This is a genomic window from Bacillus sp. FSL W8-0519, assembly GCF_038005585.1.
In the GTDB taxonomy this organism is placed as follows: Bacteria; Bacillota; Bacilli; order Bacillales; family Bacillaceae_G; genus Bacillus_A; species Bacillus_A paranthracis.
The window spans coordinates 4653340-4711010 of the sequence record NZ_JBBOTL010000001.1 but is presented as its reverse complement, the minus strand read 5'-3'; the positions used below and the strand labels follow the sequence as shown (position 1 = coordinate 4711010).

The 57671-nt window shown below is 35.8% G+C and carries 53 protein-coding genes and 3 pseudogenes (1 of these 56 running past the window's edge); 38 read left to right on the top strand and 18 right to left on the bottom strand.

Translation table 11 applies throughout. The features are described from left to right. Both NST14_RS24770 and NST14_RS24765 read right to left on the bottom strand, forming a co-directional pair. Positions 1-872, bottom strand: the 5' portion of a protein-coding gene (locus tag NST14_RS24770; RefSeq protein ID WP_000357774.1) for a tyrosine-type recombinase/integrase. Its footprint begins 469 nt before the window's first position; the window shows 872 of its 1341 coding nt (coding positions 1-872); its start codon is at positions 870-872; its stop codon lies off the left edge, out of view. Positions 873-1066: 194 nt separating this feature from the next. Continuing rightward, positions 1067-1498 (bottom strand): annotated as a pseudogene (locus NST14_RS24765) (AIM24 family protein); the annotation flags it as partial. Positions 1499-1824: 326 nt separating this feature from the next. Between NST14_RS24765 and cspD the strand changes: the two are divergent. Further along, positions 1825-2025 (top strand): cold-shock protein CspD, encoded by a 201-nt coding sequence (gene cspD, locus NST14_RS24760; protein ID WP_001193054.1) that lies wholly within the window; start codon positions 1825-1827, stop codon positions 2023-2025. 44 nt (positions 2026-2069) lie between these two features. On the opposite strand, the gene NST14_RS24755 is transcribed toward cspD, so the two are convergent. Together NST14_RS24755 and NST14_RS24750 are read right to left on the bottom strand one after the other, a co-directional pair. Further along, positions 2070-2801: a yteA family sporulation protein gene (locus NST14_RS24755; RefSeq protein WP_000957376.1), complete on the bottom strand. Its 732-nt coding sequence runs from the start codon at positions 2799-2801 to the stop codon at positions 2070-2072. Between the two features lie 109 nt (positions 2802-2910). Beyond that, on the bottom strand, positions 2911-3864 hold the full coding sequence (locus tag NST14_RS24750) for a 1,4-dihydroxy-2-naphthoate polyprenyltransferase (protein ID WP_000425747.1): 954 nt from the start codon (positions 3862-3864) through the stop codon (positions 2911-2913). 194 nt (positions 3865-4058) lie between these two features. Between NST14_RS24750 and NST14_RS24745 the strand changes: the two genes are divergently transcribed. The 9 genes from NST14_RS24745 to NST14_RS24705 all read left to right on the top strand — a co-directional run bounded on the left by NST14_RS24745 (position 4059) and on the right by NST14_RS24705 (position 14752). After that, on the top strand, positions 4059-5453 hold the full coding sequence (locus NST14_RS24745; RefSeq protein WP_000616745.1) for an isochorismate synthase: 1395 nt from the start codon (positions 4059-4061) through the stop codon (positions 5451-5453). After that, positions 5450-7204 (top strand): 2-succinyl-5-enolpyruvyl-6-hydroxy-3-cyclohexene-1-carboxylic-acid synthase, encoded by a 1755-nt coding sequence (gene menD / locus NST14_RS24740; protein WP_001059237.1) that lies wholly within the window; start codon positions 5450-5452, stop codon positions 7202-7204. Before NST14_RS24745 ends, menD begins: the two co-directional genes overlap by 4 nt. Then, a complete protein-coding gene (gene menH / locus NST14_RS24735) occupies positions 7201-8013 on the top strand; it encodes a 2-succinyl-6-hydroxy-2,4-cyclohexadiene-1-carboxylate synthase (RefSeq protein WP_076855907.1) in 813 nt (270 codons plus the stop codon). The genes menD and menH overlap by 4 nt, the downstream gene beginning before the upstream one ends. Before the next feature lie 69 nt (positions 8014-8082). Further along, positions 8083-8901 carry a 1,4-dihydroxy-2-naphthoyl-CoA synthase gene (gene menB, locus NST14_RS24730; protein ID WP_000963874.1) on the top strand — a complete coding sequence of 273 codons (819 nt, stop codon included), beginning with the start codon at positions 8083-8085 and terminating at the stop codon, positions 8899-8901. Positions 8902-9224: 323 nt separating this feature from the next. Further along, positions 9225-10670, top strand: a complete 1446-nt coding sequence (locus NST14_RS24725; protein ID WP_229143065.1) for an o-succinylbenzoate--CoA ligase — start codon at positions 9225-9227, stop codon at positions 10668-10670. Continuing rightward, positions 10671-11777 carry an o-succinylbenzoate synthase gene (menC, locus tag NST14_RS24720; RefSeq protein ID WP_000403291.1) on the top strand — a complete coding sequence of 369 codons (1107 nt, stop codon included), beginning with the start codon at positions 10671-10673 and terminating at the stop codon, positions 11775-11777. Positions 11778-12011: 234 nt separating this feature from the next. Next, positions 12012-12710 carry a response regulator transcription factor gene (locus NST14_RS24715; RefSeq protein ID WP_229143064.1) on the top strand — a complete coding sequence of 233 codons (699 nt, stop codon included), beginning with the start codon at positions 12012-12014 and terminating at the stop codon, positions 12708-12710. Continuing rightward, a complete protein-coding gene (locus NST14_RS24710) occupies positions 12703-13809 on the top strand; it encodes a sensor histidine kinase (protein ID WP_229143063.1) in 1107 nt (368 codons plus the stop codon). Before NST14_RS24715 ends, NST14_RS24710 begins: the two co-directional genes overlap by 8 nt. Before the next feature lie 82 nt (positions 13810-13891). Then, positions 13892-14752, top strand: a complete 861-nt coding sequence (locus tag NST14_RS24705) for a M15 family metallopeptidase (RefSeq protein ID WP_061536583.1) — start codon at positions 13892-13894, stop codon at positions 14750-14752. Positions 14753-14873: 121 nt separating this feature from the next. Here the strand turns inward: NST14_RS24705 and NST14_RS24700 are convergent, their stop codons facing one another. Continuing rightward, a complete protein-coding gene (locus NST14_RS24700; protein WP_076855905.1) occupies positions 14874-16103 on the bottom strand; it encodes a translocation protein TolB in 1230 nt (409 codons plus the stop codon). A 210-nt stretch (positions 16104-16313) separates the two neighbouring features. On the opposite strand from NST14_RS24700, the gene NST14_RS24695 reads away from it, so the two are divergent. The 7 genes from NST14_RS24695 to NST14_RS24665 all read left to right on the top strand — a co-directional run bounded on the left by NST14_RS24695 (position 16314) and on the right by NST14_RS24665 (position 22724). Further along, on the top strand, positions 16314-17414 hold the full coding sequence (locus NST14_RS24695; protein WP_000139955.1) for an amidohydrolase/deacetylase family metallohydrolase: 1101 nt from the start codon (positions 16314-16316) through the stop codon (positions 17412-17414). Next, positions 17392-18495, top strand: a complete 1104-nt coding sequence (locus tag NST14_RS24690; RefSeq protein ID WP_000542376.1) for a DgaE family pyridoxal phosphate-dependent ammonia lyase — start codon at positions 17392-17394, stop codon at positions 18493-18495. The genes NST14_RS24695 and NST14_RS24690 overlap by 23 nt, the downstream gene beginning before the upstream one ends. Position 18496: 1 nt before the next feature. Beyond that, positions 18497-19252 carry a 2-dehydro-3-deoxy-phosphogluconate aldolase gene (gene dagF / locus NST14_RS24685; protein WP_000181910.1) on the top strand — a complete coding sequence of 252 codons (756 nt, stop codon included), beginning with the start codon at positions 18497-18499 and terminating at the stop codon, positions 19250-19252. Further along, entirely contained in the window at positions 19245-20261 is a 1017-nt protein-coding gene (locus NST14_RS24680; protein ID WP_229143062.1) for a sugar kinase, read from the top strand. The genes dagF and NST14_RS24680 overlap by 8 nt, the downstream gene beginning before the upstream one ends. After that, on the top strand, positions 20261-20986 hold the full coding sequence (locus tag NST14_RS24675) for a GntR family transcriptional regulator (RefSeq protein WP_000539282.1): 726 nt from the start codon (positions 20261-20263) through the stop codon (positions 20984-20986). The genes NST14_RS24680 and NST14_RS24675 overlap by 1 nt, the downstream gene beginning before the upstream one ends. A 47-nt stretch (positions 20987-21033) precedes the next feature. Continuing rightward, a complete protein-coding gene (gene gntP, locus NST14_RS24670; RefSeq protein ID WP_000356177.1) occupies positions 21034-22359 on the top strand; it encodes a gluconate permease GntP in 1326 nt (441 codons plus the stop codon). 170 nt (positions 22360-22529) lie between these two features. Next, the gene (locus NST14_RS24665; RefSeq protein ID WP_001290395.1) at positions 22530-22724 is read left to right on the top strand and encodes a YjcZ family sporulation protein; all 195 of its coding nucleotides are present in this window, start codon (positions 22530-22532) and stop codon (positions 22722-22724) included. Between the two features lie 50 nt (positions 22725-22774). Here NST14_RS24665 and NST14_RS24660 read toward each other — a convergent pair whose 3' ends face one another. From NST14_RS24660 to NST14_RS24635, 6 genes are all read right to left on the bottom strand, one after another. Continuing rightward, positions 22775-24751 carry an FtsX-like permease family protein gene (locus tag NST14_RS24660; protein WP_000144965.1) on the bottom strand — a complete coding sequence of 659 codons (1977 nt, stop codon included), beginning with the start codon at positions 24749-24751 and terminating at the stop codon, positions 22775-22777. Then, on the bottom strand, positions 24748-25500 hold the full coding sequence (locus NST14_RS24655; protein ID WP_000393244.1) for an ABC transporter ATP-binding protein: 753 nt from the start codon (positions 25498-25500) through the stop codon (positions 24748-24750). Before NST14_RS24655 ends, NST14_RS24660 begins: the two co-directional genes overlap by 4 nt. Positions 25501-25520: 20 nt before the next feature. Further along, positions 25521-27476, bottom strand: coding sequence for an ABC transporter permease (locus NST14_RS24650; protein ID WP_000145014.1), 1956 nt, complete (start codon positions 27474-27476; stop codon positions 25521-25523). A gap of 80 nt (positions 27477-27556) precedes the next feature. Next, positions 27557-29530, bottom strand: a complete 1974-nt coding sequence (locus NST14_RS24645) for an FtsX-like permease family protein (RefSeq protein ID WP_061536586.1) — start codon at positions 29528-29530, stop codon at positions 27557-27559. A gap of 94 nt (positions 29531-29624) precedes the next feature. Next, positions 29625-30647 (bottom strand): sensor histidine kinase, encoded by a 1023-nt coding sequence (locus tag NST14_RS24640; RefSeq protein WP_000765345.1) that lies wholly within the window; start codon positions 30645-30647, stop codon positions 29625-29627. Between the two features lie 2 nt (positions 30648-30649). Then, positions 30650-31345, bottom strand: coding sequence for a response regulator transcription factor (locus NST14_RS24635; protein WP_000276738.1), 696 nt, complete (start codon positions 31343-31345; stop codon positions 30650-30652). Positions 31346-31553: 208 nt separating this feature from the next. Here NST14_RS24635 and NST14_RS24630 point away from each other — a divergent pair, with 208 nt between their 5' ends. The 3 genes and pseudogenes from NST14_RS24630 to NST14_RS24620 all read left to right on the top strand — a co-directional run bounded on the left by NST14_RS24630 (position 31554) and on the right by NST14_RS24620 (position 33115). After that, on the top strand, positions 31554-31826 hold the full coding sequence (locus NST14_RS24630) for an autorepressor SdpR family transcription factor (protein WP_001070523.1): 273 nt from the start codon (positions 31554-31556) through the stop codon (positions 31824-31826). Beyond that, the gene (locus tag NST14_RS24625) at positions 31823-32461 is read left to right on the top strand and encodes an SdpI family protein (protein WP_229143061.1); all 639 of its coding nucleotides are present in this window, start codon (positions 31823-31825) and stop codon (positions 32459-32461) included. The genes NST14_RS24630 and NST14_RS24625 overlap by 4 nt, the downstream gene beginning before the upstream one ends. 23 nt (positions 32462-32484) lie before the next feature. Further along, positions 32485-33115, top strand: a pseudogene (locus tag NST14_RS24620) (SdpI family protein). 44 nt (positions 33116-33159) lie between these two features. Here the strand turns inward: NST14_RS24620 and NST14_RS24615 are convergent. Then, complete coding sequence (locus NST14_RS24615) at positions 33160-34032, bottom strand: AraC family transcriptional regulator (RefSeq protein ID WP_229143060.1); 873 nt, start codon at positions 34030-34032, stop codon at positions 33160-33162. Positions 34033-34337: 305 nt separating this feature from the next. On the opposite strand from NST14_RS24615, the gene NST14_RS24610 reads away from it, so the two are divergent. Both NST14_RS24610 and NST14_RS24605 read left to right on the top strand, forming a co-directional pair. Further along, on the top strand, positions 34338-35108 hold the full coding sequence (locus NST14_RS24610; RefSeq protein WP_000859654.1) for an ABC transporter ATP-binding protein: 771 nt from the start codon (positions 34338-34340) through the stop codon (positions 35106-35108). Then, positions 35095-37044: an ABC transporter permease gene (locus tag NST14_RS24605; protein ID WP_073541046.1), complete on the top strand. Its 1950-nt coding sequence runs from the start codon at positions 35095-35097 to the stop codon at positions 37042-37044. The genes NST14_RS24610 and NST14_RS24605 overlap by 14 nt, the downstream gene beginning before the upstream one ends. A gap of 75 nt (positions 37045-37119) precedes the next feature. Here the strand turns inward: NST14_RS24605 and NST14_RS24600 are convergent, their stop codons facing one another. Together NST14_RS24600 and NST14_RS24595 are read right to left on the bottom strand one after the other, a co-directional pair. After that, positions 37120-37419, bottom strand: coding sequence for a YolD-like family protein (locus NST14_RS24600; protein ID WP_000099615.1), 300 nt, complete (start codon positions 37417-37419; stop codon positions 37120-37122). Positions 37420-37715: 296 nt separating this feature from the next. Then, the gene (locus NST14_RS24595) at positions 37716-38945 is read right to left on the bottom strand and encodes a helix-turn-helix domain-containing protein (protein WP_001067274.1); all 1230 of its coding nucleotides are present in this window, start codon (positions 38943-38945) and stop codon (positions 37716-37718) included. Between the two features lie 370 nt (positions 38946-39315). Between NST14_RS24595 and NST14_RS24590 the strand changes: the two genes are divergently transcribed. From NST14_RS24590 to NST14_RS24555, 8 genes are all read left to right on the top strand, one after another. Next, positions 39316-39894 (top strand): class I SAM-dependent methyltransferase, encoded by a 579-nt coding sequence (locus NST14_RS24590; RefSeq protein ID WP_001176078.1) that lies wholly within the window; start codon positions 39316-39318, stop codon positions 39892-39894. Further along, positions 39894-40484: a DedA family protein gene (locus tag NST14_RS24585; RefSeq protein ID WP_000418914.1), complete on the top strand. Its 591-nt coding sequence runs from the start codon at positions 39894-39896 to the stop codon at positions 40482-40484. Before NST14_RS24590 ends, NST14_RS24585 begins: the two co-directional genes overlap by 1 nt. Positions 40485-40679: 195 nt before the next feature. Further along, on the top strand, positions 40680-41027 hold the full coding sequence (locus NST14_RS24580) for a YxeA family protein (RefSeq protein WP_048551156.1): 348 nt from the start codon (positions 40680-40682) through the stop codon (positions 41025-41027). Positions 41028-41102: 75 nt separating this feature from the next. Beyond that, positions 41103-41282: a hypothetical protein gene (locus tag NST14_RS24575; protein WP_000924672.1), complete on the top strand. Its 180-nt coding sequence runs from the start codon at positions 41103-41105 to the stop codon at positions 41280-41282. A 388-nt stretch (positions 41283-41670) separates the two neighbouring features. Next, the gene (locus NST14_RS24570; RefSeq protein ID WP_000653984.1) at positions 41671-42681 is read left to right on the top strand and encodes an aldo/keto reductase; all 1011 of its coding nucleotides are present in this window, start codon (positions 41671-41673) and stop codon (positions 42679-42681) included. 17 nt (positions 42682-42698) lie between these two features. Then, positions 42699-43115, top strand: a complete 417-nt coding sequence (locus NST14_RS24565) for an SRPBCC family protein (RefSeq protein ID WP_000024113.1) — start codon at positions 42699-42701, stop codon at positions 43113-43115. A gap of 177 nt (positions 43116-43292) precedes the next feature. Next, a complete protein-coding gene (locus NST14_RS24560) occupies positions 43293-44063 on the top strand; it encodes an ABC transporter ATP-binding protein (protein WP_000855640.1) in 771 nt (256 codons plus the stop codon). Continuing rightward, entirely contained in the window at positions 44050-45954 is a 1905-nt protein-coding gene (locus tag NST14_RS24555) for an ABC transporter permease (protein ID WP_000059446.1), read from the top strand. The genes NST14_RS24560 and NST14_RS24555 overlap by 14 nt, the downstream gene beginning before the upstream one ends. Before the next feature lie 53 nt (positions 45955-46007). Here the strand turns inward: NST14_RS24555 and NST14_RS24550 are convergent, their stop codons facing one another. Then, complete coding sequence (locus NST14_RS24550; protein WP_103102576.1) at positions 46008-46979, bottom strand: Rpn family recombination-promoting nuclease/putative transposase; 972 nt, start codon at positions 46977-46979, stop codon at positions 46008-46010. A 145-nt stretch (positions 46980-47124) separates the two neighbouring features. Here NST14_RS24550 and NST14_RS24545 point away from each other — a divergent pair. After that, positions 47125-47310, top strand: a pseudogene (locus NST14_RS24545) (DUF7003 family protein); the annotation flags it as partial. 60 nt (positions 47311-47370) lie between these two features. Here the strand turns inward: NST14_RS24545 and NST14_RS24540 are convergent. Together NST14_RS24540 and hpt are read right to left on the bottom strand one after the other, a co-directional pair. Continuing rightward, entirely contained in the window at positions 47371-48273 is a 903-nt protein-coding gene (locus NST14_RS24540) for a diacylglycerol/lipid kinase family protein (protein WP_000167905.1), read from the bottom strand. 257 nt (positions 48274-48530) lie between these two features. Next, entirely contained in the window at positions 48531-49058 is a 528-nt protein-coding gene (gene hpt, locus NST14_RS24535) for a hypoxanthine phosphoribosyltransferase (protein ID WP_001019304.1), read from the bottom strand. A 160-nt stretch (positions 49059-49218) separates the two neighbouring features. Between hpt and NST14_RS24530 the strand changes: the two genes are divergently transcribed. The 7 genes from NST14_RS24530 to NST14_RS24500 all read left to right on the top strand — a co-directional run bounded on the left by NST14_RS24530 (position 49219) and on the right by NST14_RS24500 (position 56755). Next, positions 49219-49434, top strand: a complete 216-nt coding sequence (locus NST14_RS24530; RefSeq protein WP_002156638.1) for a hypothetical protein — start codon at positions 49219-49221, stop codon at positions 49432-49434. A gap of 184 nt (positions 49435-49618) precedes the next feature. Further along, the gene (locus NST14_RS24525; RefSeq protein ID WP_000415597.1) at positions 49619-49951 is read left to right on the top strand and encodes a hypothetical protein; all 333 of its coding nucleotides are present in this window, start codon (positions 49619-49621) and stop codon (positions 49949-49951) included. A gap of 168 nt (positions 49952-50119) precedes the next feature. Beyond that, positions 50120-52864, top strand: coding sequence for an S-layer homology domain-containing protein (locus NST14_RS24520; RefSeq protein ID WP_341119193.1), 2745 nt, complete (start codon positions 50120-50122; stop codon positions 52862-52864). 160 nt (positions 52865-53024) lie between these two features. Further along, positions 53025-53468 (top strand): LPXTG cell wall anchor domain-containing protein, encoded by a 444-nt coding sequence (locus NST14_RS24515; RefSeq protein ID WP_048557020.1) that lies wholly within the window; start codon positions 53025-53027, stop codon positions 53466-53468. Between the two features lie 89 nt (positions 53469-53557). Continuing rightward, on the top strand, positions 53558-54178 hold the full coding sequence (locus tag NST14_RS24510; RefSeq protein WP_098487226.1) for a class D sortase: 621 nt from the start codon (positions 53558-53560) through the stop codon (positions 54176-54178). A 37-nt stretch (positions 54179-54215) separates the two neighbouring features. After that, entirely contained in the window at positions 54216-54905 is a 690-nt protein-coding gene (locus NST14_RS24505; RefSeq protein WP_001097107.1) for a response regulator transcription factor, read from the top strand. Continuing rightward, positions 54902-56755, top strand: coding sequence for a sensor histidine kinase (locus NST14_RS24500; RefSeq protein ID WP_001225473.1), 1854 nt, complete (start codon positions 54902-54904; stop codon positions 56753-56755). Before NST14_RS24505 ends, NST14_RS24500 begins: the two co-directional genes overlap by 4 nt. Before the next feature lie 208 nt (positions 56756-56963). On the opposite strand, the gene thiT is transcribed toward NST14_RS24500, so the two are convergent. Beyond that, positions 56964-57632, bottom strand: coding sequence for an energy-coupled thiamine transporter ThiT (gene thiT / locus NST14_RS24495; protein ID WP_001246599.1), 669 nt, complete (start codon positions 57630-57632; stop codon positions 56964-56966). Positions 57633-57671: the final 39 nt, after the last annotated feature.

The following is a 57671-nucleotide window of genomic DNA, read 5'->3' as shown; positions in this document are numbered from 1 at the left end:
ATACCTGCATCTTCTTCACTATAAATAGGGTTATTGTAAGTATCGCGTGATATAACCTTTAAACAAGCTTTTGCGTATTGCCAAGGCTTATCTGTTAAACGATTTCTTAATATTAGTCGACATTTGTTTTTCTGTTTTGTTATATCTTCACCGTGAATATCCTCCAGGGTTAAACCTAAAACTTCACCGATTCTAAGTCCGTATTCGTACATCAATTTAACAATAATCTTATCGCGAAGTGTATATTTATCCTCAATTAATTTAGATATTTTTAAATATTCGGAATATGTTATGTATTTTGGAACCACTCTTGATTTGACTTCCTTTAAGTTTATTGAGTATGCTTGTACTTCTAGCGCATTATCTTTAGAGTTAAAAGCATTTCCACTACCTATGATTTTTTGCGTTCCGCTTATTTCTTCAAATATGTTGTCTTTTATCCCTAAATATTGAAAAAAGCTTCTATACACGCCAAAATAATTATTTATAGTGTCATTCTTTCGAATGGTCTTAAAGTCATATGAAATATAGCGCCCAATATTTTGTCCACCTTTTAGGAAAGCTATAATTTTGTTCTTATCATCCACATCTAAATAATTTATGTCCGTATTAAAAAGCTCAATGTATGAGTAAAGCAATTTCAAAGCACGAAGTGCTTGATCCCTTTTACTAAATCCACTATTTCCTAATTCTACGTTCAAATATTTATAAGCCTCAAAATAAGATTTCCCATTCGTGCCTATAACCATCATATATGTAAAATCGTTGTATGTTTTGGTGATACCAGCTACCATAACTTCATAGGACTGACCTCCTCTAATCCTCTTATATTTATTTCCAAAATACCCCTTATACTCAAAAATCTTATCCATACATTCACCTACTCTCTAAAAACTTTAGTAACCCCTAGGATTCTTAATAGTCAGAATACTATAACGAATGTATCATTATATTGGACATCACGCAAGGTAGCTTATTACAATTAGAGCATAAAAAAAATAAATTCTTGTGTTTCTTATACCCTTAACAACTTATTCTGTTGGACACAAACATAAGGTTGAATAACTTCACCACCGAAGAAACCAGTTCCTATTTTTTTCGTAAACTCAATGCCGATAGAAACGCCTTTTGCGGCACAAAGAAACGCATCTTTTTGACAAACTACTTTCCCTTGATATTCTGTTAAATCTACAGGAATAATTTTACCCGGATAAGGAGCAGCAAAGGATACGTGACGCTTGCCGTGACCTGTATTTGTAAATACAGTCATAAACATGCTTTCCCCTGTAACGAGACGCTTACCAGCGCCCATTAACTTTCCGAATAAACCTCCAGATGGTCCAGAACCATCACCGAAGATTGTTTCCATTTCGATGTAATCTTCCATCATCATCATTGCGCCAGCTTCTGCAATAACGCTTTCTTCTGGGTCTAACTCAATTTCAACAAACTGCATATCATCGCCGTATAATTTATACTCGATTTCATGTGCTTGCATTTTTTTCACCTCATAAATATGTAGTAATTATATTGTACAGAAATTATTAGAATTAGAACACTATAGTTTTGTTAATTTTCCAATAAAATATGAATATGGAAGTTCAACATTATATTAAAATTATAAAAAAATAATGGAATGAAAGTGTTCTCATTTGACGTTTTGGATATAGCGTGATATAGTGAAGTCACTATTGAGCTACATAATGTGGTACGGAAATAAAGCACGTTGAATTAAAGGCTGTAAGCTTGTTATACATTCATGTCCTTTATATCCACCTTTTCATGTGGATTCATAGTTTCATTTTTATTTAGGAGGTACATGACATGCAAACAGGTAAAGTTAAATGGTTCAACAGCGAAAAAGGTTTCGGTTTCATCGAAGTTGAAGGTGGAGACGATGTATTCGTTCACTTCTCAGCTATCCAAGGTGACGGATTCAAAACTTTAGAAGAAGGTCAAGAAGTTTCTTTCGAAATCGTTGAAGGTAACCGTGGACCACAAGCTGCTAACGTTACAAAAAACTAATTAGCTAGCGATAAAAAGCATTCCGATTTTCGGAATGCTTTTTTTTATTCTTTGGAACTCGACTCATTTGAAGATAATTCGCCCTTAAAGGTACGCTCTTCAAAGTCATCAAGCATTTGCTCATATTCTTCATGTTCTTCCGTAGCGAAAACTTGCGGATTTTTTCCATACATATCTGTACCGATAAAGTTTTCAAAATCCTCTACGTAGCCTACGTTTTCTTCACTATTTACGTACATGCCGTTATAGTTTTTCGAATCTTGTCTTTCTAAATCAGATGGTGTTTCAGATGTTCCGTAATTGGCAACATCTTGCCATGCATCTTCTGCATCATATTCAACAGAACGATCTTCATCATGTTTGTGGAAAGAAGGAGATAACACTTCTTCTTCGACTGGTCGTGTATTCATATTTAACTTATTTGTCGCGTGCTGGATGCATGTTGTAGCAGTCGGCATTGCTTCTAATCTTTCAAATGGAATTTCTTCACCAGATACTTCGCAAATGCCGTAAGTACCCGCTTCTATTTTTTGCAGGGCATGTTTCGTATCCTCTAGCTGTTTATGCCAAAGTTCAATAAGCCCGAAGTCTTTTTCACGTTCATATAGCTCTGTTGCCATATCAGCCGGATGGTTATCGTAGCTAGATAATTCTCCAACAGATTCACGTTCAGATGCACGATCTTCATTTTCGTGTGTTTGTATCGTTTGCTCTAGTTCTTGTTTTTGTTTTTCTAAAACGGATTTAAATTGATTTATTTGTTGTGGAGTTAACATAGTCGTCCACCTTCCTACAATTCAGTTTCTTTACATAGTATGAGCGTTGCGAGTAGGAATTATGAGCTGAAATTGGTATATGAAAAAGGAGCCGCATTAGCAGCTCCTTTTAAAGGAAATATCCAAGTAATAATCCGATTCCCATGAGGAGACCGAAGATTGTATTTGTTTTTGCTGTTGCTATCATCGCAGGTACCATTTCCATTGGAATGCTTTTGCCGATAAAGCCTTTCGTCGCTTTAAATGCTTTCGGTGCACTTAAAAATACGATAAGCATCCATGGTGATACAATGCCCACGATAATTAAAGCAATTGTCCAAATGTAGGAAACGATGAACATAGAAGCAAGTACACCGACCGCTCGCTCGCGTCCAACGAGAATGGCTAACGTTTTACGACCGTTTTCTTTATCGCCATCTAAGTCACGGATGTTATTAGCTAGTAAAATGGCACCAATTAAAATGGAGCTTGGAATAGATAGTAAAACGACTTCTGATGTTACAGTTCCAGTTTGAATAAAGAATGAAATCCCGATAATAATGACACCCATAAATAATCCGGCTGTTAACTCTCCAAATGGTGTATAGGCAATTGGAAGTGGACCGCCTGTATAAAGGTAAGCAACGGCCATACAAACAAGACCGATTGCAGCAAGCCACCAGCTAGAATTCATACAAATATAAACACCTAATAGTATTGCGATGCCGAAAAATCCAAATGCTAAGTTAAGCACTGTTTTTGGCTGAATGCCATCGCGAACGATAGCGCCGCCGATACCAACTGAACCTTCGTGATCAAGTCCTCTTTTGTAATCAAAATATTCATTAAACATGTTTGTTGCTGCCTGAATGAGAAGACAAGCAAGAAGCATTATAAGGAAAAGAGGGAGATGTATTTGATTTATACCTCCGACCTGCATTGCATAGGCTGTTCCGATGAAAACAGGAACGAAAGCTGCTGTTAATGTATGGGGACGTAGTAAACTCCACCAAATGCGCCAGCCTGTTTGCTTGCTTGGCTTTGGCGCCGTAGGAGAGGAATTCGTTTCGACGTTCATTTCCATGTTGAATCCTCCTTTGGTCACATATTGTACACAACTAAGTGTAGAAAAAGCATCATTTAGTGTCAACGTTTATTTTCTAGGAAGAGAAGGTGAATTTCTCAGAAATGCTAAACGTTGACAGGCCTTTCGTTTGAGGTGTATCTTAAAATCAAGCGTAATTATGACTATTTTTCGCCCATAGGGGGGAGACAATTGTGATTCAAACGAAACAAAAAGGCTTGCAGGAAGTTCTAAGTGCAGCCATTAAGCATGCAACTGATGAAAAAATATTGGTTAGTTTTGTAAAAAAAATAGACTGGATGGATCCACTTCTGTTTTATGCAGCAGGAAAAAGGATCTCATTCGAAAATAGATGTTATTTTGCAGACCCAGCTCAGCATGTAATATTTGCTGGAATTGGTTCTGTTTTCACTATAGCAACTGCTTCTCACAAACGCTTTCAAACTGCTCGTGACGAGTGGGATAAAGTAAAAGAGAAAGCATTTGTACAAAGAGAAAGATACGAATTTGGAACAGGTCCTCTTTTATTTGGTGGATTTTCATTTGACCAAGAAAAAGAGAAAACAGATTTATGGAAAGAATTTGATGATACGACATTTTCACTACCGGCATTTTTATTAACTGTAAAAAATGAAAAAGCATGGTTAACAATGAATACATTCGTTTCAGCAACAGATTGTGCAGAAACTCTTTATAACGAAATTGTTTCTTTAGAAGAGAAAATTTTTGAGGAGAGTAAATGTGCACTAGAAGGATCGAAATTAACAGTTACTTCTAAAGTAGAAGTGGATCCGAAAGGCTGGATGAAGTCCATTGAGAAAGTGCAAGATGAGATGAAGCAGGGGAACGTGCAGAAGGTTGTATTAGCGAGGGAGCTAAAAGTAGAGATGGATCATCATATTGATTCTGCGCTTGTTTTAGAAGCACTTCGCATTGGGCAACCAGATTGTTACGTATTTTCTTTTGATTATAAAGGAGCATGCTTCTTAGGAGCGACGCCAGAGAGATTAATTCGCAAAGAAGATGAGAAGTTTACTTCAATGTGTCTTGCTGGTTCAACTGGTCATGGTCAATCTATAGAAGAAAGTAAGCGAAATAGTGATGCGCTTCTTCATGATGAAAAGAATTTAGCTGAACACGGTTATGTTGTGAACATGATTCGAGGAGTATTAAATGAGCACTGCGAATCCGTTAATATTCCGGAAAGTCCAGGTCTATTAACAACGAAAAACTTAATTCATTTATATACGCCTGTAGAGGCAAAAGGCGACGCGAGTCTTTTAACGATGGTAGAAGAATTACATCCAACACCAGCTCTTGGCGGGACACCTCGTTTAGAAGCGATGAAACTAATTCGTGATGTTGAATTGTTAGACAGAGGATTATATGGTGCACCGATTGGCTGGATAGATGATGAAGGAAATGGTGAATTTGCGGTTGCACTTCGCTGCGGATTATTAAATGGAGAGAAAGCATCCTTATTTGCCGGTTGCGGGATTGTAATTGATTCAGTACCGCAACTTGAATATGAAGAAACAAGTTTGAAGTTTAGACCGATGCTTGGTGCTTTGGAGGAATTAATGAAATGAACAATCATATAGAAGCATTATCATATTATTTAGGCGCGTTCGTGGATGAACTGACGCGTCTAAATGTATGTGATGTTGTCATTAGTCCAGGCTCACGGTCAACGCCGATTGCTCTACTAATGGAACAACATGAAGGAATGAACACATATTTACATGTAGATGAAAGATCTGCAGGATTTTTTGCGCTCGGTATTGCAAAAGCGAAAAAACGTCCTGTTGCATTATTATGTACGTCAGGAACGGCTGCAGCGAACTACTATCCAGCTGTATGTGAAGCTTTTCATTCTCGAGTGCCGCTTATCGTCTTAACGGCAGATAGACCGCATGAATTAAGAGATGTCGGTGCACCACAAGCGATGAATCAAATTAATTTATACGGCACGTTTGTGAAGCAATTTACAGAGATGGCACTTCCAGAAGCGAATGAGGCGATGTATCATTACGCTCGCATGACAACGCAGCGCACGATAGCAAGCGCGCTTTTAGCACCGCAAGGACCTGTTCATCTTAATTTTCCGGTTCGCGAACCGCTTATCCCGGACTTCTCATTAGAAAGTTTATGGGATAAAGGACGCGGAGAATATACAGGAGTAGTTCAGCAAGGGAACGCGGTGATGCCGAGTGAATATGTAGATTCTCTTGTAGGGCGCCTTTCACATATGGAAAAGGGGCTTATTATTTGTGGAGATGATAGTCATTCAGAAATCGCAACGTTTGCAACGCAACTAGCTGAAAAAACGGGATATCCAATATTAGCGGATCCACTTTCTAACATTCGTAGCGGGCACCACGACAAAACGATGGTAATTGACTGTTACGATACATTTTTACGAAATGAATTGTTAAAAGAAACGTGGAAGCCGGACGTTTTAATTCGCTTCGGTGGTATGCCTGTTTCGAAAGCATTAACGCAATTCATTAAAAAACAGACGAAAGCCGTTCATATCGTTGTTGACGAATCTGGACAATGGAGAGATCCGGCTCTCGTTGCAACAGAAGTTGTCCAAGCGAGTGATATTGCATTTTGCAGTGCACTAATAGAAAAAATGCCAGTTATGAAAAAGAATGATTGGTCCCAAATGTGGCAACATATAAACGAAAAAACGAAGGAAACGCTTCGTGAAATGGAAACATATGATACGGCATTTGAAGGAAGAGTCATTACAGATATTGTCCGCGTATTACCAGAAGGGGCAACGTTATTTGCAAGTAATAGTATGCCAATTCGTGATACAGATTCTTTCTTCTTCACATCGGATAAAGACATTCAAGTAATGGCAAATCGCGGTGTAAATGGGATTGATGGGATCATTTCGACAGCTTTAGGAGCGAGCATGATTTGCGATCCACTTGTATTAGTGATTGGTGATTTATCATTCTATCACGATTTAAATGGACTACTAGCCGCAAAATTACATGAATTAAACATAACGATTGTCGTTGTAAATAATGACGGTGGCGGTATTTTCTCATTCTTACCACAGTATGAGAAAAAGGAACATTTCGAATCGTTATTTGGAACACCGATTGGCCTTGATTATGAGCATGTTGTCAACATGTACGGTGGTTCATTTAGCCGTGTAAATGGCTGGGAGCAATTCCGAGAAGAAGTACAAAAAGGAACAACGACAGAAGGTTTACACGTTGTGGAAATTTGTACGAACCGTGATGAAAACTTAACGTTGCACCGTACGTTATGGGCAAAAACACAGGACGTAATTACTACATCGTTGCAAGGTGAATCAAAATGAACGTAACGCTGCAAGGTGTATCGTATGAATATGAAGTAGTCGGAAGCGGGGAACCACTTCTACTTCTTCATGGTTTTACGGGAAGCATGGAGACGTGGCGTTCCTTCGTTCCTTCTTGGAGTGAGCAATTTCAAGTCATTTTAGTAGATATTGTTGGGCACGGAAAAACGGAAAGTCCTGAAGATGTGACGCATTATGATATTCGAAATGTAGCGTTGCAAATGAAAGAACTACTAGATTACCTTCATATTGAAAAGGCGCACATACTTGGCTATTCAATGGGCGGTAGACTGGCGATTACAATGGCGTGTCTATATCCAGAATATGTACGCTCTCTTTTATTAGAAAATTGTACAGCTGGGCTTGAAAGGGAAGATGAGCGAAAAGAACGCTGTGAAAAAGATGAGCGACTTGCTCAAAAAATTGAGCGAGAAGGCATCGAAAGTTTTGTATCGATGTGGGAAAATATTCCGCTGTTTGAAACGCAAAAACGTTTAGCACAAAACGTACAAGAAGCAGTGCGAAAAGAACGACTTGCTAACAATCCAAAAGGGCTCGCAAATAGCTTGCGCGGCATGGGAACAGGGGCTCAGCCTTCATGGTGGAATGAGCTGCAAAACTTAAAAATGCCTGTTCTTTTAATGAATGGAGAGTATGATGAAAAGTTCTTTTGCATATTAAAAAATATCGAAAAATGCGTCTCTGACGCGAAATTTGTCAAAATTGATGGTGCTGGTCATGCAATTCATGTGGAACAACCGGAAAAGTTTGATACAATAGTAAAGGGATTTCTAAAAACTATGCAGTGATGCTTTTTTCAGTTAAGAATGAAGTTACACTTATAGAGGAGATCAGAAATATACAAGGAGGTAGTTGTAATGGCTATTGAATGGGTAAAAGAAGGCAATTACGAAGATATTATTTATTCAACATACAATGGTATCGCAAAGATTTCGATTAACCGCCCTGAAGTACATAACGCATTCCGTCCTAAAACGGTAATGGAGTTAATCGACGCTTTTGCACATGCTCGTGATGATGCAAATGTTGGCGTTATCATTTTAACAGGTGAAGGTGGACGTGCATTCTGTTCTGGCGGCGACCAAAAAGTTCGCGGTCATGGTGGATATGTAGGTGACGACCAAATCCCACGTCTAAACGTATTAGACTTACAACGTCTAATTCGCGCAATTCCTAAACCAGTTATCGCAATGGTAGCAGGTTATGCAATCGGTGGTGGGCACGTACTTCATATCGTATGTGACTTAACAATCGCTGCAGACAACGCTGTATTCGGACAAACAGGTCCTAAAGTAGGAAGCTTTGACGGTGGATACGGAGCTGGTTACTTAGCTCGTATGGTAGGCCACAAGAAAGCTCGCGAAATTTGGTACCTATGCCGTCAATACAACGCGCAAGAAGCGCTTGATATGGGCTTAGTAAATACAGTAGTACCATTAGAACAACTTGAAGCAGAAACAGTACAATGGGCAGAAGAAATTTTAGCAAACAGCCCAATGGCACTTCGTTTCCTAAAAGCTGCATTCAACGCAGACACAGACGGTCTAGCTGGTATTCAACAACTAGCTGGAGATGCAACGTTATTGTACTACACAACTGACGAAGCAAAAGAAGGTCGCGACGCGTTCAAAGAAAAACGCCGTCCAGACTTCGGTCAATTCCCTCGTTTCCCGTGATCAAACCAAAAGCGGAAGCAGCTCGTTCAGAATGTGAGGGGGATGGAACTCCTGACGTAGAGGCGCTTTTTGCCTCGTAGGAAGGCGTGAAACGACCGACTGTTCTAGCCGCTGTAGCTGGATGTTTTAAAAGCGGAGCCGACTGTTTAGCCCCGTTGACTAAGGTTCTTTCGCATAGAAAGTGTTTTTTACTTTCTTGTGCGGAAGGTTCTTAGACGGAAGGGGCTAGGAGGCGCAGCTGGATAAGGTCAAACCGGAAACAAAACAACTAAGAGACTTGATGTCATATCAAGTCTCTTTCTTTCATGAAAGGAGAATGAATGATGGAGACGATGCCAAATTGGTTAATGCAACGTGCATTTTTAACACCAGATCGCACTGCAATTGAAATAGAGGAAGAGAAAGTTACTTTTATGCAGCTGCATGAAAAAGTAGTATCTGTTTGTGAACACCTCACACATATAGGAGTGAAGCGTGGGCAAAAGGTGGCTGTTCTGATGAAAAATGGTATGAAGATGATTACAGTTATTCACGCCCTATCGTACGTAGGTGCAGTAGCTGTGCTTTTAAATACGCGTCTTTCAAGAGAAGAGCTACTTTGGCAAATGGATGATGCTGAAGTTATTTGTTTAGTGACAGATCAAGATTTTGAGGCTAAAGATATTCCTGTGTATTCATTCACCGACATAATGAATGGACCAAAAGAGGAAGCCTCTATACACGAAGAATTCTCTTTAAAAGAAGCGATGACAATTATTTATACGTCAGGGACGACTGGAAAACCGAAAGGCGTTATTTTAACGTACGGCAATCATTGGGCAAGCGCGGTTGGTTCTTCGCTTAATTTAGGACTTCGTGATGATGATTGCTGGTTAGCTTGTATGCCGATGTTCCACGTTGGCGGGCTATCTCTTTTAATGAAAAATATTATGTACGGCATGCGCATTTTACTCGTTCCGAAATATGATGCTGATTTTATTCATAAAGCACTTCAAACGAGAGGTGTAACGATTATTTCTGTCGTTTCTAAAATGTTAACTGATTTATTAGAGCGACTTGGGGCAGAGACATATCCATCTTCTTTACGATGTATGTTACTTGGCGGAGGACCAGCGCCGAAACCGTTATTAGAAACGTGTGTTGATAAAGGGATTCCTGTATATCAAACGTACGGTATGACAGAAACGTCTTCGCAAATTTGTACGTTATCCGCAGATTATATGTTAACGAAAGTAGGGTCAGCTGGAAAACCACTATTTCAGTGCCAACTGCGTATTGAAAAAGATGGCGTAGTAGTGCCGGCGTTTACAGAAGGCGAGATCGTAGTAAAAGGACCGAACGTAACAGGTGGTTACTTTAACCGTGAAGATGCGACGCGTGAGACAATTCAAAACGGATGGCTTCATACTGGTGACCTCGGTTATTTAGATGAAGAAGGATTTTTATACGTATTAGATCGCCGCAGTGATTTAATTATTTCTGGCGGAGAGAATATATATCCAGCTCAAATTGAAGAAGTGTTGCTTTCTCATCCGGCGGTAGCGGAAGCTGGTGTTGTCGGTATGACTGATGATAAATGGGGACAAGTACCCGCTGCTTTTATTGTAAAAAGTGGAGAGGTAACAGAAGAAGAAATTCTTCACTTTTGCGAGGAGAAATTAGCGAAATATAAAGTGCCGAAAAAAGCGTGGTTCTTAGAGGAATTACCACGAAATGCTTCGAAAAAATTGTTAAGACGAGAGTTAAGACAATTAGTGGAGGAGATGTAAGTGGAGATAAAAAAAGCGACACTTCATATAACGGAAATGCCACTCGTCATCCCGTTTGCTGCAAGCTACGGAACGTATGAAAAGCGTGAGAGTATCGTCATTGAATTAGAAGATACGGACGGGTACATTGGATTTGGGGAAGTCGTTGCTTTTTCTGAACCGTGGTATACGGAAGAAACAGTGAAGACGGCGCTGCATGTACTGCAAGACTTTTTATTACCGGATTTATTAAAGGCTGAAATTTCTCATCCGAATGAAGTGCCAAGTTTGTTCCAGCATATAAAAAGAAACCGAATGGCAAAGGCCGGAATTGAAGGGGCTGTTTGGGATTTATATGCGAAGCGTCAAAAGAAATCATTAGCGACATTGCTTGGCGGAACGAAAGCTGAAATTGAAGTTGGTGTTGTAATTGGGCTTAATACGATTCCGGTTATGTTAAAACAAATCGAGAAGTACGCGGAAGAAGGATACGAGCGTTTTAAAGTGAAAATAAAGCCAGAGCATGATTATGAGTTATTGAAAGAAATTCGTAAAGAGTTTCCGCATATCCCGTTAATGGCTGATGCAAATTCAGCGTATACATTAGCGGATACGGAGAGTCTGAAACGACTAGATGAATTCCAATTGATGATGATTGAGCAACCGCTAGCGGATTACGATTTTCTTGATCATGCACAGTTGCAAAAGAAAATAGAAACGCCAATTTGTTTGGACGAAAGTATCCATAGTTTAGAAGATGCGCGTGTTGCGATTACACTTGGCAGTTGTCAAATCGTTAACATTAAACCAGGGCGAGTGGGCGGATTAACAGAATCAATCCAAATCCATAATTATTGTATGGAGCATAACATACCAGTTTGGTGCGGCGGTATGGTAGAGATGGGGATTTCAAGAGCACAAAATGTTGCCCTTGCCTCACTGCCTAACTTTACGATTCCAGGCGATATATCCGCTTCTAGTAGACATTGGGAGAAGGATATTATTTCACCGCAAGTGATGCTTGAGGGAGGGAAAGTGATGGTGCCGCAAAGCGTTGATACTGAGTATGAAGTAGATCGCGGAAGGCTGGCGGAAATCACGAAGCAGCGGATTGTGTTTGAGCGGTAGGTTGAGTCTTTAAAATAGTGGGCGAATTTCGTCGTTAATTGTCGGTAAGTCGATATTCCTTGTCGAAACGTCGATATATTAAAAAAATCGTCGATATAATTCAAGTTGTGTTCGATATATTTGGAAAATCGTCGATATAATTTCATTTACTAAGGTTACTCCCGCGAGTAGCCTTTTCTTATTGTACAAATTGGATAGACTAGTTTACAATCGAGCGTATAAAGGGGGAGTAAAATGAAGCGCATTTCCATTTTAATAGCGGATGATGAGGCAGAAATTGCTGATTTAATTGAGATACATTTAGAAAAAGAAGGGTACCACGTCGTGAAAGCAGCTGATGGAGAAGAGGCAATTCATATTATTGAAACGCAGCCAATCGATTTAGTGGTTTTAGATATTATGATGCCGAAAATGGATGGGTATGAAGTGACGCGCCAAATTCGTGCGAAGCATCATATGCCAATCATTTTCTTAAGTGCGAAAACGTCTGATTTTGATAAGGTGACAGGTCTTGTATTAGGTGCAGATGATTATATGACGAAACCTTTTACACCGATTGAATTAGTTGCACGTGTAAATGCACAATTACGTAGGTTTCTTACGTTAAATCAGCCGAAAGTAGCGGAGAATAAATCTGCTTTAGAGGTAGGCGGGGTCGTGATTGATCCTGAGCGAAGAACAGTAAATGTGTACGGAGAACAAGCTGAATTAACACCGAAAGAGTTTGATATTTTATATTTATTAGCGAGTCACCCGAAGAAAGTATACAATGTGGAAAATATTTTTCAGCAAGTATGGGCAGATGATTATTATGAAGGCGGAAATACAGTTATGGTACATATTCGTACGTTGCGGAAAAAACTTGGGGAAGATAAAAGAAAAGATAAGCTAATAAAAACAGTGTGGGGAGTAGGGTATACTTTCAATGGATAACATGATGAAAAGCTTTCGATTTAAAATGATTGCCTTATTTGCGTTAAGTATGGTGCTCGCTGCAACTGTAACTTATATAATTTATAAAGGATTGCAGTTGTATTATAAAACGATGGTTCGCTATGAAGAGCCTTTAGCACAATTTAGGTCAATCGTAAGGGAATTTGGAGACATTAACTTCTTTTTAATTTTCTTTATCCCGTTGTCTATTATCTTTTTCTTCTTTTTGACAAAACCGTATTTAAAGTATTTTAGTGAGATTTCTAACGGGATTCATCATCTTGCGAACGGTAACTTTACGAATAGAGTTCAAGTTTCATCAAATGATGAATTTGGAGACATCGCGCGTGAAATAAATGTTGCGAGTGAAAAGTTAAAAGAAGCGGTGGAAAGAGGAGACTTTGCTGAAAGTAGTAAAGATCAGCTCGTTGTAAATTTAGCTCATGATTTAAGAACGCCGTTAACATCTGTTTTAGGTTATTTAGATTTAATTCTTAAAGATGAAAATTTAACAAAAGAACAAATTAAACATTTCTCTACAATTGCATATACGAAATCGCAAAGGCTCGAAAGTTTAATTGATGAGTTATTTGAAATTACACGTATGAATTATGGCATGCTAAAGCTGGATAAAAAGCCGATTGATATAAGTGAGCTGCTTATACAGCTAGATGAGGAATTGTATCCGTTATTAGAAAAACATCATTTAGAAGCTAGATTGAATGTTGATCCTCATTTGCCGATTAACGGTGATGGGAAATTGTTAGCTAGAGTATTTGAAAACTTGTTAACAAATGCCGTTCGATACGGATATGATGGGCGATTTGTTGATCTGAATGGGTATATCGATAATGGAGAAGTTGTCGTACAAGTTATGAATTACGGAGATAGCATTCCAGAAGAAGACCTACCGTATCTTTTTGATATGTTTTATACAGGTGATAAATCGAGGTCAGAGAACCGTGGCGGGACAGGCCTTGGGCTATTTATTGCGAAAAATATTGTTGAACAGCATAACGGGACGATTTCTGCTGAAAGTAATATAGTTAGAACAATGTTTGAAGTGCGATTGCCAAAAGACGAGCACGTAACAATTTAATAAAAATTTAAACTTTACCCCACTTTTTATTTTAATAGTTTTTTCTATTCTATACGTAAGTTACGTTAAGGAGGAACTAGAAATGAAAAAGTGGGTATTTATTTCTCTTTTTATCGCATGCACAATCTGTGTAGGCTTATATATATCACCGTTATTTCAAAAAGAAATTGATGTGAAAATCGGCGACGAAAATAGCGCAATAAAGAATGCAAATATGGAAAAGGTAGAGATTACAAAAGAAGAAATTTATAAAGGGAATCTATTATTAGTTAACAAAGATTATCCACTAAAAAAAGATAGCATTAGGTCTGATATTATAAATGTAAATCATAATAGTGAATTAGTGAGAGGCTACGTAATATTTGATAGAAATCTTCGTTTATCAAAGGATGTTGTAAAAAAGTTTTTGAACGTTGTCGATGCGGCTGGAAAAGATGGCGTACAACATTTCTTAATGAATAGCGGCTATCGAGATTTCCAAGAGCAAAGACAGCTATATGAAAAAATGGGATCTGATTATGCACTCCCAGCAGGATATAGTGAACATAATTTAGGGTTATCACTGGACGTTGGTTCAACGCAAAAGAAAATGGAAAAAGCGCCTGAAGGAAAATGGATTGAAGAGAACGTATGGAAGCACGGATTTGTTTTACGCTATCCGAAAAATAAAAGTAACATTACAGGCATTCAATATGAGCCATGGCACATCCGTTATGTCGGCCTACCTCATAGTGCAATTATGCAAAAAAAGAAAATTACATTAGAGGAATACTTAGACTTCTTAAAAGAGCAAAAAGAAATCACAACCGATGTGGAAGGTAAGCAATATACGGTTTCTTATTATAAAGTTTCCGGAAACATGAAAGTGAATGTTCCGGTGAATAAGCAGTATGAAATTTCGGGAAACAATATGGACGGGGTTATTGTGACGGTTCAGGAATAGATAATCTTGATTCTCCCATAATAGTGCTCTATCGTGGGAGAATCAAAATAGAGGAACAAGTACATTCCTAAATAATAGAAGAAGTAACCTTTATATGACGAGGATTGTAATTCGTACATTTTCAATGACGTTTATTCAGAGTAAAAAAAATCGGAGCTTCATCAACATTTTTCAGCCATATATACTCCTGACTATGGAAGCTATCCTTCATCCAGACATCGCCTTTATATACATTTGTTTTCTTGCGAAGCCAAGTAAGATAAGGTCCAATAACTTGAGGGTCTTCATCACGTTCATTCTGTTTTGGGAATGAGATTTGTCGCTGTTCTTCTGTTTTTATATTGATCATATAAAGTGTTGTAAACATCGTCGGAACAGGACCTTCTTTCCATGCCTTGTTTTCTTTTGCGCGAGCCACAACGACTTTGTTTGGTGAAAGCCATTCTAAATCAAGGTCTACATAACCTATAGGTGTGTATTCCTTTTGTTGTTTTGCTGTTACCATTTCTGCAATTGTGAGTTTTTTATTTTCTACAAAAAACCTTCCTTCTCCTGAAATATAGGCCAGTTGATTGGCTGATGGAGCCCACTTCATCCAGTCTTTGAACCATAGCATGTTACCAAGCGTTCGAAAGTGTGTCCCTTTTGATGAGATAACACATAATGTATTACTATCCATGGCCAAGGAGGCAGTAGGACTGGCCAAAAAACTAAGCCACTTTCTATCAGAACTCCACTTGAAATAGTTAGTATGCACCGCAAATAAATCAGTTTCATTTGTTTGAATCGTATAAAAAGGCTTTATTTTATCTTTAGCAAGATTTGCATCGACTGGAATTTTATAAAGTGGAACCTTGCCCCATCCAGTCGGACGCAAGCAGGATTGTGAGGAAACAATAAATTCCTTTCCATTTGGGAACCATTCGAAATCACTAACCCCAAGTGATACATTTTCAAAACCGTGCGGGCGACCATTTTTTATTTTTGTAACGTTTAATAAACCTTGATCAGTGTAAGCCAATTGATTTTTGTTTGGCGACCACTTAAAGTCAGATGTTACGACTCTTACATAAGGCTGATAGTTTATTTTCTCCTTCGTATCATAGATGAATAGGTTAGATTTTTTACCCGTTTCATCACTATCAATATAACCAATAAACCTACCATCATAAGACCATTTTGGAGAATACACATATCGATTCTTTGTGATTTGTATTTCTTGATTTCCTTTCTTTATCCATAGCTGATGATCCCGGATAAATGCAGCCGTGAGTGATGGAGGGGCTGCGCTAATCGTTGTTGGTACATACAAAGTGACTAAGGTTATAAATAATAAAATTCGAAATCCCAAGAATATCCCTCCTACTTATAGGTTGTCCGAATATGTAATGAAAACTCTCATTTTAAAAGTAGAGAAGAAAGTAATATAAAATTAAACATTATAACGTTATATTTACTTCTCCCTTTTTTTGTGTTAAGCTAAACGTGTGAAAGATATATAAAATGAAATTTTAATGTAAGCGTATTCTTATGGCTTATTATAGAAAAGGGTGGAAGTACAATGACAGAACGATTCGTACTACGTAATGTGAAACGTGTGAACGGGGAAGAGATTGACATTGTAATTGAAAATAATAAAATCGCACAGGTGACGAAAGCAGGTGCTGGCGAGGGTGGAAAGGTTCTTGATTACTCGGGTACTTACGTATCGAGTGGCTGGATTGATTTGCACGTTCATGCTTTTCCAGAGTTTGATCCGTATGGCGATGAGGTGGATGAAATTGGCGTTAAACAAGGGGTAACGACAATTGTTGATGCGGGTAGCTGCGGAGCTGATCGCATTGCAGATTTAGTAAAAAGTAGAGAGCAGGCGAAAACGAATTTATTTGCCTTTTTAAATATTTCTCGCATCGGTTTGAAACGAATTGATGAATTATCCAATATGGAATGGATCGATAAAGAGAAAGTAATAGAAGCAGTAGAAAAGTATAAAGATGTAATCGTTGGGTTAAAGGCGAGAATGAGTAAAAGCGTCGTTTGTGATAGTGGAATTGAACCGCTGCATGTAGCGCGCTCTTTATCACGTGAAACATCATTACCGATTATGGTACATATCGGTTCAGCGCCTCCTCGCATTGAGGAAGTTGTACCTCTTTTAGAAAAAGATGATGTTATTACACATTACTTAAACGGGAAAGAAAATAATTTGTTTGATGAAGAAGGTAAACCGCTACCTGTGTTACTAGAAGCAGTGAATCGCGGCGTTCATTTAGATGTTGGGCATGGTAATGCTAGTTTTTCTTTTAAAGTAGCAGAGGCAGCAAAGCGTCACGATATTGCCTTTAATACAATTAGTACAGATATTTACCGGAAGAATCGCGTGCACGGTCCAGTGTATAGTATGGCTCATGTTCTTTCGAAATTCCTTTACTTAGGTTATCCGCTAGAAGAAGTGATTGATGCGGTGACGAAACATGCGGCAGAATGGCTTAAGAAACCTGAGCTTGGCCGTATTCAAGAAGGGGATATTGCAAATTTAACTTTATTTACGGTGAAAGATGAGAAGATTACGTTAATAGATTCAGAAGGGGATCAGCGTATTGCTGAAAGAAGAATTGATACGAAAGGGGTTGTAGTCAATGGGTTATTCATTGAATGCTAAGTACGGATTAAAAAGAGTAATAAATGCGAGCGGTAGAATGAGTATTTTAGGTGTATCCGCTCCGACAGATACAGTTATGGATGCAATGAAACATGGGGGACAAAATTATGTGGAAATTGCTGATTTAGTAGATAAAGCAGGAGATCATATTGCGAGAATTCTAGATGCAGAGGCAGCGGTTGTTGTGAATTCAGCATCGAGCGGAATTGCGCTTTCTATCGCAGCAATTGTGACAGAAGGAAATCGCCGTAAAAGTGAAAGACTTCATCAAGAGGTCATCGCGAAAAACGAAGTGATTATGTTAAAAGGTCATAACGTTCAATACGGTGCTCCTGTTGAAACGATGATTTACTTAGGCGGAGGAAAACTTGTAGAAGTTGGCTACGCAAATGAAGGGAAAGCAGAGCATATTGAAGATGCAATTGGTGAAAATACAGCAGCAATTCTTTATGTAAAATCACATCATGCCGTGCAAAAAAATATGATTTCTGTTGAAGAAGCATGGGAAGTTGCGCAGCGAAATAATGTACCACTTATCGTCGATGCGGCAGCTGAAGAAGATATTCAAAAATATGTGAAGTATTCAGACCTTGCCATTTATAGCGGTTCAAAAGCAATTGAAGGGCCTACTTCTGGTATTGTTGGCGGGAAACGAAAATATATTGAGTGGCTGAAAGTGCAATTACATTGCATCGGAAGAAGTATGAAAGTTGGGAAAGAAACAACATTTGGCTTACTTCAAGCGCTTGATGAGTACGGAGTAAAAGAAGATAAGAGTGAGCAAGAAAAAGAGTTGTTACAAGTACTTATGCCGCTAAAAGAATTAAACGGTGTAAATGTAACGATCGTTCAAGATGAAGCGGGAAGAGCAATCTTTAGAGCCCGTATTCATATTAACGAAAAAGAGTTAAATAAATCGGCAAAAGACGTTGTGACAGCATTACGCGAAGGGGAAATCGCGATTTATACACGTGATTACGGAGTAAGACAAGGATTCTTTGATATTGATCCACGTCCACTTCAAGGTGATGACATACATGTGATTGAAGAAAAATTGAGAGAAATTGTAGGGGGAAACTAAAATGACAAACATTCAAAAACGTTTTTATAAAGGCCGCGTAGCATTAAATGTATTAGCGAACAATATCGAAAATGCGAAAGATATTTTTGAAGCAGCAGAAGGTTATGTAGTAGTGGGAGTGTTATCAAAAGACTATCCAACAGTAGAAGAAGCAGTTACAGCGATGAAAGCATACGGAAAAGAAATTGATGATGCTGTATCGATTGGACTAGGAGCAGGAGATAATCGCCAAGCAGCAGTTGTAGCTGAAATTGCGAAGCATTATCCTGGTAGCCATATTAACCAAGTGTTCCCTTCAGTTGGAGCGACACGTGCAAATCTTGGCGGAAAAGATAGCTGGATTAATAGTTTAGTATCGCCAACAGGAAAAGTAGGGTACGTAAATATTTCTACTGGTCCAATTAGTGCAGCTGGAGAAGAAAAAGCAATCGTTCCAATTAAAACAGCGATTGCACTTGTACGTGATATGGGCGGAAATTCATTGAAATACTTCCCAATGAAAGGGCTAGCTCATGAAGAAGAATATCGTGCAGTTGCGAAAGCTTGTGCGGAAGAAGGATTCGCATTAGAGCCAACAGGCGGAATTGATAAAGAAAACTTTGAAACAATTTTACGTATCGCGCTTGAAGCAAATGTAGAGCAAGTTATTCCGCACGTGTACTCTTCTATTATTGATAAAGAAACTGGCAATACGAAAACAGAAGATGTTCGTGAATTATTAGCAGTCGTGAAGAAGTTAGTTGATCAATATGCGTAAGAAAATTGCAGCATTCGGTGAAGTAATGATGCGCCTGCAAGTACCAGGATATGAATTGTTATCGCAAGCTAATACATTAAAATACTCATTTTCTGGTACAGGTGTGAACGTTGCTGCAGCACTTTCTCATCTCGGGCATGAAGGGCTTCTTATTTCTACTTTACCGGAAAACTCGGTTGGAGATGCTGCATTATCTTACATTCAAAAATTAGGCGTGCAAACCTCGCTTGTTTCAAGAGGCGGTAAATATGTCGGCATGTACTTTTTAGAAAATGGATTTGGGGCACGTGCAAGCCGCGTTACATATTCGAATCGATTAGAAAGTAGCTTCAATACGGTATGTAAAGAGATGTATCAATTTGAAGAAATCGCAAAGGAAATTGATATCGTTCATTTTTGCGGGATTACACTTGCGATGAATGATACTGTGCGCCATCATATGAAATCTTTAGCGAAAGCTGTTAAAGAAAACGGAGGCACGGTTGTTTTTGATTGCAATTATCGTCCATCGCTTTGGGGAAAAGATGGGTACGAGCAGGCGAAACCGCATTATGAAGAAATGTTAGGGCTAGCTGATATTGTAATGATGAATGAAAAAGATGCGATGTTCGTTCTTGGAATGAAAACAGAAGAGACAGAGCGAGAAGCTCAACTTGTTGACCTTATTCCACAAGTAGCTGAAACATACCATATCACTACAATTGCTGGTACACATCGCTCTATTAATAGCGATAACACACACTCGCTGCGTGGATTTATATGTAAAGATGGTACGTTCACTTTTGCAAAAACACTTACGTTTTCTGTATATGATAGAATAGGTGCTGGAGATGCTTATACGAGCGGGATTATTCATGGCGAGATAGAAGAATTTGCACCAGAGAAAGCTGTTTCATTTGCGTCAGCAGCTGGAATGCTTGCACATACAATCGTCGGTGATACGCCAATGTCATCAGAGAAGGATATACTTCGGGCAATGACGGCATCAGTAGGTGATGTAGAAAGGTAGTGGGTGTAACGGTGAACGTAACGAGAAAAAAAGGACCATTATATTTACAAATAAAAAACATTATTCGTGATCGAATATTGCATGGTGTATATGCAATTCATACAAATATTCCTTCCGAACCGCAGTTAGAAGAAGAGTTCAAGGTGAGTAAAATTACAGTACGAAATGCGATTAAAGAACTCGCTCAAGAAGGGTATTTAGAAAAGAAAAGCGGTAAAGGAACGAAAGTCATCCGTAACACTTCTGCGACAAAACTGTCAAAGGGTAAGAAATTTACTGAAGTGTTAGTGGAAGAAGGATATAAAGTACAGAAAAAATTGCTAAAAGCAGAAATTGTTCAGAATGAAGAAGGAACAGTGCCATTTCGATTATTCGGTAAAGAGAGTTTTCGTATTGAACGTTTATATACGTTAAATGATGCACCGTACATTCATTATACGCACTATTTCTCAGCGAAAATGGCAAGTACAGATTTATCGGATTTTGATTTGCAATCGCTTTATGATTTAGTCGAGGACCGAGGCATTCATTTAGAAAACTTTAGAGATGAATTCGCTGTTGGACTTGCGCCTAGTTTCGTTGCAGAAGCATTAGGTGAAAAAGAGGGCACAGCGTTATTAAAACGAATGCGCTATTCTTACGATGAAGTTGGCGAAGTAATTGAATATAGCGAAGGCTACTACAATACAGAAATGCAGCATTATGTAGTGAATTATGACGTATAAAAAGAGGGTATTCGCCCTCTTTTTTTATAAAGTAAGGGGAATGAAAAATGGATATATACTTATTAATCGTCACGTTACTTGCAATTGCGATTGTTATTTTAGGGGTATCATGGTGGAAATGGCATGCATTTATTAGTTTAACAGTTGCGAGTTTATTTTTAGCTATTATGTCTGGACTGAACTTAACGAAGATAGTGACTGCCTATGAAACTGGTGTTGGTAGTGTACTAGGGCATTTAGTTGGTATTTTAGCTCTCGGAACAATTTTAGGGAAAATGATGTCCGATTCAGGGGCTGGCATGCAAGTGGCAGATTTCTTTATTCGATTTTTCGGTGTAAAGAAACTACCGTGGGCTATGTTATTTGCAGGGTTTGTTATAGGGATTCCCGTCTTTTTTGAAGTAGGGATTGTCATTTTATTACCACTTGTTATTTCAATTCGAAAAACAACGAAGCAAAACATATTATTAATTGCTTTACCTGTTATTGCTGGGTTATCTATTGTTCACGGGCTCGTGCCACCACATCCAGGGGCGATGACAGCAATCGGTATTTATAACGCGAACTTAGGAAAGGTACTTTTATATTCATTACTTATCGCGTTACCAACAGCCATTATCGCAGGACCGATATTTGCAAAGTGGGTACATAAAAGGGTTATACCTGAAAATGAACCAGAGCTTATTCGAGTTACGACTGTCTCAACTGATTTACCGAGTCGTAAAGTTTCATTCTTTATTATTTTATTACCAGTTGTATTGATGATTTTATCGGTCGTTGCACCATATATTTCATTACCGAAAAAGATGACTGAATTTTTTGTATTTATTGGAAGTCCAGTAATCGCTTTACTTATTTCATGTTTCGCAGCATTTTATTTACTTGGAATAAGACAAGGAATTAATAAAAAGATGATTAAAAAATTAACAGACGAAAGTTTATTACCGGTCGGTTCCATTATTTTAATAATCGGTGCAGGCGGTGGATTTAAACAAATATTAATTGAAAGCGGCGTTGGAACGGCGATTGCGCAAATGGCAGAACATATATCGTTATCACCAATTGTGTTAGCTTTCATGGTAGCTGGATTAATTCGAATTGCAACAGGTTCAGCGACAGTAGCATTAACGACAGCAGCAGGAATTGTTTCACCAGTTATTCAGCACATGTCCGGTGTGAATTTAGAATTGCTCGTTATAGCAACTGGAGCAGGTTCATTAATGTTTTCTCACGTAAATGATGCAGGGTTCTGGCTTGTAAAAGAGTATTTAGGTTTGACGGTGAAGGAAACGTTTAAAACGTGGACGGTACTCGAGACATTGTTATCATTTATCGCATTTGGTTTTGCGCTTTTATTGAATATGTTTATTTAGGAGATACCTTAACAGGTATCTTTTTTTTTGATAAAGCCCATTTCTAAAAACAAGCCCGTTTTTAAGCAAGCCAAGCTTCCTATTCGCCCTGAAAACATACTATAAATGGAATCCCCTCATTTAGAGCAAGGTGAACTTGTTATGAATGATACTAAAGGAGGAATAGAGTAATGAGCGAAAAGTGTGAACACAGACATGATGATTGTAACCGCAGACATGGGTGCGGAGGCGGTTTTGCGCTTCTAATCGTATTGTTTATTTTATTAATTATCATCGGTGCTAGCTGCTTCGGTGGCGGAGGCGGTTGTGGTTATGGCGGTTACGGCGGCTACGGATATGGTGGCTACGGCGGATATTGCTGCTAATTAAAAACTATTGAAAATGGCCTTGTGCAATACGCACAAGGCCATTTTATTCATATTTTTATGTGTTGTGATAATTTATTAATGTACAGAGATCGGATTAAGAAGAAGAAAATAATCTCGATAATCCCAAAGAAAGTGAGTACAATTAATAGCTCTTTTAGTAAAGAAAAAGCGAGCATGCTTTGTAAAAACTTAACCGCAAATAATGTATGAACACCAGCAACAATGTAAGGGACGAAAAATAAAATTCCTAATTGAATCGTTGCGGAGCGAAACATTTCTGACTCAGTTAATCCAAGCTTTGTAATCGTAATATATTTTTGTTTTTCATTCGTTAAGTCGTTATACATACGGAAGTATAAAACACTAGCTGCACCGATAAAGAAAATAAAGCCGAGAAATGCCCAAATAAAGAATTGAGCAACTGCATTTCCTTTACTATGAACCAGTTCATCCGTAGCTGTATAAATATGAAATGGTTTAATGAAATCTTCTTCACCCTTATGTGCTTCATACAAAGTTTCTTCATCATGATTTAAGCTTTTTAATATATTTTTTGTTGGGACAATTGCATTTTCCCAATTCTCCACGAAGTAGTTATAAACTGTAATTGTTTCAATATGAGGAACCATATTTTCAATTACTTCATCTCGCATCACTATTAAGTGAGGTAATGCAAAGGGGGGCTCAATTCCTCTATTAATAAAACCTTTAATTTGAAATTCCTTTTTATTAGAGCCAAGTGTAATCGTGCCCTGCTTCGCAAATGGGTTAGATACGAGATTTAATAACGCTGGTGAATAGCGAGAAATATTATAAACTTGTGAAGATTCGAGAGTGATTTCTGGCCTGTTTAATTGCTTTGCTATTGCGTTATAATCACTCATTTTCATAATGGCAATTGATTCTTTTGAAGCTGTATCTTTTAAAACGGTAAATTTATATTTGTCATATTGAAAATTAGCATTTGTAAGTTCAGTTTCAATCGTAGTAATATGCTTTTGTTCAAATACATTAATACCTTCTGATGTATAGGTGAATGGTATAGGATATCGTTCTAGTATGGGTGCTTTCGTATGATTGTTTGCAGCAAATAACCCGATAATAATCGTAAATGCAAGTGCAGATAGCATAGAAACGATAAAGAGTACATTAATATTACTGCGGGTACGAGAAACTAAATCTGAAATCCATAACATATTTATTTGTTTCAAATAAAACTTTCTTCGTTTCTTTAAAATATAGATAAAGAGAAGAAATGTTTGTGAAAAAAATAAATACGTCCCAATTACTACAAGCGGTAAAATAGATAACATAATTAAGAATACAGATCCATTTTGGGCATTTTTTTCTGTTATGTAGCCTTGCGGATAACCGGCAATATAATAACATAGTCCTAGACAAGTTAAAGCAAATAGTGAAATGAGTATAGATGGTCTTTTTTCGCTCTTCTCTTTGTTAACTCCCTTAATAAGCTGCGTTGTTTTTCGAGTACGAATAAACATTGGTGTAAACGTAGATACGATGAAAAATAAAATAATAAAAGTTACGGTTGTAACGATAATAGCTTCTGTTGGCCAATATAAATAGAGGCCTTTTGCACTTGTTAATTTAGAAGTAACGAGTAAGAAAAAGTTAGAGAAAACAAGACCGCCTTGAATACCTGCAAAGATAGCAAGCATTCCAATGATCATATTTTCAGTAAACAAAAGACGTTTTAATTGTTTTTGAGATATACCGAGAACAGTTAAAACGCCAAATTGCTGCTTCCGTACATTTAAAAATGTTCCAATTGAATATAAGAGAAAGAAGAACGAGAACATAACGATAACCAACTGCGCTGTACTAGCTAAGTTCATTAGAGGATCACGTTCTTGGAAACTTTGTACACTTTGTAACCGCGGATGATACGCGTATACAGTAAATGAAAAGAAAACCATGATAGAAAACGCACTACTTACAAAGTAGGCGAAATATGCTTTTGAATTACGGGAGACATTTTTAAATGCGAATTGCCAAAATGTCATCCACGTCTTCCTCCTAGTAATGCTAAAACATCTAATATTTCTTGATAAAATTTCTCACGGTACAATCCGCGGTGTAGTTCATTGTAAAGTTCGCCATCTTTAATGAAAATGACGCGGTTACAATAACTTGCTGCGAATGGATCGTGCGTAACCATTAAAATTGTTGCATCTTCTTCTTTGTTCAATTTCGTAAATAGTTCCATCACGTCAATTGCCGCTTTTGAATCTAAATTTCCTGTCGGTTCATCGGCAAGTAAAAGTGAAGGATGATGAATAACAGCACGTGCTACTGCGGTACGCTGTGCTTGTCCTCCTGACACTTCAAAGATACGCTTGTCTAAAATATGATCAATTCCAAGTTTCTTTGAAATGTTATCAAGCTTTTCATCCATTTCTTTTAAAGGAACATTATCTAATGTTAAAGGTAGTACGATATTTTCACCGATTGTTAGTGTATCTAGTAGGTTAAAATTTTGGAAAACAAATCCTAGCTCTTGGCGGCGGAAAATAGCTAACTTCTCTCTACGAAATGTGTGCGGTTTTTTTCCATTAATCACGACATCACCAGCAGTCGGAGAATCAATGGTAGAAATAACGTTTAAAAATGTAGATTTACCGCTACCAGATGGTCCCATAATCGCAACGAATTCACCTTTATCTACATGTAAATTTATATTTTTTAAAGCAGTATGAGGGACCTTTCCTTCATACACTTTTGAGACATTTTTAATGTGTAACACTTCTTCCATAATAATCACCTTTCTATCCTTTAAAACTTAATATGGTGTGATAATTTTTGCATATAGAAGGAACGAATTAAAAGGAAAAATAAAATTTCAACTGTTCCAAAAATCATCAGTACGACTGTAATCTCAGCGAAGAACGAGAGATGTAAAACTTCTTGCAGCATCTTTGTCGCAAACATCGTATGAATTGATGCCATAATGTACGGGACAAAGAATAGAATCGCAAGTTGAATTGTAGCAGATCGTTTCATTTCGGCTTCTGTTAAACCAATTTTTGTAATCGTTACATACTTTTCTTGTTCATTTGTTAAATCTGTATGCATCCTGAAGTAAAGAACACTGCCAGCACCAATAAAGAAAATAACACCTAAGAAAGTACCAATTAAGAAGAACGAAGCGACATTTTGTTTTGTTGTGTATAGAGAATCGCTCGCTTCACTTGCATGGAAAGGCGGGTGTTCTGCTTGAATGTTGTTCCCGTCGGTATTAATTTTGTCTATGAATACCGCGCCGATGTTATTAGCTTTTTCCCAGTCCTTAACTTTAAAGCTATATACACTCATCTGTTTTGAAACAGTGGATAATGCTTCTACATTTTCATCAGATAGTATGAGCAATTGGTATATTAAGCGATTTGGGAATGGATTATAACTTTTATATTCTTTCACTTGTAGTTGTAAATTGTTTTGCGTAAGTGTAAGAGTATTTTTCTTGTCTTTATTGTGAAGCGTTCCAATAACTTGATCATCTAAGTCTTTCATAAGAATATAAGATTCATTCTTATTTACCGTGAGTGTCTCCCAATTTAAAGCTTTAGCAAGTACATTATAGTCACTTTGCTTAATGGCATAATAGAGCTGCGTGTTATTTTCAGCTGAAGATACTTCATATATATCCGTTTTAAATTTTGTATAAGTAAAGTGCTCTTCATTAAATTTTTGTTCTAACCAGTTTAAATGTTCATCCGCCAACGTATTTTCAGTATGTGATAAATATGTAAAAGGAAAAGGGTTTTCTCTTACTGTATCGAACTTCATAAATTTACCAAATCCATATAAGAATGTAATCATAGTAAAAGCAAGTGTTGATAGCATCGCTACAATAAAGAGCATGTTAATGTTTGTCCGAATGCGCGCTGCCAAATCAGAAATCCAAAGCATATTAATTCGCTTCATATAAAATGTTCTTCGCGTTTTTAATATACGAATGAGTAAAAAACTAATTTGTGAAAAGAAAAAGTATGTTCCAGCTGTAACAAGTGACGGAATGAGAAATATACTGGTGGCGGCGTACAAAAGACCAACTACGTCGCCGAGCGACATGAAATATAGCGGATTGGCTGCTAGCACGTATCCAGATATTAAACATATCGCACCAAATAGAGAGATGAGCACAGATGCTTTTCTTTCTTTTTGTTTTGTTCCTTCTTTTAAAAGACGTACAGCCTTTCTCGTCCGAATGAGCATCGGCGTAAACGATGAGACGAGAATGAAGAGTCCTAGAAAAATGATCATAGTTAAAATAATGGCAGCTGTTGGCCAATATAAATATAAACCAGGAACATGTGTAATCTTGGCGGTAACTAATAAAAAGAACTGCGAGAAAACAAGTCCAAGTTGAATGCCGAAAAAGATGGAAAGAACACCAATTAGCATGTTTTCTAGAAATACGAGTCTCTTTAATTGTTTTTGGGATATGCCAAGTACTGTTAAAATCCCAAATTGCTTTTTTCGCACTTTTAAGAAAGTACCGATTGAATATAGTAAAAAGAAAAATGAAAAGAATACGATGACAATTTCTGAAATTGTCATTAATATGTTCAGAGCAGCATTCACGCCTGTCATATGCAATTTAGGATGAAATAAATAAACTGCAAACGAGAAAAAAATTGCAATGGAAAATGCACTGCTTACAAAATAGGCGAAATAAGCTCTGGCGTTCCTTGTGACGTTTTTAAATGCAAACTGCCAAAATGTCATTCACCTAGACCTCCTAGTAGGATGAAGACGAAAAGGATATAAGAGATATCCTTTTCCTCTATTAAATACATTCATAAAATTTAACCATTCGTATACTCTGATAACTTTTGCATGTAAAAAGAACGAATGAATAAGAAAAAGACGATTTCAACTACGCCAAAAATAATAAGAACAGCTGAAATTTCTTTGAATAGTGATAGATCAATTACATCTTGGAGCATTTTTGTTGCAAACATTGTATGAATGGATGCCATAACATATGGAATGAAAAATAAAATGCTAAGCTGAATAGTAGCAGATCGTTTCATCTCTTTATCTGTTACACCAATCTTAGAAATCGTTATATATTTCTCTTGTTCGTTCGTTAAATCTGTATACATTCTAAAATAAAGAACGCTACCGGCTCCAATGAAGAAAATAACACCTAAAAATGTTCCGATTAGAAAGTATGCAGCACTACCAGATGTGATTCTGTATAATGAACCTGCTGATTCATAGGAGCGTATAAGAGGGCCTTCGTATTGGAATTCCTGTCGATCTCTTTGTATTTTTTTCATAAAATCATCAGCAATTTCATAAGTCTTTTCCCAATTTTGTACGTTATAATTGTACGCTGTTACGTGCTTTGTTGTATTTGGTAAGTTGTTTACAACAGAGTCAGGTAAAATTAAAGTTTGGTATGAAAAGTTAGATGGAATGGCCCCTGCTTGTTCATAGCCTTTTACTTGTAATTGCGTATTTGTGCTAGAAAGTGTAATAGACTTTCTATTGTAGCTTGGCTCAAATTCGCTGAATAAGGTTATATAAGCGTTACCTGTTAAGATGTATACTTCATTTTCGTTCATGAATAGTTGTTTCATTCGCAGGGAAGCTGCGAGTTTATTATAGTCACTTTGTTTTATTGCATATATGTCATTATAAGCTGTTATACCTTCATCTTCTTTCAATGGTGTTTCATATAAATCAGCCTTTATTTTTTTATAAGAGAAATTCTCTTTTTGTAATTGTTGTTCAAGCCAATTTAAATGATTGTCCACAAAAGGATTTGCTTCATAAGAAAAATAAGAGAATGGAAACGGTGAACTTCGCGTAACCTCTAGCTTTGTAAACTTTCCGACCCCATATAGGAACGTAATCATTGTGAAAGCGATTGTAGATAGCATCGCTACAATAAACAACATATTAATATTCGTTCGGATGCGGCTTGCTAAATCCGAAATCCACAGCATATTAATTCGTTTCATATAAAACTTTCTTCTTTTCTTTAAAATATAAATAAGTAAGAAACTAATTTGAGAAAAGAAAAAATATGTCCCAACTGTCACAAGTGATGGGATCACAAAAATACTTGAAACCATATATATAACGCCTACTTGTGGGTTTATTGAGAAGAAATATTTAGGATTTGCAGCTAAAATATAACCACCTAATAAACAAATCGCACCAAATAGAGAGATGAATATGGATGGTTTTCTTTCTTTTTGTTTCCCACTATTATTCGTTTTTAAAAGGTTTACCGCCCTTTTCGTACGAATCAGCATTGGTGTAAATGAAGATACGGCGATAAAGAGACTGAGAAATACAATTGTTGTTAAAATAAAAGCATTCGTTGGCCAATATAAATATAGTCCTGGTAGATATGTAATTTTCGCTGTTACTAATAAGAAAAATTGCGAAAAGACAAGTCCAAACTGCATGCCGAAAAAGATAGATAAAATACCAATTAACATATTTTCAGTGAAAATGAGTCGATGTAATTGCTTTTTTGATATACCTAAAACGGTTAACACACCAAATTGCTTTTTCCGAACTTTTAAAAACGATCCGATTGAATAAAGTAGAAAGAAGAACGAGAACAAGACAATGATAACTTCTGAAAAAATCATTAATCCTGAAATTTCTGAGATCATACTGAAATTTTGTAATTTAGGATGAAATAAATAAACAGCAAACGAAAAGAAAACAGCAATGGAAAAAGAACTGCTTACGAAATAAGCAAAATAAGCTCTGGAATTACGTGTTACATTTTTAAAGGCAAACTGCCAAAATGTCATAATACGTACCTCCCGCTAGAAGACAAATATGTAGTTTTATTGCAAAAAATGTATGAGAGTAAGTTCTCATACATTTTGCTAGCATATGTCACGATCATGCTTCGGTCACCTTCTCCGTATGTTCTGCTTGATTATTTGCAGCGTTGTGGAAGATGATTTTAATCGTCGTTCCTTTCCCAACTTCAGAATCTAGTTTGACAGAGTGACCTAAATAATCACAAATTTTACTTACAATATAAAGTCCCATACCAGTAGATTCTCCGAATGTACGACCGTTTTTCCCAGTGTAAAACGGTTCGAATACTCTTCGAATATCTTCTTGCGGAATACCAACACCTTCATCACGAACTTCTAAAATAATATCTTTTCCGTTTCGGTAAGCGGATAAGAATACTTTCTTTCCGCGCTCACCAGAGTAACGAACAGCATTTGTCATTAACTGATAGATGATAAATTTTAGCCATTTCGCATCAGAAGCAACTTTTAAATCAGAATGAACTTCTAAAACAGGGAAGACACCATTACGAATGAATAGTTCTTTTAATCCGTTAATATTTTTTGTTACCGTATCTTTTAATGAAATCGTCTCGACATGGAAATCTTCATGGAAGTTATTTAACCTAGCCATGTATAAAGCCATATCAAGCCCTTGGTTTAGACGCTCTAATTCTTTTTTAAACTTTGGAATTAAATGTTCGTCTTCCATTTCTAGCACCATAAGCTGCATAACAGAAACAGGTGTCTTCATTTGATGTACCCAATGGTTAATGAATAATTGATGTTCTTGTTGTTTTACTTCATACGATTGTAGTTCTTTTTGGAAGAGGCGGTACTGCGTACGCACGAGTTCATTGACACCGTGAGGCATTGGAGCAGTCGCTCTTTCAATAAACGCATCTTCCATTTTTTCTGGTTGCTCACTTAATCTATGGTACATTCTACGATTGCGGACGTAACGGTAAGCGAGGAAACAAATAAATAAGTATAAACTTAAAACGACGAAGTAAAATTTATTATTTTGAAATCCATCTACTGCATCATAAAGAACGAAAATGATACCGAAGTTTAATACGTACAGTAGAAAAAATGCAAAATGATCACGTAAAAATAGCTTCATGCTTATTCACTCCAAGTTGCGTTAAAGCGATATCCAAGTCCACGTACTGTTTCAATAGAGTTCTCAATGCCAAGCTCATTAAACTTTTTACGAAGACGCGTAATGTTTACGTTTAATGTATTTTCCTCAACGAAACTTTCGTCATCCCAAAGCGCAGCTAATAAATCTTCACGGCTCGCTGTACGAGGGAATTTAGATAATAACATTTCTGCTAAAATAGCTTCTTTCTTCGTTAAAAGAACTTGTTCAGATCCGAAGTGAATTTCAGGACGTTCTGGGAATAGTTTTAAGCCTTCTACTTCAACGATACGTTCAGAAATGTTTGGTGCATAATCACCGTAAATACGGCGTAATTGACCTTTAATTTTTGCCATTACAACGTCATAGTGGAACGGTTTTGTAATATAATCATCCGCACCGCTTTCAATCGCCATAATTTGTTCCATCTCACCAGCACGAGCTGAAATGAAAATAATAGGACAAGTAGATTCATGACGAATTTGGCGGCACCAGTAAAATCCATCGAATTTTGGTAAGTTTACATCAAGTAAAACAAGATGTGGCTTTACAGCGTTAAAAGACTCCATAATATCATCGAAGTTCTCTGCAACAACAGCTTCATAGCCATATTTTTGAATGTGAGATTGTAGTAATGATGAAATATTTGGATCGTCTTCAACGATTAAAATTTTATACATATGTATATTCCTCCTAAAAAAACAATTGTAGCTATAGTGTATCATGTGTTTCAAGTCTTTTCATTATGTTGAAAGATAAGCTAGTAAACAGTATAGGTCAAAAGCAGAGAAAGTAAAAAGGGCCTCGTATATAATTGACAATTAACTGAAATCATTTTAACATTTAGATAAATATCTAAATGTCTAATTAGTGAAAGGAAGAAAGACATTGAATCAAGCGTTCAAAGCATTAGCAGATCCAACAAGGCGAAAAATTTTAGACTTATTAAAAGAAGGTGATCTAACCGCTGGTGAGATTGCTGAACATTTCAATATGACAAAACCAAGTATTTCACACCACTTAAACGCACTTAAAAATGCTGAACTTATTCAAGATGAGAAGAAAGGTCAATTCGTTATGTACTCTTTAAATACAACTGTCTTTCAAGATTTGTTAACTTGGGTATTTACGTTTACGAATAAGGGGGAAGAGGGGAAATGAGGAAGCATATATTTCCGTTATTATTAATTGCTGTAACGATTATTGCATGGTGTGCTGCATGGCCTTATTTACCGGGAGAGATTCCGAGTCATTGGAACATTGATGGTGAAGTGAATGGACATATGTCAAAAATGGGAATGTTGATTTTTGATGTAGCAATTATGATTTTTATATATGTATTAGTAACTGTATTGCCTAAGATAGATCCAAAGTATGAGAACTATAAAAAATTTCCTAAAGCACTTGGAAGGATTAATGGAGCAATTTTATTTTTCTTATTTACTATTAATATGATGACACTAGCAAATGCTTTAGGGTATAACGTTCCAATTGGAATTTTTGTGAACGTAATGGTCGGTATCCTTTTTGTTGTACTCGGCAATTATATGCAACAATGTAAACCAAATTTCTTCATAGGTATTAAAACGCCGTGGACGTTAAGTAGTGAAGAAGTATGGAGAAAAACACATAGGTTAGGGGCAAAGATTATGATGATTGGCGGTATTGTAATCATATTTTCCGCGTTTCTTCCGGGAATGTGGAAAATGATTTGCTTATTAAGTGTTGTAGTCGTACTGGTTGTTGGTACGATGGGATATTCATATGTTGCTTATAAAAAAGAAATAGGGGGCTAATAAAAAATTATGGGGGAGAGAGGATGAAAAGACACGTATTACCATGGAGTTTAATTAGTGGCATTGTAATTGGATGGGTATATTGTATGGCCATATTTACCAGAACAAATTCCACGCCATTATAATGCAGCAGGAGTAGTAGATGGATATTTTTCTAAAATAGAAGCAAGTTCATTCTCGATAGGTAGTATGGTAGTGCTCTATATGATATGGCTAGTTTTTGGATTCATAAAAGATAAGTCTACACAGCAATCCAAAGTTCTTTCAGCGATTAATTATGCCATTCTCTTTATTGGATTTGGATGTAACATATTTGCACTATTAGCAGCATCTAATTATATTGCATCGGGCTCAATTGCATTTAATTTTGGACTTGGAACATTGTTTCTTGTACTAGGTAATTACATGCAACAAACGAAGCCGAACGGGTTAGTAGGCATTCGAATGGACTGGACATTAGAAAATCCTGTAGTTTGGAGAAAAACACACCGATTTGCTTCGAGGGTATTTGTAATAGGTTCACTTTGTATATATGTTGGGGCTTTGCTTCCAGATCCGTTTAATATTTTTATGGGGATTGGAATTATATTAATATGCATTATCGTATCAACAATAAAGTCATATAGCATTTATAAAGAAGAGTTGAAAATGTAAATAAAGCAGCCTTTCCTTTTAAGGAAGAGCTGCTTTATTTTTTATCATTTCTTCAAAACTGGTATCCAAATTTCACTTTTAAAGTTTGGAGAAGATATATCTTTCTGTTCATTCCATAATATTTCCGGTCCTTCCGCTAGTTCATAGTTTGAGGAAGGAAACCATTCGGAATAAATGCGTCCCCATACATTTTGTAGTGCATCCGGAAATGGACCAACAGCTTCAAATATAGCCCACGTTGAAGCTGCAACTTCAAGTTGCGCAAATTGCTCTGGGCAATCTTTCATTGTGGCTACGCCAATATAGTGATCAAGTTCTCCTTTTTCCTCCATTCTTCCTTCAGAAAAGTTAGTAGAAGCACTAATAATTCCAGTAGGTTCCATATTTGAAAGTGACTTTAAAGTTTGAATGACATCTGGATTTAAACTTTTCCACATAGAAGCAATTTCTTCATTTACACCGTTAAATACAATCGGTATGCGTTTTGTAATACCAATAATTCGAAATGGTTCTTTTTCTTCAATTCGATAATTCATTTCATTTCCTCCTTGGATGGATAATTGGAAGGTCATTGGTGAATAGGCTTTTAAGGAATGACTACTATTTCGGGCTTCTGAAGGTGTTATGCCGTGCAAGTTCTGAAAGGCACGCGCAAAAGAATCTGGTGAGTTGTACCCATATTTGATAGCTACATCAATGACTTTTGCATCGCTATTTTTTAGTTCAAAAGCAGCGAGAGTCAGACGTCTACAACGAATATATTCTGATAGTGATATGCCAGCTAGAAAAGAAAACATTCTTTTGAAATGATATTCCGAGCAGTAAGCTAGCTTCGCAACTTCTTTAAAATTAATTTCATTTGTTAGGTTGTTTTCAATATAGTGCATTGCAGCATTCATATTTTTAAGTGAATCCATATGATGACCTCCTCTGTACATAGAATAGCAGGAACGAAATAGCTCCATCCGACATTTCGTGCACAAATTTGTAGGGTACATTTTGTACCTTACAAAATTGTAATGTTCCTGTAAGGAGAATGAATGGATGGCATGATATCCCAATGTTATAGTAACAAAGTACTTTGATTCATTAGGTTAAATTTTGATTTCTTTGCTTACTGGTCTTACATAACTGTCATGTTTGTGTAAGAAACATCGATAGTGGAAAAAGTAGAGAATGTATATAGTGAAAATAGAGAATAGATGAAATGAGGGATGTCGAGATGAAAACAGTGTTAGAAGCAAAAAATATTGAAAAAGTGTATGACACGGGTGGTAATAAATTTGCAGCGTTAAAAGGTATTAACTTACAAGTAAAAGAAGGTGAGTTCGTTGGAATTATGGGACCTTCTGGTTCTGGAAAGACGACTTTACTAAACGTTCTTTCTACAATTGATAATGCGACGAACGGTGAAATTTTAATTGATGGAAAAGATATTGTGAAAATGAATGATGATAAGTTAGCGTTATTCCGCCGCGATCATTTAGGTTTCATTTTCCAAGATTATAACTTATTAGATACGTTAACTGTAAAAGAGAACATTGCGTTACCTCTTGCGTTATCAAAGGTGAAAGCGAGTGAGATTGATCGCCGCGTTCTTGAAATCTCAAAGAAATTCGGTATTGATCATATTTTAAGTCAGTTCCCATATCAAGTATCTGGTGGACAGAAGCAAAGATGTGCGGCATCACGTGCAATCGTTACAAATCCAAGTATGATTTTCGGGGACGAGCCAACGGGAGCACTTGATTCGAAATCAGCGACAGATTTACTTGAAAGTATGAAGTCGCTAAATGAATATGATAATTCTACAATTTTAATGGTAACGCACGATGCGTTTGCGGCAAGTTACTGTAAACGAGTTATTTTCATTAAAGATGGTGAGTTATATAAAGAATTGCACCGCGGCGAGTTAACGCGTAAACAGTTCTTCCAACAAGTCGTTGATGTAATGTCTTCTATTTCCGGAGGTATGGCTGATGACCTTATCTAGCATTGCCCTCCGCAACATACAGCGGAACTTTAAAGACTACTTTGTATATTTTGCATCTATGATTTTTAGTATCGTTATTTACTTTACATTTAAAGCACTGCAATATAATTCACAAATGGAAAAAGCAGCGGAAGCTTCTAAAAAAATTAGCGGGGCATTCCAAGTTTCCAGTGTGATGCTTATTATTTTCGTAGCGGTGTTTATTATATATTCGAATGGTTTCTTTACAAGAAAACGTAAAAAAGAAGTTGGACTCTATTCCTTATTAGGTATTCGTAAAAGACAAATTGGTAAAATGCTCTTTTATGAAAATATGTTAATGGGGTTAATGTCTTTAATTATCGGGATTGCGATTGGTAGTGTCCTTTCAAAATTATTCCTTGAGTTATTAGTAAATATGATGGGATTAAATTTAAATGTTCATTTTGAAGTACCGATGGCTGCCATTATTGATACAGCAATTATTTTCTTTGTGATTATTTTATATACATCACTTCAAGGATATCGTTTAATTTATCGATTCAAGCTAATTGAACTTTTCCGTGCAGAACGTGAAGGAGAAGCAATGCCAAAAGGATCTGTTATTATGGCATTCATTTCAGTTTTCTTAATCGGTTCAGGTTATTTCTTAGCGCTAATGTACATGAAAGCAGTTATGTATGCAGACTTTATGGTCGTTGCATTATACATTTTATTAGCGACAGTAGCAGGAACTTATTTATTGTTCATGTTCTTCACAGTATTTATATTGAAACGTGCGAGAAATAATAAATCAGCGTTTTATAACGGTATGAATATGGTAACGACATCACAGTTACTCTATCGCATTAAAGGAAATGCGAAATCACTGGCGACAATCGCTATTTTAAGTGCAGTAACATTAACGGCGGTTGGTACGTCAGTTACGATGTATTACAACACATTTACGCAATCAAAAGTTGCTGCGCCGTATAGTTATTCCTATGAGAAAAAAGATGCAGCATTAGATAAAAAAGTAAATGAAATACTTGCTGGAGAAAAGAATAATCATCCAGTCACATATGAATCAGAAGTTGAAATGATTCCTGTGAAAGGAACATTTAAAGGTGAAAGAGCGGATCAAGTTCTGAACACACACTATAATGTGACGAAGCAGTACCAACTTATTTCTCAATCAAACTTTAATACAATCGCGAAACATTTAGATATAGAACCTGTAAATTTAAGTGCGAATGAAGCTTTTGTATATGATAGCTTATATATTGAAACACTTGATTTTGGTCCTCTTTACACAGGAAATACAGCTGTATTCCCTGTTGGAAGTGAATCGAAAGAGTTAAAGATTAAAGGTGTAAATAGTAGAAGTGTTACAAACTTAAATGAATTATTTGTAATCGTTCCAGATCAAACATATGAGCAGGCGAAACAAGTAAACGAAACGCGCACTGTAAAAAATATTGATGTAAAAGGTGAGCGAAATAGTAAAGAGTTAACAGCGAAATTAGCAAGCGTTATGCCAGCTGGTGAATCAGAAGTTTTAAAACCATTTAACGATTTCTATACAGGATTCCAAATGGGGCTTGAAACGACAGGCTTAATGATGTTTATTGGGTTATTCTTAGGATTAGTCTTCCTATTAGCGACAGGCTCAATCATTTACTTTAAACAATTAACAGAAGCAAGTGCTGACCGTGATCGTTACATTGTCCTTCATAAAGTTGGTGTAACGAAGCAAGAAATGAAGAAAGCTATCGCAAAACAAGTAAGCTTTATCTTCGCTATTCCGTTAGTAATCGGAATTTTGCATAGCTTGTTTGCACTAAAAGGTTTAGGGAACATATTACCGTATGAAATCATGATCCCACTCCTAATTAGTATTGGAGTATACGGCGCTATTTATATCGGATATTACTTCTTAACAGTTCGTTCTTATTATAAGATTGTGAGTGCGAAATAATAAGTGAAGCTGTGAGGAAGGAAAAAGCCATTTACCTAATTTTTATAGGTGAGTGGCTTTTTTGTATAGAAATAATTAACGTGCATCAATTATGTCGATGAAACTAAAGGTATGTTTACGGCCAAAGGTATCTATACATATTAAAGAACGTTTCAAAGGGTTTAATTCAATTACAGTCATATACATTGTAGGGAAATAATTATCTTTATAATAAGTGACCAATATTTGTTTTTCTGAAATGAATGAGCGTAATAAAGTGTCTTCAATTCTTTCTCTATCATCGTATGATGATACTTTTCCCGATTCTTTCATGTGAGCAGATTGTTTAGACATACTAGTCAATTGAACCGATTTTGATATATTTGTACTACTCATGCTTTCTATTCTCCTAACAATATATTTTCTATATAGGAAGGTTAATCACTATGGAAGTAACTACTGCTGATCATTCCGAAGTACCTTGTGTTAGTTTTATTATGTCTGATTGGGAAGCGAATTTGCTTAGTACTAAAAAATTATCAAATTCATTCACTTATTTATAGTAATTTATTTGTCATTTTTGTACTTTTTTGAAGAGGATTAAAACTTTATTTTGGATGAAGGAGAGGAAATCAAATGGAGGAAGGTGAGCAAGTATGACAACTATCTCACCCTCTATTAAGAAAGCGTTTTTATATAACGGTATGATTTTCACGATATTGTCTAGGAGTCATGTTAGTAATTTTTTTGAAGACTCTCGTAAAATAGCTTTGATCATTAAAGTTGAGCCAGGCACAAATATCTGATAGTGGGTAGGTCGTTAATGTTAATAACTTTTTGGCTTCTTCTACTCGTTCCCTCTGGATGTATTCACTTAAAGGAATTCCCACTTCTTTTTTAAATAGCTTTGATAAATAAGTAGGGGAAATATGTAAAAGGTTAGCAAGGTCATTAAGAGTTATTTCATCGTAAATATGTTTGTGAATATGATTTAGGCATGTAGTAATGGCATTAGAATATGCTTGATTATTATATTCTTTTACACGTTCTGCAAAAGTACATAATGCATCTTCAATTAATCTATTTACGGAATACATGTTGTCTAGTTTTTCAATGGTTTGAATATATAAAGTACCGAGTGAAAAAGCAATATGTGATGGAAGATTACCATCTATCGCATATCGAATAGCTAGCGTAATGGCGATAATGCCATTATTTTTTTGGTTTCTTAGTTGATCTCCTTTAGATGAAATTGCTGAATCTTCTTGCGGGAAGGAATATGCATATTGTATGACTTTTTCTTTATTGCCTTCTTTAATTGCAGAAAAAAATTTACGTTCCAATGATATGTCATAATGTTGCGGATCATGCCGAAGACGTTTTGAAATGTATAGATCAGGATTTACGATTTTATAAGAAACATCTTCGAGCAATTTATTTTTTTTCCAAACAATATCGCGATCTAATTTTTCATTGAAAATGACGTAATGTAACCAAATACTTATATCAATTAGTGTACTTTTTTTCATCTCGGGTAGAAATTGATAGTAGTCTATTCCTTGCTGCGTTTTATCATTACAGTTGAAATACTTCATAAGTTTAATAGCCATTTCATCTGATACTTTTGGGTAAGTGGTAGGGCCGATTATAATCGTTCCTTTTATATGTTCATGATTTGTTATATGAATGCTAATGAAATTCTCAAGATATTTATTCCCTTTGAAAATTGGAAAATTACAAGGAGCATTTTCTTGATAAAGTTCATTCAGATGTTCTTCTTTAGAAGTATAAAAAGGACTACCAATCGTATGAGAAGTAGATTCATATACAATTTTTTTATTAGTAGCTAAAAATTGAACAGGTACATGAAAAGTGCTATGTACAAGGTCGCATAAGTGCTGTATGTCGATATAATTATTCATAATCTTCTCCTTTTAAATCGTTTTGAAATATATTTGAACCTATATTCGTTTCTACAAAATATAAATTTCTTATTATTTGAATTTCTTTGCTCATACAAAATAATTACATATGTTGGATAATAATGAAAGGTAATTGACAGATTTATTTCTACAGATGTTGTATGAAAATAGACGTAGTGATGGTACCTTCCATAAAGTTCTTTTTATATCTATTATACCAAATTAATAAATATAAGAGAGATGTTTATATATAAGAACAAATGATATATTCTTCATAAAATCTTAAGAAATCTCCTCAATTTTTGTTAAGAAACGATAGTTATACTTAGAAACAAGTTAAAAACTATTGAACGAATGGGGAGAGGTTTACATGCAGCTCATAACATTCTTACATGAATTTATTAAACATCCGAAACATACTGGTGCAGTTGCGCCAAGTTCAAAAATATTAGCAAAGAAAATGGTAGATGTAATTGATTTTAATAAAGCAAAATGCATTGTAGAGTTAGGGCCTGGTACAGGGGTTTTTACGAAGGAGATTATGAAGAGAAAAAAGAAGGGAACAATATTTCTTCTTATTGAAATAAATGAAGTGTTTTGCAAAGAGCTAAAGAGAAAGTTTAAAGATGAGCAGAACGTCATTGTTGTGCACGGTTCAGCTGAAAATATAAAGAAGTATATGGAAGAGTTTCATATAGAATGCGTGGATTATGTCTTATCGGGATTACCTTTTACCTCTTTACCAGAAGAAGTTTCAAAACGCATTTTAAATAATGTAATGGAAGCAATACATGAGAATGGGGAATTCATAACATTTCAATATTCACTTGTGAAAAAAGGATTTATACAGCATTTCTTTCCTCAAATTACATTAGAAAAAGTGTGGCTCAATTTCCCGCCAGCGTACGTCTTTAGCTGTAAAAAAGAGCTAAGGAGAGTATATGCATAATGGAATTGCATGAATTATTATCCTATATTGAGCAGTATGGTTATTGGGCGTTATTTTTCTGTTTATGGTTGGGTATTATCGGTATGCCAATTCCAGACGAAATGATTGTAATGAGTGGCGGATTTGTCTCTTCACTAGGGATATTAAGTATCATTCCTGCATTTTTATTAACGTATTTAGGAGTTGTATCCGGACTTTCTTTAGGTTATATACTAGGGAAAATATTTGGTACAAAAGTACTTCATAAACTAATGAAAAAGAAAAAGGCAAAATATCTTTTGAAATCTCAACAAATGGTAGAGAAATATGGTCATTATGCGTTAGTTACAAGTTACTTCATACCAGTTGTAAGACATATTGTACCGTATGTAGTTGGAATGAATAACATGTCATTTCGGATATATGCTGTGTATTCCTATACGACAGGATTTGTTTGGACGCTCATTTATTTTGTGCTCGGTTCTTTATTCGGACAACATATTGAAAGAATTGTAGCAGTTGCGATAGAGTATGGTGTGTATTTTGGCGTAATTGTCGTTTTAATTGGTAGTTTGTTTTATGTAAAAAGAAGTGCGGTAGTTAGTAAATAGAAGAGGCTGTTCCAAAATACATTTTGGACAGCCTCTTCTATTGTTTATACGGTCAGCCGATATAATTTCATATATCGTGATGCCATATTACTCAACATTAAGAAAAAGTTAAGAAATCGTACGAGTTTTTATTAAGAAGCACTCTCTATACTTAGAAAAGTCTTATCGAAAAATATAATGAAAGGCGGAATATAGATGAAAAGATTTATTTTTGGAGCAGTACTTGTTATTGTCGCAGGAGCGGCATATTTATTAAATGGGAGTGCTACAGTAGATTCCATGAACCCATTTCTTAAATTAGAATATCGTTATGCGGTAATTGATAATGATGGAAAAGATTTAGGTGGAAATAAAGGCCGTGCATACACAGTGAACACATATGACAAGGATGGAAATAAAAAAGAGATAACAATTGATGGAGTGGATACATTGCAAAAAGGTTCATACTGGCATGTAATTACGAGAGGAAAGTCTGTACACGATAAAGTGCAAATAGAAGAAGAAATAATTCCTGACGGCGCAAAGGTAAAGTTAGGATTATAAGTATAAAACCGATTCTTAATTTAGAGAATCGGTTTTATTTTATGGTAAAATTTAGGTGTGGAGGGGGCGGAAGTTATGCTACTCATTGTTAGCCTTATTTTAATTGGAATCATGTGTAGTATGAGAATAGTATCATTACATATGATAGAACGAGAAAAGATAGAAGAACGATATGTATATTGTCCAAAATGTGATGCGAAAATTAGAAGAGGGAATGCTGCTCCTTTTTGTTCAAAATGTAATGTAATCTTTTAAAGAAGATAAAAAGGCCAAAACGAACATATTTCAGTTCGTTTTGGCCTTTTTTGAATGAAGAGTAATAACAACTTTCTATGTTCCACTCATAATTTCTACGGTTATCTCCGCAAAAATAGGTTTTTTTTATAAAATCATTTTATTTTGGAGCTACAGACGTTGAAACATAAAATTGTTACTTATTAGTATCTATAACACTTTAAAGTGCGTACTTTTTATTGTGTTGTAGATAAGACATAATTACATACGTGAGAGGGAAATGAGTAGTGTAGAACTAAAAAGCATATACGTTATTTTTCATAACTATCGTGCTTTAATCGGTCAGCCCTTGTCACATTAATTGATATTCATTCATCATTTTTAAATAGATTTTAGGAGGAGATTTTAAATGAAAGATTTATTAAAAGGTACACTTGGTTTTGGTACGGCACCACTAGGTAATATGTACCGTAATATTCCAGAGGAAGAAGCAATCGCAACAGTGGATGCTGCTTGGGATAATGGTGTTCGTTACTTTGATACAGCTCCACTGTATGGATCTGGTTTAGCAGAGATTCGTCTTGGTGAAGCACTATCGAAAAGAAATCGTGATGAGTACTTCTTAAGTACAAAAGTAGGTCGAATTATTTCAGATGAATTGGAAGATCCATCTACACGTGATTTAGGTGAAAAAGGCGGACTTTTCGAATTTGGTCGTAAAAATAAAATCATCAACGACTACAGTGCGGATGCAACTCTTCGTTCTATTGAAGATAGTTTAAAACGTTTAAAAACAGATCGTCTAGATTTTGTTTATATTCATGACGTAGCACAAGATTTTTATGGAGATGAGTGGATTTCACAATTTGAGATTGCTCGAACAGGAGCATTCCGTGCACTTACTCAATTGCGTGATGAAGGTGTAATTAAAGGCTGGGGCCTTGGAGTAAATAAAGTAGAAGCTATTGAACTTATGCTGGACTTAGAAGAAGCAAAACCAAATGTATCTTTATTAGCTGGTCGCTATTCATTATTAGACCACGAGCGTGCGTTAGAACGCGTAATGCCTGCGGCTGTAAAAAACAATATGGACATTGTTGTTGGTGGACCATATAGCTCAGGTGTTCTTGCTGGAGGTACTCACTTTGAATACCAAAAAGCGTCACCAGAAATCATTGAAAAAGTTAATAAAATGAAAAACCTTGCCGATCGTCATGGAATCAGTATTAAAGCTGCTGCTTTACAGTTTTCACTGGCTAACCCAGCGGTTGCTGCTGTTATTCCAGGTGCAAGTAAACCGGAACGAATTGCAGAAGACCAAGCTGCATTGAAAACAGTGATTCCAGCAGCGTTCTGGGAAGAAATGCGTGAACAAAAATTAGTTGCAGTTAATGCACCACTACCAATTAACGTTAAATAAAAAGGAGAGTAATGAAAATGGCAAATACTATTACATCTATTGAAATTCCAGCTTCACCTGCCCAAGTATGGCAATTAATCGGAGGTTTTGATGCACTTCCAGATTGGTTACCATATATCCCTAGCAGTAAAGTAACGGAAGGTGGACGTGTACGTCATTTAGCTAATCCTGATGGCGATGCAATCGTAGAGCGCTTAGAAGCATTTAATGAGAAAGAACGTTACTACACATATTCAATTATGCAAGCACCATTCCCTGTGACGAATTATTTATCTACAATCCGTGTTAAAGAAGGTAAAGATGCTAACACATCATTAGTTGAATGGTCTGGTAGCTTCACTCCTGTAGCGGTTACTGATGAAGAGGCAATTAATCTATTCCATGGCATTTATAAAGATGGTTTAGAGGCGTTACAACAAACATATTTAGCTTAATCAATTTATTAAACATTTGAAAGTCTGCAGTGTAACAACTGCAGACTTTTTTGATTATGGAATTTCTTTTTAAGAAAATATTAAGAAACCCCATTACTATTTGTTAAGAAAATGCATCTATACTGAATTCTGTTGCTTAAAACGAACAGCAAGAATTATAACAGGAGGTACAGATAGATGAAAACGATGTTAGAAGCGAAAGGGATTTCGAAAATATATAATACAGGCGGGAATACGTTTGAAGCGTTGAAAGATATTCATCTGCAGGTGAAAGAAGGAGAGTTTGTCGGTATTATGGGACCATCTGGTTCTGGTAAGACGACACTTTTGAATGTTCTTTCTACTATTGATACGGCTTCAAAGGGTGAGATTTTAATTGATGGAAAAGATATTGTGAAGATGAATGATGATGAATTGGCACTCTTTCGCCGTAATCATTTAGGGTTTATTTTTCAAGATTATAACTTATTAGATACGTTAACGGTACGAGAAAATATTGCATTGCCACTTGCTTTGTCAAAAGTGAAGGCGAAAGAAGTAGAATCTCGCGTTGAGAAGATTGCGAAGAAGTTTGGAATAGATCATATTTTAAATCAGTATCCGTATGAAGTATCCGGTGGACAAAAACAACGCTGCGCAGCATCAAGGGCAATTGTAACAAGTCCAAGTATGATTTTTGGAGATGAGCCAACTGGTGCGCTTGATTCAAAGTCAGCGACGGATTTATTAGAAAGTATGAAGACATTAAATGAAAAAGATCTTGTAACGATTTTAATGGTAACGCATGATGCGTTTGCGGCAAGTTATTGTAAACGTGTTGTATTTATTAAAGATGGAAAGTTATATAAAGAATTACATCGTAAAGGGATGACACGAAAACAGTTCTTCCAGCAAATTATTGATATGATGTCTTCCATATCTGGAGGTGCGACAAATGAGCTTATCTAGCATTGCACTTCGTAATATAAAACGAAATTTTAAAGATTATTTTATATACTTTGCCTCTATGATTTTTAGCATCGTCATTTATTTTACGTTTAAGGCGTTGCAATACAATTCACAAATAAGTGAAGCTGGAGATAACATCGGACGAGGATTCCAGCTTGCGAGTGTTATGCTCATTATTTTCGTTGCGGTATTTATTATATATTCGAATGGTTTCTTTACACGAAAGCGTAAGAAGGAAATAGGTCTTTATTCTTTACTCGGTATTCGAAAGAAAGAAATAGGTAAAATGCTTTTTTATGAAAATATGTTAATGGGTTTATTATCGTTAGTAATCGGAATTGTAATTGGTAGCTTACTTTCAAAAGGATTCCTAAAGCTACTTGTAAATATGTTAGAGCTACATGTAAATGTTCATTTTGAAGTACCAATTGGAGCTATTATAGATACAGCAGTTATTTTTTGTTTCATTATTTTATATACGTCATTTAAAGGATACCGCGTTATTTATCAATTTAAGTTAATCGAGCTATTTCGTGCAGATAACGAAGGCGAAGTTATGCCAAAAGATTCTAAAATAATGGCTATCATTTCTTTATTATTAATTGGATCAGGTTATTTCTTTTCAGTAACGGCTATTAAAAATGCAAGCAGCGATAAATTTATGCCACTTGCGCTTTATATTGTATTAGCAACAGTACTTGGAACGTATTTATTATTTAAGTTCTTTACTGTTTTTGCATTAAAAAGAGCGCGAGATAAAAAATCTTCATTTTATAATGGAATGAAAATGGTGACGACATCTCAATTACTATACCGCATTAAAGGAAATGCAAAATCGTTAGCGACAATTGCTGTATTAAGCGCAGTAACGTTAACAGCGGTTGGAATGTCTGTTACGATATATTACAACACATATATGCAGGCGAAGAAATATCACCCAGTTAGTTATTCATATGAAAAGAAAGATATAGAATTGGATCGTAAGGTGAGTGGGATTTTAAAAGAAGGAAAGAATGAAGTCATTCATCAATATGAATTAGAGACAGTAAAAGTAGTAGGAGAATACGGTGATGGAACTTCATTACAATCAAGAACAACAGAACTTATCGCACAATCATCATTTAATAAAATTGCAAAATATTTAAATGAAGAAACTTTAGATTTAAAGAAGAACGAATTGTATGCATTTGATGGTATGTACAGTGAAGGTAAGAGAGATAGTGGGGTATATAAAAATCGAAAAGCTACATTCCAAATTGAAGAAGTAGCACCAGTACAAGTGAAAGATGTACAAGCAAAAAACATTACAAACTTATATGAACTTCTAGTTGTTGTTCCAGACGAAGTATATGAGCAAGCAAAGAAGACAATTGGCTCTCATACTGTAAAAAATATTGATGTGAAAGATGAAAGAAATAGTAAAGTATTAACGGAGAATTTAAAGAAAGTAATACCGGAAGAAGATGCAGAAGGTAAAGAACAATTCAGTGATTTCTATACTATTTTCCGTGATGGTATTGAGGTATCAGGTTTAATGATGTTTAGTGGTATGTTCTTAGGACTTGTATTTTTACTCGCAACAGGGTCTATCATTTACTTCAAGCAATTAACAGAAGCACATGCAGATCGTGAGCGTTACATCGTTCTTCGAAAACTAGGTGTCACGAAAAAAGAAATGAAAAGGGCAATCGCAAAACAAATGAGATTTATTTTCTTCATTCCTTTAGTAGTTGGCATATTACACACTTTATTTGCATTAACAGGATTAGCGACAGTACTTCCGTATGAAATTGCAGTTCCGTTGTTAATTAGCATCGGCGTGTATAGTGTTATTTATATTGGTTATTATTTGTTGACGGTTCGTGCTTATTTTGGGATCGTTAGTAAATAGAAAAGAGAGAAAGAGAGCATAGTGAAAATTATGTTCTCTTTCGCTTTTTATCATTATTTATTTTCTAAAATTCGTTCAACATCATGTACACTTAATTTACTTGCCTTAGCAATCGTCTCAAGTGGTATACCAAGATCATACATACTTTTAATCATTTGGATTTTTCCCTGTTGAACTCCTTCTTTTCGACCTTTTTCTATACCTTGTTCTATACCTTGCTCTATACCTTGTTCTATACCTTTTTCTAAGCCCTTTTCCATGCCTCTTTTCATACCTTCTGTCTCTGCGTGGGCGAATTTTGCTGCTTCATCCATTAAAACTTTCTCCCTTGCGTCATAGGCTTGTCGGAAAGAGGAATCTTGACTCATACGTTCCCATTTGTTTATTGCTTTTTGTAAAATAGGGTCTTGGTTCATAGCAATATCCTCCAATAGTTTAGTTAAGTGCTCATCCTCATTTGCTGAAAGCAATAAAAGCCAACGAGCAAATGGGTCTTTCCACGGATTTACTTTTTCTTCATGCCACTGTTCTGTTAACTTTGGAATTTCTACAATGTGAATTTCTATGTCATCACTCAAGAGTTTCTGTTGTTGTGTATTCCACAATGTGCCCTTTGTATGAAATTCTTTGTGATCTAAAAACATTATGAAGTTCAATAAATTAATGGTGATGGTTTTACGAAGTGCACTGTAGGGCATCCCTTTTTGTAACTGGGATGTGTATAATTTTCCCCAATAATATAAACTGCGTTTCATCATATCGTGATTATTATTAAGCTGTATTTCTACATTTACTTTTGTCCCTGTGTCTAATGTTGCTGAAATATCTAGAATTGATAATTTATCATTTGCGTGTTCTCGGTGTAAATGTGGATCTTCTAATTGTAGAGAAGCAATAGGTGACTCTAAAGACTCTTGTAACATCGCGTTTAAAAAGGCAATGAGAATATCTTCACTACCATTCGTACCAAACAATTGTTTAAATGCAAAATCAATGCGTAAATTCACTAATTGTTGGTTGAACAAAGGTTGTCCTCTCCCTTATATGAAGGTGCTTCTTTTCTTAATTGTATCTAAAAATAACTAGAGGATGCAAATAGACCATTCTGCTATTTTTAAGTAGGATTATTATAATGTCAGAGGTAAGTATGGTTATGTTATACTCTAGTGAAATTGGGAAGTAGCGTATGAAACGGAAGAATGGAAACATGTTGAAGATGAAAAAGTAAGTGAAAATGAATTCTTCCAATCAGTAGCCGCTGCAATAGAGAAGAAAGATCCAAGTATTATTGTGAAGAAGGATGCTAATACGCACTGGAAAAATTGGGTGGAGTTTGATTACGAAAATTCATATTGAAATATCTTTGTAATAAAAAAGACGAGCTAAAATGTTAAAACTTTAGCTCGTCTTTTTGTATTACACAACCGCAGGATTATAAATCATCGTAAAGTGCCCTTGTAACAATTCAATATGACAAGGTGTATGAAGCGAACTTTCTCCATCTGTATCTACTTCTTTTTCTTCTTCTGTTTCGATATGAATGGATTTCGCTTTTACGTGGAAGATGTCATTTTCGTTTGAGTCTTCAAATAGTTTCTTTCCGATATAATCTTTAAATGCTTGAATACCTGTTGATTTGACTACGAAAATATCAAGTGTTCCGTCGTCGCATTTTACGTTCGGAATAAAGGACGGGATGCCGCCAAGATATTCACCGTTTCCAACCATGACAAGAACAGCTTCGTCTTCATATACTTGTCCGTCGTACGTAATTTTTACCGGGAATGTTTCAGCATTTTTTACAGTTCGGATTGTGCTTAAGTAGTAACCAATTTTACCAAGCTTTGCTTTCTCCTCTGCATCAATATTGTTTGATACTTCAGATACGAGTCCAATGCCCCAGAAGTTTAGGAAATGTTGTCCGTTTGCTTTTGCAACATCAACTGGTTTTACGTGTTCCTTAGTGATAAGTTTTGCTGCTTCTGCAATGTTTTGCGGAACGCCTAGTGTGCGAGAGAAGTCATTGCAAGTTCCGCCTGGAATGATCGCAAGTGTAGGTCTAGTTTCAAGAGGTGCTAAGCCGTTTGTGCATTCAAATACAGTGCCGTCACCACCAAAGACGATAATTAAATCTACTTTACTAGCAAACTCTTGGCAATATTTCGTTGCATCACCTTGCTTTTTCGTATGAAGGATATGTAAGTCAGGAAAAGCTGCGGCAAGAGGTGGTACGATTTTCGTTAAATTTGTATGTAAGTCGCCTTGTCCAGCTTTTGGATTTACGATGAGGAGTACTTTTTCAAATTTTGTCTTTGTCATTTTTCATCTCTCCCTGTTTTTTTGTAATGGAAAGAAGGAGCTGTTCCGATGTATTTCAGAACAGCTTCTTCCTATTAATAGGGTGCTAAGATTGTCGGTTATTGTCGGTAAGTCGATATATTGAAAAAATCGCCGATATAATTTGAGTTGCAGTCGATATATTTGAAAAATCGCCGATATAATTTAAGATACGGTCGATATATTTTGAAAATCGCCGATATAAATTTCATGTACTATCGATTTTTTAAGTTATATGATTATTCCGTTACAACCGAAGCAATAAATGGTAAGTTACGATATTTTTCTGCGCAGTCGATGCCGTAGCCAACGATAAATTCGTCTGGAATTTGGAAGCCAACATATTCAGCTTTTAAGTCTACCTTACGACGCTCAGGTTTATCAAGTAGCGTACAGAATTTTAACGCTTTTGGTTTATGCATAAAGAAGTGGTCTTTTAAGAAGTGAAGTGTTAAGCCAGAATCGATAATGTCTTCTACGACAATTACGTTTTTGCCAGTAATGTTTACATCGATATCTTTTAATAGTTTTACTTTGCCAGTTGTTTCTGTTTGATTTCCGTAGCTAGATGCAGAAATAAAGTCGATTGTTACATCGTTTTTAATGTGACGAATTAAATCAGCAGCAAATACGAAAGATCCTTTTAATACAGCGATTACTACAATTTCTTCTCCTTCAAAATCACGTTCGATTTGAAGTGCTAGTTCTTTTACTTTTTCTTGTAATTGTTCTTCAGAAATTAAAGTGTCTTTTATTTCAATATTCATTGGAGTCCTCCTACAGTGTAAAACTTGTGAACATTTCGACTGTAAAGGATAGAAAGGAAAAAGTCAAAGGAGATAGTAATTTTTTACAAAATACGAACAAAATCGTCTGATGATATGATATACTAATTATATTAAGAAAACGCTTCCATAAAGGGTGATGATAATGAAGAAGAAACAGTACACAACTGTAACATTTATAAAAGCATTACTATTAACAATTGTTCTTGGATTGTTGGCTTATATAATTGATGTACCAGCGATTCGGATTTCACTAATTGGAATGACTTTAGTATTAGGCGCAATTTCTCATGGTATGATGTCGCAGCTACAAGAAGCTGGACTTGATGATATGAAAGATCATATAGATAAGAAATAAGAGACCTTCACATAGGCATAGTGAAGGTTTTTTTGTTTCTTACAAAAATGTAAGGTAGTTGTAAGGGAAATCGATAGTTGCATAGTAGTGTTTTGGATAAACTATGGGTGTAAGGTAAAAGGCAAGCATATTTTAGGTAAATTAAGTTTTAGGCACTCTATATGTGAAAAAGGAGTAGGAGGGCATGGAGAAACGTTGGACGACCTTTTCTTTTTTAGCAACTAGCAACACCGTAATGCTAGCTGGCGAGATGGATTTTTTGCACTTGTTTGATCGAGAAGACGATCATTCTTCTTCTAAATTTACAATGAAATGGAATAAATGGAGCGAAAGTTGTAGGTTGGAAGAAGAGGCCCCTAACGAAGCGCAAAAAATTATTTTGACAAACCCTATTAAAGCGTGGGTTGTTCAACGTCGTAAGTGTAACGTCAAAAATCACTTAAAGAAAACTGAGCCGAGACAATTAGTTATCGCTCCGGCCCGTTCTACTTCTAAATCACGCGAAAGTAACATGTAAATAATTGAGACACACACCCGAAAAGAGCATTGTATCATACAGTGCTCTTTTTCTTTTTTGTAAAAAAGTATTTTGTTTGAGGAAAAATTTGCTATGATTATGGAGGAATCTTACATTTTACATTTAGTATGAAAGTATGATCGTAATGAAATTTGAAAAGGTGCGTGTATGATGAAAAAATATAGTGTAATTGCAGTAGCGAGTTTGTTAGCGACAAATCTATTAACCTTTCCTTCTAGTTCGCTAGCGGAAATTGAAAATAAAACGAGAAATAGTATAGAAGCTTTTTCCTATATACAGAGCAATGAGAAAAGCGAACTGCAACAACAATTAGAAGCTGTAAAAGAACGACAAATAGAATTAGAAAAAAGAGAAGAAATTTTAAAACAGCAGAAAGAATTATTTGTTAAGGTAGATGAATTAAAACAGAAAAAAGACGAGTTACTGAAACAAGATGGTGAACATAAAGTACAACTGGAAGAAGTACAGCAGGAATTAGATGAGTTGAAAAAGCAGCAAGCAGAACTTGAAGGGAAGAACCCGTTACAAGTGAAGGATAATAATGAAGAGAAAAAAGCTGCTGAATTAAAAAAACAAGAAGAACTTGAAGAGAAGAATGCATTAGAAATAAAAGAAAATAATAGCCAAGAAGAAAAAAAACTTGAAGAATTAGAAGAACAAAAAAAGAAAGAAGAGCTAAAGAAGCAACAAGAGGAATTACGAAAACAGCAGGAAGAATTGAAGAAGCAACAGCTAGAATTGGAGCAGAAAACGAAACAAGAGCTTGAGTTAACACAGAAAGAAGAGCAGGCAAAACAAGAACTTGAATTAAAACAAAAAGAGGAACAAGCAAAACAAGAACTTGAATTAAAACAAAAAGAGGAACAAGCAAAACAAGAACTTGAATTAAAACAAAAAGAGGAACAAGCAAAACAAGAACTTGAATTAAAACAAAAAGAGGAACAAGCAAAACAAGAACTTGAATTAAAACAAAAAGAAGAACAAACAAAACAAGAATTTGAATGGAAGCAAAAAGAAGAACAAGAAAAGAGAGAGACAGAATTAAAACAAGCTACCATTACAATGCAAGTAGCGCCGCAATCATTTCCTGACGTTCCAGGATGGGCACAAGAGTCTGTTTATTATTTAGTTCATAAAAAAGTTATTTCTGGGATGCCAGATGGAACATTTTCACCAAGTAAAGTATTAAGCAGAGCTGAAGCAGCAACAATTATGGCGAAAATTTTAGAATTAGAAGTTAAAGAGGGGGAGAAACCAACTTTTACAGACTCTCAAGATCATTGGGCAACTCCTTATATTGCTGCTGTGGAAAAGGCAGGAGTCATTAAAGGAGAAGGAAATGGGAAATTTAATCCGAATGGTCAAATGACAAGAGCTGCTATGGCAACGATGTTAGTACAAGCCTATCAACTAGAGAAAAAGGTTCATGAAGAATTATCAACATTATTTCCTGATGTAAAAGATCATTGGGGTGAGAAATTCATTAATATTTTAGTAAGCATGGGTATATCAAGTGGTGTTGATGGAGGACGTTGGCAACCAGATAGATCCATTACACGTGCAGAGGCAGCACAGCTCGTCGCAGTTACAGATAAGTCTAAAGACAATGAATTGAAGATGAAGAAGATAAGCATTTCGAAAAAATTCTTTACGTATAATGGACCATCTTTATCATCTGGAATTTCAAGGGAATATGGCCCTAGGGAAGTAACAGTGTATGAAGAGCGAGATGGTGGCTGGATTAGAATTCATACGGATACTGGTTTTAAGTGGGTTTGTTTAGTTGAAAAGAAAGTGAATATGAATAAAAATTTTTTGACATATAATGAGGCATCCTTATCTTCAGGGATTTCAGGTGAGTATGCTCCGCAAAGTGTAACGGTTATTGAAGAAAGAGAAGGAAATTGGATTAAAGTTTATACGGCCTTAGGCTATAAGTGGGTCTGCTTAATAGACAAAAAAGTTCAGATTGATAGAGACTTTACTACTTATGATGCTCCTTTCAGGTCTGCGAATATACTAGATTATTATGGGCCTCAAGCAGTAACGGTTGTAGAGGAAAGAGGAACTTGGCTTCGTATACGTACATATGCAGGCTATCAATGGTTGGATACGAAAAAAGAAGCGAAGTATTTATCTAAAGTGTTCTTTGCTTATGATAGTCCAAGTTTTGTATCTCGTGTATCAGGAAGGTATGCACCACAGACAGTCGAGGTTTATGGTGAGAGAGACGGTGGTTGGATTCAAATTCAAACTAGTAATGGGTTAAAGTGGGTTAATGAAGGGAATATTAATCGTAGTCAAGTTATATTGAACGTACCGTCACTGTATCAATTCCCAGAATTGCATAATGGCTGTGAAGTCGTTTCTTTACAAATGCTTGTAGAACATCAAATTGGTCGCTCGTTAAATAAAGTAGCATTTGCTTTTGAAATGCCTTTTGATCAAACGAAATTAAAGAACTATAAAACATCATCACAAATTTGGGGAGATCCAGATGTAGGGTTTGTAGGTGATGTGACAGGAAATACGCCAGGATATTCTATTAATCCCGAACCACTAAAACGTTTGTTAGATAAATATGCAAGAGGAACGAATTTAACTGGAAATGATCTTTCTGTTTTAGAAGACTATGTGAGAAATGGAAAACCAGTAGTAACGTGGGTGACTGTCGCTTTAAATAATCCAAGACCAATTACAACGTGGAAAACACCAGGTGGAAAGACAATTTCTGCAAGAATGAATACGCATGCGGTTGTTTTAACAGGAGTGGATGATAATTACGTATACTATAATGATCCTTTCTATGGAACGAAAAATGTAAAAGTGAGTAAGAGCCGGTTTGCAAGTATTTATAATCAAATGGGCAAGAAGGCCTTAAGTGTAGATTAATTTTAAAAGGTTATCCGAAGATGATTTCGGATAACCTTTTTTACAATGAAATCTTTAAATGAAATATATTTTATCTGCATCTTATATTTATATCTCTTGTTTATTCTAGTGATACATCCGATGCGAAGTGATGTAAAACGTATAAAAGGAGAGAAATACAATGAAAAAGAAACTATTACCAATCTGTGCAATGGCACTTTTAGCAGTAGGATATTCTTCAGTAGCAAGTGCCGATACTGGAACAGTAACAAAGGAAGATGCAGCGCAAGTACAACAAGATAAGGCTAAAAAAGAAGAAGCGATTAAGATACAGCAAAAAGGTGAGGAAGAGAAAAAGAGAATAGCACAAGAACAGCAAAAAGGCGAAGAGGAGAAAAAGAGAATAGCACAAGAACAGTTGAAAAATGATAAAGCAAAAAAAGAGGCAGCACAAGTGCAACAAAAAAATACTGCAACTAAAAAAGAAGTAGCAAAGCCAGTTGTACAAGGTGAAAAATTACCAAACACAGCTTCTAATAATGTAGCAATGATGGCACTAAGCGCATGCCTTGTAGGGCTAGGGACATTATTTGGTTTGAATCGTCGCAATAAAGTTAAGGCGTAAATAAAATATTCTCCTATAAAGAATGGAATAATTTCATATATTAAAAATGGTAGGTTATTCCTACCATTTTTGGCATGGAGGAATGAAGAATGAAGTTACTCAATTATATCGGTATCATATTGATGGCTATAGGACTATTTATGGGATCATATTATGCTGTGGAATGGTATAAAGGAAAAAGCTCTGCCGGGCAACTAACGAAGGAAGAAATAAAGAGCCTTAACAATATACAACATAATCAACTTTCACATGAAACCCCCGTAACTTCTCAAGTCCCTTCTTCTCAAACAGAGCATAAAGAAGGAGAAAAGGTAGCGATGTTACATATACCGAAAATAAAGAAGAAGTTTTCTGTATATTGGGGAGCGGATGATGCAACGCTGAAAAAAGGGGTTGGAATGTTCGTTAGTGATGTAACGACAACGCCATCTGGAGGGGGCCATACTGTACTAAGTGGGCACCGGGATACGGTCTTTACAGATTTAGGAGAGTTAAAAGAAAAAGATACTCTTGTTTTAGAGTATGATAATAAAACGTACACATATGAAATTCAAAAGAAGTGGATTACCCATGCGGATGATCGTACTGTTATTATAAAAAAAGAAGAACCGATATTAACACTGACGACTTGCTATCCATTTAATTATATAGGGGATGCACCGGATAGATATATTATCGAGGCGAAGTTAACTGCTAGTTATTCAAAATGAAATTATAGTTTCTGAAAGCGAGAGGGGGATATAAGTTATGGCAAAAAACATTTTAATTGTAGAAGATGAAGATATTTTGCGTGAAATATTAAAAGATTATTTTTTAAGTGAGCAATATGTAGTGTTTGAAGCAAGGGACGGGAAAGAAGCTTTAGTTGTATTTGAGGAAGAAGAGGTTGATTTAGTTATTCTTGATATTATGTTGCCGGAACTTGATGGGTGGTCCGTTTGCCGAAGAATCCGTAAAACATCCGAGGTTCCTATCATTATGCTGACGGCACGTGTTGATGAAGATGATACGTTACTTGGCTTTGAACTTGGAGCAGATGACTATGTGACGAAGCCGTATAGTCCGCCAATTTTATTAGCAAGAGCGAAAAGGTTATTAGAAAGTAGAAAAGTGACGAAGCGACTTTTAGAGAATGAAGATGATACATTATCAATTCATGGTATTCATGTCCATTTTCCATCGCGTACTGTTACGGTAGATAAAACAGACATTAATTTAACTCATACAGAATTTGAAATATTAGCGTACTTGATGAAAAATCAGGGGATTGTTTTAACACGAGAGCAACTCATTTCAAAAATTTGGGGATATGAATTTGCTGGTGACGATCGAACGGTTAATAGTCATATTCGTAATTTGCGAAATAAATTAGGAGAGAAAGCAAAGTACATTACAACTGTAGTACGAACAGGTTATAAATTTGAGGGGAATGTATGAGAAAAGGGGTTGTACTAAAATTATTTACCCTCACAACAGCATTATGTATGTTAATTTTAGCGACGATTTTTATTGGACAAACGATATTTTTTAAACAATATTACGCGAATCGAAAAGTAGAAGACATTAAAGTGAATTTAAATTCCTTCGAAAAGAATTATTTGAACTATGCAGGAAGTGCAGAAGGAATTCAGAAGCTAGAGCAAGACTTTTTAAGAGAAAATAATACGTGGATTACGACATTAGATCAAAATGGGAATTTAAAACATGCGGATGATTTTTATTTTGAGGTAACGATAGATCGTAGGCAACAAAAGAGCTTTGGACAACAAATATTCAAAATTCCCTTATACAATCTCGTCAATATAGAAGAGATTGATAATAAATCATCAGATCCATTTTTAGGACAAGAAATTTATTTTTCTGGAGTGAAAAAAGAAGAAAGTTTTATTCCATTCTCTTTTTCGCTAGGTAAGCAAAATTTGAATGGATTTAATAAACCGTTAGAAAAAGCATTTAATGAGAAAATGAGTAAATTAGATCAGGAGAAAAAGAAAGCAGCTGAGGAACAATTTGGTAAGGAAAAGAAGCCGGCAGTTCAGGAGCAAGCTGCCCAAGAACCAGATATTCACATAAGAGGGCGTGTTACGAAAGTTCAGCTTCCGGATGTAACAGGTCCTATAAATCCAATTTATAAAAATAGCATCTTTTTAGATAACATAAAAGAATTTCAAACGGATTTATTATTGAAAGAGAGCAAGCCCATACAATCTACTACACAAACAATGGACTATGAAAAAAATGATATTAAATATAAATTATTAATCAAACCAATAAAAGAAAAAGACGGATCCGTCACATATATATATGCGATGGCTTCTTTACAGCCTGTAGATGAAGCTGTACAAATGGTGCAAGATTACTACATTTACATCATTGCATTTGTAGTTGTTCTTATTTTTCTAGCTTCATTCTATTACTCTAAGCAAATCGCAAAGCCGTTATTAAAAATAAATGATACAACGAAGAAAATAGCGCATTTAGATTTCACAGAACAAATACCAATTACTTCAAAAGATGAAATTGGTGATTTATCGAAAAATATTAATGTGCTATCGAATAAACTCAATTCACATATTGGACAGCTAGAACAAGATATTGAAAAGGAAAGAAAGTTAGAAAAGACGCGGAAAGAATTCATTTCTGGTGTTTCGCATGAACTAAAAACACCGCTGAGTATTATGAAAAGCTGTATTTCTATTTTAAAAGATGGAGTAGCTGAGCATAAAAAAGAGTACTATTTTCAAGCGATGGAACGGGAAGTAGACAAAATGGATACTTTAATTTTGGATATGCTGGAGTTAGCTAAGTTTGAGTCAGGCACATATAAAATGAAAAAGGATTCATTTTATATTGATACAGTAATTGAAGATATATGTGAACACCTTTCTGTAGAAATAGAGAAAAAAGAACTTCGTGTTCATAAACATATAGGTCCATTTGAAGTAGTCGCAAATCAAGGCCGGATTGAACAAGTCATCGTAAATTTCATTACGAATGCGATACGTTATACACCAAATAAAGAAGATATTATTATTTCTACAATAGATGAGAAGGATCGTATAAAAGTATGTATTGAAAATAAAGGTACTCACATAGAAGAAGAACAATTAGATAAAATTTGGGATCGTTTTTATCGCGTGGATGCAGCTCGTCAGCGTTCGCAAGGTGGAACAGGTCTTGGGCTTGCCATTTCAAAGAATATTTTAGAACTGCATGATGCTGAATATGGAGTAAAGAATACAGAAGATGGTGTGTTATTTTATTTTTATTTACAGAAAAAAGCGTAGACAATATAATCTACGCTTTTTTAATTTATTTTCATATTATCTTTACTTAATCTTTATTTTTAAACGATATAATCTGGTTAGAAAATGAGGTTATGTAAGGAGTAGATTAGCCGTGAATAGCAATTTACTAGGTATGGTAGTATTTATTTTTCTTTGCGCATTTATTGTATTTTTAATTGATATTACGATATGAAAAAAAGAGCGCTTATTAAGCGCCCTTTTTGTTTGCATTTATTTGATAAGCATTGATGCTCTTGAATAAGCGTGGTGAAGTAAGGAATAAAAATATAAGTAAAACGGTACACAAAATATAAGACCCAATCATTGTACTACCATTTACGATTAATGAATAAAGCACAGCTGATTGACCTTTTGGCGCATATTGTCCCCAGAAAATGATACCGGCAATAAAGTGACAGAAGTAGCGGGCAAAGCTACCGATAAATGTAGCAAGGATAATATAAGCAAGAACTTTCTTTCCTTCATTTTGTTTTGATGAAGGTTTGTCTTTACGGCTACCTAAACTGGATTGTTCTAAGTTATTTTCATTAGAAGTTAAAAGTGCTTTTTGAATTGGACGATAGAATAAGCCAGCAAATCCGATAAAAGCAAAGGCAATGAAGTACTCAATGAATGCTTGAACAGGTGTTAAAATGTAAGCATCTCCCACGACAATTTGTAATAGTCCCCAAACTAAACCACCTAAGAAAGCTGATTTAAAGCCCCAGCGATAAGCGATAATAAAAATAGGAATCATAGCAAATGAAATGGAACCGCCTGTTGGAAGTTTGATTGATAATGGTAAAATGTCGATGACCATGGCGAAGGCTGCAAGAATAGCAGATTCGATCATCGCTTGTAAATTGGTGTTACGCATGTTGTCTCCCCCTAAATCCAAGTTGTACAAAAAAGAATA

What these genes read in the sequence shown, in the direction of transcription:
- cspD (WP_001193054.1), top strand. Translation starts at nt 1,825, where the DNA reads ATGCAAACAGGTAAAGTTAAATGGTTCAACAGCGAAAAAGGTTTCGGT.
- NST14_RS24755 (WP_000957376.1), bottom strand. Translation starts at nt 2,801, where the DNA reads ATGTTAACTCCACAACAAATAAATCAATTTAAATCCGTTTTAGAAAAA.
- NST14_RS24750 (WP_000425747.1), bottom strand. Translation starts at nt 3,864, where the DNA reads ATGGAAATGAACGTCGAAACGAATTCCTCTCCTACGGCGCCAAAGCCA.
- menD (WP_001059237.1), top strand. Translation starts at nt 5,450, where the DNA reads ATGAACAATCATATAGAAGCATTATCATATTATTTAGGCGCGTTCGTG.
- menH (WP_076855907.1), top strand. Translation starts at nt 7,201, where the DNA reads ATGAACGTAACGCTGCAAGGTGTATCGTATGAATATGAAGTAGTCGGA.
- menB (WP_000963874.1), top strand. Translation starts at nt 8,083, where the DNA reads ATGGCTATTGAATGGGTAAAAGAAGGCAATTACGAAGATATTATTTAT.
- NST14_RS24725 (WP_229143065.1), top strand. Translation starts at nt 9,225, where the DNA reads ATGGAGACGATGCCAAATTGGTTAATGCAACGTGCATTTTTAACACCA.
- NST14_RS24715 (WP_229143064.1), top strand. Translation starts at nt 12,012, where the DNA reads ATGAAGCGCATTTCCATTTTAATAGCGGATGATGAGGCAGAAATTGCT.
- NST14_RS24710 (WP_229143063.1), top strand. Translation starts at nt 12,703, where the DNA reads ATGGATAACATGATGAAAAGCTTTCGATTTAAAATGATTGCCTTATTT.
- NST14_RS24705 (WP_061536583.1), top strand. Translation starts at nt 13,892, where the DNA reads ATGAAAAAGTGGGTATTTATTTCTCTTTTTATCGCATGCACAATCTGT.
- NST14_RS24695 (WP_000139955.1), top strand. Translation starts at nt 16,314, where the DNA reads ATGACAGAACGATTCGTACTACGTAATGTGAAACGTGTGAACGGGGAA.
- NST14_RS24690 (WP_000542376.1), top strand. Translation starts at nt 17,392, where the DNA reads ATGGGTTATTCATTGAATGCTAAGTACGGATTAAAAAGAGTAATAAAT.
- dagF (WP_000181910.1), top strand. Translation starts at nt 18,497, where the DNA reads ATGACAAACATTCAAAAACGTTTTTATAAAGGCCGCGTAGCATTAAAT.
- NST14_RS24680 (WP_229143062.1), top strand. Translation starts at nt 19,245, where the DNA reads ATGCGTAAGAAAATTGCAGCATTCGGTGAAGTAATGATGCGCCTGCAA.
- gntP (WP_000356177.1), top strand. Translation starts at nt 21,034, where the DNA reads ATGGATATATACTTATTAATCGTCACGTTACTTGCAATTGCGATTGTT.
- NST14_RS24665 (WP_001290395.1), top strand. Translation starts at nt 22,530, where the DNA reads ATGAGCGAAAAGTGTGAACACAGACATGATGATTGTAACCGCAGACAT.
- NST14_RS24660 (WP_000144965.1), bottom strand. Translation starts at nt 24,751, where the DNA reads ATGACATTTTGGCAATTCGCATTTAAAAATGTCTCCCGTAATTCAAAA.
- NST14_RS24655 (WP_000393244.1), bottom strand. Translation starts at nt 25,500, where the DNA reads ATGGAAGAAGTGTTACACATTAAAAATGTCTCAAAAGTGTATGAAGGA.
- NST14_RS24650 (WP_000145014.1), bottom strand. Translation starts at nt 27,476, where the DNA reads ATGACATTTTGGCAGTTTGCATTTAAAAACGTCACAAGGAACGCCAGA.
- NST14_RS24645 (WP_061536586.1), bottom strand. Translation starts at nt 29,530, where the DNA reads ATGACATTTTGGCAGTTTGCCTTTAAAAATGTAACACGTAATTCCAGA.
- NST14_RS24640 (WP_000765345.1), bottom strand. Translation starts at nt 30,647, where the DNA reads ATGAAGCTATTTTTACGTGATCATTTTGCATTTTTTCTACTGTACGTA.
- NST14_RS24635 (WP_000276738.1), bottom strand. Translation starts at nt 31,345, where the DNA reads ATGTATAAAATTTTAATCGTTGAAGACGATCCAAATATTTCATCATTA.
- NST14_RS24625 (WP_229143061.1), top strand. Translation starts at nt 31,823, where the DNA reads ATGAGGAAGCATATATTTCCGTTATTATTAATTGCTGTAACGATTATT.
- NST14_RS24615 (WP_229143060.1), bottom strand. Translation starts at nt 34,032, where the DNA reads ATGGATTCACTTAAAAATATGAATGCTGCAATGCACTATATTGAAAAC.
- NST14_RS24610 (WP_000859654.1), top strand. Translation starts at nt 34,338, where the DNA reads ATGAAAACAGTGTTAGAAGCAAAAAATATTGAAAAAGTGTATGACACG.
- NST14_RS24605 (WP_073541046.1), top strand. Translation starts at nt 35,095, where the DNA reads ATGACCTTATCTAGCATTGCCCTCCGCAACATACAGCGGAACTTTAAA.
- NST14_RS24600 (WP_000099615.1), bottom strand. Translation starts at nt 37,419, where the DNA reads ATGAGTAGTACAAATATATCAAAATCGGTTCAATTGACTAGTATGTCT.
- NST14_RS24595 (WP_001067274.1), bottom strand. Translation starts at nt 38,945, where the DNA reads ATGAATAATTATATCGACATACAGCACTTATGCGACCTTGTACATAGC.
- NST14_RS24590 (WP_001176078.1), top strand. Translation starts at nt 39,316, where the DNA reads ATGCAGCTCATAACATTCTTACATGAATTTATTAAACATCCGAAACAT.
- NST14_RS24585 (WP_000418914.1), top strand. Translation starts at nt 39,894, where the DNA reads ATGGAATTGCATGAATTATTATCCTATATTGAGCAGTATGGTTATTGG.
- NST14_RS24580 (WP_048551156.1), top strand. Translation starts at nt 40,680, where the DNA reads ATGAAAAGATTTATTTTTGGAGCAGTACTTGTTATTGTCGCAGGAGCG.
- NST14_RS24575 (WP_000924672.1), top strand. Translation starts at nt 41,103, where the DNA reads ATGCTACTCATTGTTAGCCTTATTTTAATTGGAATCATGTGTAGTATG.
- NST14_RS24570 (WP_000653984.1), top strand. Translation starts at nt 41,671, where the DNA reads ATGAAAGATTTATTAAAAGGTACACTTGGTTTTGGTACGGCACCACTA.
- NST14_RS24565 (WP_000024113.1), top strand. Translation starts at nt 42,699, where the DNA reads ATGGCAAATACTATTACATCTATTGAAATTCCAGCTTCACCTGCCCAA.
- NST14_RS24560 (WP_000855640.1), top strand. Translation starts at nt 43,293, where the DNA reads ATGAAAACGATGTTAGAAGCGAAAGGGATTTCGAAAATATATAATACA.
- NST14_RS24555 (WP_000059446.1), top strand. Translation starts at nt 44,050, where the DNA reads ATGAGCTTATCTAGCATTGCACTTCGTAATATAAAACGAAATTTTAAA.
- NST14_RS24540 (WP_000167905.1), bottom strand. Translation starts at nt 48,273, where the DNA reads ATGACAAAGACAAAATTTGAAAAAGTACTCCTCATCGTAAATCCAAAA.
- hpt (WP_001019304.1), bottom strand. Translation starts at nt 49,058, where the DNA reads ATGAATATTGAAATAAAAGACACTTTAATTTCTGAAGAACAATTACAA.
- NST14_RS24525 (WP_000415597.1), top strand. Translation starts at nt 49,619, where the DNA reads ATGGAGAAACGTTGGACGACCTTTTCTTTTTTAGCAACTAGCAACACC.
- NST14_RS24520 (WP_341119193.1), top strand. Translation starts at nt 50,120, where the DNA reads ATGATGAAAAAATATAGTGTAATTGCAGTAGCGAGTTTGTTAGCGACA.
- NST14_RS24515 (WP_048557020.1), top strand. Translation starts at nt 53,025, where the DNA reads ATGAAAAAGAAACTATTACCAATCTGTGCAATGGCACTTTTAGCAGTA.
- NST14_RS24510 (WP_098487226.1), top strand. Translation starts at nt 53,558, where the DNA reads ATGAAGTTACTCAATTATATCGGTATCATATTGATGGCTATAGGACTA.
- NST14_RS24505 (WP_001097107.1), top strand. Translation starts at nt 54,216, where the DNA reads ATGGCAAAAAACATTTTAATTGTAGAAGATGAAGATATTTTGCGTGAA.
- NST14_RS24500 (WP_001225473.1), top strand. Translation starts at nt 54,902, where the DNA reads ATGAGAAAAGGGGTTGTACTAAAATTATTTACCCTCACAACAGCATTA.
- thiT (WP_001246599.1), bottom strand. Translation starts at nt 57,632, where the DNA reads ATGCGTAACACCAATTTACAAGCGATGATCGAATCTGCTATTCTTGCA.